This window comes from Herpetosiphon geysericola, assembly GCF_001306135.1.
Lineage (GTDB): Bacteria > Chloroflexota > Chloroflexia > Chloroflexales > Herpetosiphonaceae > Herpetosiphon > Herpetosiphon geysericola.
Genome location: NZ_LGKP01000035.1, coordinates 519,045 through 576,715, shown reverse-complemented (window position 1 = coordinate 576,715; position 57,671 = coordinate 519,045). Strand labels below are relative to the sequence as shown.

Below are 57,671 nucleotides of genomic sequence, written 5' to 3'. Positions count from 1 at the left end.
ATTTGCGGCTCGAAGCTAGCAGCATGCGCCCCAACCCGCGCAATCCAGCTTAATCCTTCGCGGATATAACCTTGTTGAAAGAGCGGCAGCACCATGCTCGCAATAAAGCGGGCAATATCGCTATAGCGTTGTTGTTGATAGAGCCATTGCAAGGCGCTGCGAATATTGGGCATTGCTTGATTCAGGCGTTTGCTCCACACCATACCTTGGCCTTGGCGAATGCCCGCATCAATATCCAACGCCAATTGTTGAAACGCCTTGGCATGGGCAGCGTGGCAGGCAGCATCAAGCTGGGCGTTGCGTTTGAGTTGGCGCGCAGCATATTGGCGAATCGTATCGAGCATGGTATAGGTTGGTTCATCCGAGGCTGCATTGTTCAGCAATAGCCCTTTGGCAACCATTGCATCCAAGGTTTTGGCAAGATCAATCGTATTGGGCGCTTCGCTGGCCAATAATTGCACTTGGCTTAGCGTCCATTCGCCCTGAAACACCCCCAAACGCGGCAACAGCCAGCGAATTGCCGGAACACTATAGGAAATGCACCAATCCAGCACTGGGTGTAGCACTTGCTCGGGGGCTGGCGCGGCACCCACATTTTGCTCAGCAGGCAGATAATTGCGCAACAACAGCAGCAAATCGGCGGGCCTAAGCGTATCGCTATGGGCAGCAACCAGCTCTATGGCCAAGGGCAAACCGCGCAAGCGCCGACAAATCTCGACGATATGTAAGGCATTGGCTTGATCGAGCATAAATTCTGGTCGCCCGCGCCGAATCCGATCCAAAAACAAGGCTACTGCTGGACTCATACTGATGGTTTCAATTTGTACCGACCCATTGCCAAGCGGAATCGCCAATGGAGGAATCGGAATAACTTCCTCCTGAGGATCGTTGGCAGCTTTTTGGCTAGTAACCAGCACCCGCACCTGCTCAGTTTGGCTCAGCAAGCCAATCACATGCGGCGCTGCGTCGATCACCCGCTCCATATTGTCGAGCACAATTAAGCATTGGCGATCGCGCAAAAATTGCACCAAGGCTTCTTCGTAGCGCAAACTGCCGCGCTCAGCCAAGCCAAAACTGCGGGCAATCGTCGGAATCACCAAATCAGGGTCATCGAGGGTAGCAAGCGAAATAAAGGCCACGCCATCGCGAAACTCAGCATACAAACGATCGGCAATCTGAATACTTAGACGAGTTTTGCCAGTGCCGCTTGGGCCTAACAAGGTAGTAAACCGAGTTGGCGATTGCCGCAAACGATTCACAAGCGCTGCAACATCTGCATCGCGGCCAATCAATGGTGTGGTGAAGGTTGGAAACCCAATGCGTTGCATAAGCTGATCTCCCGTAGCTTGATTGTGTAGTATGCCGCAAAAGCGCTGTAAAAACAAAGGTCGCTGAAGGTTTAAATCTGCCAATCGTACTAGGGTAGTGGATAGATTGGCGTGCTAGCGCCTTTTAGCCCGAAAGTACCCCGTTGATTCAAGCAATAGCTCGCTACAATGAATGGACTGATCGCAAACCATTTACCAAGGAGCAATGATGCACTTGCGTTTTTTATTGCTACTACTGCTGGTTTTTGGCAGTTTAAGCCTGAATTCCACAAGCACCGCCGCCCAAACCAATCTCTGTTTTGCCGATGTACCAGGCATTAGCAATTGTATTAGTGGCCGCTTTTTAGAATATTGGCAACAAAACGGCGGCTTGGCGGTTTTTGGCTATCCGCTCTCGCCTGCCCAAAGCGAAACAACCGCCAATGGAACCTATACAACCCAATATTTTGAGCGCCAACGCTTTGAGTTGCACCCCGAATTAGCAGCGCCATACGATATTTTGCTTGGGCGTTTGGGAGCCGAAATTTACGAGCAACGCCATGGCAACTGGCGCAACGCCCCCAAAACCAATCAATCAACCCAAGGCTGTTTAGTCTTTAACGAAACTGGGCGCTCGGTTTGTGAACCATATCTGAGCTATTGGGTCAATCATGGCTTGCTCGACGCCTCGCTAAATGCCTACGAGCAATCGTTGAGTTTGTTGGGCTTGCCGCTCACCGAGCCACGCCTAGAGCAAAACCCTGATGGCGATTGGGTGATGACCCAATGGTTTGAACGCGCTCGGCTCGAAAATCACGCTGCCAAGGGCATTTTGCTCGGGCGGTTGGGCGCAGAACTCAAACCCGCAACCAACCCCAGCTATCCCAGCGAAGTCACGGCCTTGGTTGATGCGATTAATCGCCAGCGCAGCCAAAACGGCCTCGGTGCGCTAACAATCAACCCAACCCTCAACCAAGCAGCCCAAATTCATAGCGATGATATGGCCCGCAACAACTTCTTCGAGCATACAGGCAGCGATGGCTCCAATGCTGGCGAACGAATGCAACGAGTTGGCTACGCTTGGCGAGCTTGGGCCGAAAATTTAGCTGCTGGCTATACCGATGTTCAAGTCTTGGTTGATGCATGGATGCAAAGCCCTGGCCATCGCACAAATATGCTCTCCGCCGATGTAACAGAAATTGGCATTGGCATCGCCCGTAATCCAAATACAACCTATAGAATCTACTGGACAGCCAACTTCGGCGCCCGCTAAGCTTGCTCGATCTGCACCACGCGATCACGAGCTGCTAAATCGCGCACCAACTGAATCGAGGCATGGGGGAAACTGGCTTGGGCAAGGGCAACGACGTCTGGTCCTTGCCAAGCCCCAATCTCAAACAAGGCGGCGCTTGGCTGGCCTTGGCGCAAAATTGTGGCGGTTGCAGGCAACAATTGGCGATAGCAATCTAAGCCATCGGGGCCACCATCGAGCGCAAGGGTTGGCTCGTGCAAGCGCACCCCGCGATCAATTTCATCGAGCAAGGTATAGGGCGGGTTACTTAACAGCAAATCGATTGGCTCAGGCAGTTGGCTGACACCATCGCCATGAAGCAGCTGAATTTGCTGGTGCAGGCCATGGCGCTCCACATTGCTTTGGGCCACCGCCAAGGCAGCGGGCGAAAGATCGACCGCATACACTTTGATATTGGGAGCATGTTTAGCCACCGCCACCGCAATACAACCGCTGCCAGTGCCAATATCGGCAACCACCAAAGGTCGATTTTGCTGTTTGATCCAAGTCAGTGCTTGCTCGACCAAAATCTCAGTATCAGGCCGTGGCACCAAAACCCGTTGATCGACGTTAAATGTTAAGCCATAGAATTCGCGCGAGCCAATCAGGTAGGCAATTGGTTCTAAGGCGCTGCGCCGTTCGATCAAGGCTTGAAAAGCGGCGGCCTGCTCGGCCTCAAGGTGCTCGTTGAAGCGGGCCAAAATTTGGCTTGAAGCAAGCCCAAGCACATGCGCCAACAACACTCGTGCATCAAGTTGCGGGGTCAGCGAAGCGCTACTCAATTGGTTGGCGGCCTCAATTAATGCCTCGCGCAAGGTTATGGTTGCCATTCAGGAATTCCTCAGCATATTGCGATACCTACGTAATCCACTCGTAATCTGCACATCTAGAGACTCCTTGGCGAATCAGGCATCATTGCGCTAGCAACAAACAAACCCACAGGCGCGGCAGTTTCACACTCGAAGGAGGTTGGATTGTGGATCGTGGTGTGATTTTTTTTATTTTGTTGGTGGTTATTATACTCTTGATTCTTTTGTTGATCGTGGCACTTGGTGACAATGATCAAGCCACTGCAACCAGCAGCATGCAGCTCTTAATCGCCCAATTTGCCTGAGCATCGCCAAAGGTGCTACCATTCGCTCCAGATGAGATGCCAAGCTTGGCATTAGTGGTAATGGAAGGACACAACCATGCAACCATCTGGGCAATCGATTGCATTAATTGGCCCAAGCGGCGCAGGCAAAAGTACCGTTGGCGTAGGCTTGGCGCAAGCCCTCGGCTGGCGGTTTATCGATTTAGATCAACTGATTATCGAACGCGCAGAAAAAAGCATTAGCGAGATTTTTGGCGACGAGGGCGAGGCTGGCTTTCGCGAACGCGAAACCGCCGCTTTAGTCCAAGCATTGCAAACTGAACAGGCCGTCATCGCATGCGGTGGCGGCATCGTTTTGCGCGAAGTTAATCGCCAATTGCTGCGCGAACAAGCTTGGTGCGTCTATCTCACCAGCGCCATCAGCACCTTGGTTCAACGCCTCAGCAACGATCCAAGCAATCCCCGGCCATTGCTGGCCGACGATGTGAGCCAAAAGTTGGTCATTCAGCTGGCCGAGCGCTTGCCGCTCTATAGCACGCTGGCCAACTGGACAATCCAAACCGATGGTTTAGCACCGCAGCTTGTGGTTGAGCAACTGATTCGGGCTTGGGGTTTAGTGGGCAAACCGCAGGCCAGCGAAGTATTTAGTTCGTTCAACAGCCGCTATTATGTCAAAAGCGGCGCCCTGGCAGCACTCCCCAACGAACTTGCTAATCTTGGCTTGACTGGCACATGCTGGCTCATCAGCGATACCCATGTGGGGCCGCTGTATGCGCCAAGCGTAATCCAAGCTTTGGAGAATGCAGGCTTTAGCTGCCAACGCTACGATATTCCGGCCCAAGAAGCCAGCAAATCATGGCAACAAGCTGGCGAACTCTACACATGGCTGCTAGAAAATGGTGTGCAACGTGGCGATACAGTCTTGGCACTGGGTGGTGGCGTGGTTGGAGATTTGGCGGGCTTTATCGCAGCCTCGATTTTGCGCGGCATCGCGGTGGTGCAATTGCCAACCACGATTTTGGCGATGATCGATAGTAGCATCGGGGGTAAAACGGGCATTAATCACCCACGTGGCAAAAATTTAATTGGGGCGTTTCATCCGCCACGCTTGGTCTTAATCGATGATGCGGTGCTGAGCAGCTTGCCCCGCCGCGAACGAGCAGCAGGTTGGGCCGAAGCCGTCAAACACGGGGTTATTGCTGATGCAGCGTTGTTTGATGATTTGGAGCGCGCAGGAGCCAGCCTCAATGATGTGCCTGCCAACATCACCAGCGAGCTGTTGGTGCGCTCGGCGGCGGTCAAAATTGGCGTGGTCAATCGCGATGAGCGCGAAACTGGCGAACGCATGCTGTTGAATTATGGCCATACGCTGGGCCAAGCGGTTGAAGCAGCGACCAACTACAAACGCTATGTCCATGGCGAAGCGGTAGCGATTGGCATGACCTTTGCCGCCAAGCTTGCAGTGGAACTTGGCATGTGGACGAACGCCGAAGCCGAGCGCCAACGCGCCTTGTTGCACGCCTTGGATTTGCCCACCGCCCTGCCGCGCGATTTAGACATCGAGGCCACCTTGGCAGCCCTCAACTTAGATAAAAAACGTGCCAAGGGTAGCGTGCGCTGGGTACTACCAACCAGAATTGGCCATGCCCAAGTTGAATCGCACGTCGATCCAGAACTTGTGCGCAAACTGGTTCATGAACTTGTCGACCAAGCCTAAGGCATTCATTCTCTCATCCTAAAGCTCACTCCCACGGACCGAAGGAAGGCTTTTAGCCTGAATGATTTGGGTATCAGTACAAATAAAAACAATCGCCAAAACGAATATTAGGGGGTGCAGGGGGATGAAAACCCCCTGCGTTTCCCGCCTTGAGGCGGGACGGAAGGGTGGTGAACTAAGATCAATCCAAGCACCTAACCCATAGCCAATTAACCGCGATAGCGAAACGCCGGATTCTCCAAATAGGCTTCGAGGCTCATCGCAACTTGATCACGGCCTGAAAGCGTTGGCTCATTAATTGGCCACTCGATCCCAATTTGCGGATCGTTCCAGCGCACCGCGCCCTCGGTTTCTGGCGCATATAAGCCTGTACAGCGATATTGCACTTCAGCAAACTCCGAGAGCACCACAAAGCCATGGCCAAAGCCCGAGGGAATCAGAAACTGTAAAAAGTTATCGGCGCTGAGTTCAACTCCAACCCATGTGCCAAAGGTCGGCGAACCCACCCGCAAATCCACTGCTACATCAAAAATTTTGCCAACGCTACAACGCACCAATTTATCCATTGGCTGGCGCTCATCTTGATAATGTAAGCCACGGAGCACGCCTTGCTTGGAACGTGAGTGATTATCCTGCACAAAATCGGTAGGCAGACCGAGTTCAGCAAACTTGGTCTGGTGGTATGTTTCAAGGAAGAAGCCGCGTTCATCGGCAAACACGCTTGGTTTAATAATGACAACGCCATCAAGCGCCGTTTGCGTTACGGTCAAACTCATTGCCTTTATTCCTTTCGCCATTCTGTGGTTCGATTATCCCACAATTATAGAGCATAGCTGCCTAAAGTGAGTTTTGTATGCAGATCAGTCATGTTCAGTTTCCCCAAACTGCGGATTATTTAAGTTTACGCCACGCCTTGAGTATGCTCAAACAATTGCTCGGCGCTCGGCCAGCCTGGGTCGTTGGTGGCACGCTGCGCGATTTAGTGATTGGGCGGGCCTTGCAGGATGTTGATTTGGTTGTCGATCAACCAGCAATTGCCTTGGCCCAAACCCTTGCCAACCAGCTTAACGCCAGTTTGGTGGTGCTTGATGCAGAGCGTGATATTGGCCGCGTTGTGCTGCACGATGGCAATTATCTCGATCTAGCGCACTTGCGAGCAGCAGATTTGGCTGGCGATTTGGCTGATCGCGATTTTACGATTAATGCCATGGCCGCGCCACTCTTCGAGCAAGCGCAACTTGGCCAGCTGATCGATCCGCACGCTGGCTTAGCCGATATTCAAAGCGCAACCGTGCGTATGGTGCAAGCCAATGCCTTGGCCAATGATCCATTGCGCATGCTACGAGCAGTGCGGATTGCCGCCCAACTTGGTTGGCAACTTGATCCAGCAACCGATCAGGCGATTCGGACGCATGCCCCATTAATCACGCAAGTCGCCGTTGAACGGGTGCGGGTTGAATTATTGGCAATTTTGGCCACTTGTTGGAGCGCTAGCTGGCTACGCTATTTGGATCGAGCTAATCTTTTGCCAAGTTTAATTCCTGAAATTCGCCCGATGTACCACCACACCCAACCCAATATTCACTTTTTGGATGTGTGGGAGCATTCGTTGGAAACAATTACTGCAGGCGAATGGCTGCTGGCCCAGTTGGAGCACGATCAACAGCCAGCGCCACCAGCTCCGCCAGCCAGCGCCGACGATTGGCATCCACCAGCCTTTTTTCAACAGCCAGCAACCTTGCGCATGCTGCCAACTTTAAGCTTGCAATTGCAATGGGCCGCGCAGGTTGTGGCTCAAATGCAGCAGCCCATTGGCAACACCACCAGCCATCGGGCGCTCTGGAAAATGGCCATCCTGCTCCACGATTGCGCCAAGCCAGCAACCCGCGTCGATAAGCCTGATGGTAGCGTCTCGTTTCACGAACATCAAACCGTTGGAGCCGAAATTGCGCGCGGCGTGTATCAGCGCTTGCGCTTTAGCAACCAAGAAATTGAGTATATGTGCAAGGTAATTGCGGGGCATATGCGGCCTGGTCAGCTTTACTCACAGCCAGAAACCACGGCCAAAGCAGCCTATCGCTTCTTTCGCGATTTAAAGGAAAGCGCGGTTGATACCCTATTACACGCCTTGGCCGACCATATGGCAACGCGCGGGCCGCTGCTCCAAGAACATCATTGGGCCTACCAAGCAGCGTGGACAGATGCAATGCTTGGCTTTCACTGGGATGCTGAGGCCCAACAAAAACGTGCGCCCTTCGTTGATGGGCACACGTTGATGCAAGAGTTAGGGTTGCCAGCAGGCCCGCAAATTGGAGCCTTGCTTGAGGCAATTCGTGAGGCTCAAGCTACTGGCGAAGTGACCGATCGTGAAAGCGCCTTAGCGTTGGCGCGTCGGCTTCATACGTAATTGTGGCTCCTCGCTGTCGTCCTCGACAACTGGCGTTGAGCGCGAAACATAGGGCAATGCGGCTAATGCCACAAGCAGGAGCGCAACAAAAAATAATGTCGTCAGCATGGCGACCTCCATGGGCTTGTGTTTCCAGAGGCAGCGTACTCAATAACGTCATGCTACGCCAGTATGCCGATCTGATGAGCGCCTGATGGCCGACTGACACTCCGCCGTAAGACCGATTAAATGCCAAGCCGATCAATAACCATACGTTGGTTTATTGATCGGCTCGTTTAATTGCCTAAGGATTTTAGGCTTTAGCTTGCTTTTGCAAGTCCGCCAATTGACGATCAAGGCGGGCTGAGATGTCGCGGTACATATCGCCCCGGGATCGGGCGGCATCAAGTTTACGTTGTAAGTCGATGACGCGCACCAAAGCAGCCAAGCCAACGACAATCAGAAGCCAACGAGCCATTGAAAAATCTCCTCGCGATACGCAGAAGTTGATCTATGTGCTCATTGTAGCATAACCCTGCTTAGAGTGTCACCAATTGTTGTAAGCCTTGTTCAGCCTGTTTGCGCAACGTGGCAACCTTGGCGCTGAACTCGTCGCGTTGTTGACTATCGCTCAAATCGCCAAGATTGACTAACACATTTAAGCACGCGCCATTCACTGCCGCATAGGCCAAATAGCCGCCAACTTGGGCATCGGTACGCGCATTAACGTTGCCTTGGGTCGCCAAAAGCTGCAAATCGGCAAACAAATTGGCTGCTTGTTGGGCAACTTGCAAGGGAATTTCGCAGGCATGCAACATCGCAGCAGCCATTTGTTGCTCCCGATCAGCTTGATCATCGGGTAATTTACGGGCAACGCTGATCGCATTAAACGCTGCGCTATCAGCCAAAGCCAATTTGCCCAAATTTGTCGTAGCCTCGCTCACGCGCTCCAAGGCGGCGGCGATAATTGGCTTAACTGCTGCGTATTTTTTGCGACTAACCGTTAAATTGGCCACCATTTGGCCCAAAGAGCCAGCCAAAGCCCCAGCCAAGGCCGCCGCCGAGCCTCCACCAGGCGTTGGTGTGCCAGCAGCAAAGGCTTGCAAGGTGTTATTTGGCAGCCAATTGTCGCCACTTGGCGCGGCCAATTTGGCCTCAAGCACTTGGTCGCGGCGAAAGTGGTTGAGTTGCAGATAATGTTCGGCTGCATCAAATAGCGCATCTTGCGGCACCAGCCCAATCACTTCGCCCTCGCTAATCGTCACACCATAGCGCATAGCTTCGGCGCGCACCAATTCCTGCACCCGATGAATTGGCGTGCCACGGAAATTAACCAAGTTCATCGAGATTTGGGCACGGCCATCGACCAACAAGCCCAAAGCTTTGACATAGCGCAAGCCGCCGCCAAGATAGCGAATCGATTTGGCGATTTTTTTGGCAATCTCAACATCAGTCGTATTTAAATAGATGTTGTAGGCAATTAATGGTTGGCGTGCGCCGACGACGGTTGCGCCAGCAGGCGTTGCCACAGCTGGGCCAAAATCTGGCTCGCGAGCAGCAGCAACCCCAACTGCTTTGCGCCAAGCTTCGTATTCACCCTTGCGCACATCGGCCAAATTCTGGCGCTCAGGGCGGGTTGCAGCTTCTTCATAAAGATAAACGGCAATGCCCAGCTCGTCGCCAATGCGTTTGCCAACGTTGCGGGCCAAGGCCACACATTGCTTCATGCTGGTTTGGCCAAGTGGCACAAACGGCACAACATCGGTCGCGCCAATGCGTGGATGTTCACCACGATGCTCGTCCAAATTAATCAAGCCTTGAGCAGTGCGTGTGGCTTGGAAGGCAGCTTCGCCAACCGCCTCGGCCTCGCCTGCAAAGCTAATCACCGTGCGATTATGATCAGCGTCAGATTGAACATCGAGCAATTGCACCCCAGCAACTGCCGTAATTGCATCACGAATGGCGTGCACAACCTCGCTGCGCCGACCTTCGCTAAAATTCATAATACTTTCGACCAAGCCCATTGCTGTCTCCTTTGACGAACCACAACGGCCCAAGTATAGATCAGATGCTGAGAATTTGGTTAACCAACAGGCCAAAAATCTTAATCGCTCATTGACATCATCCTCACCTAATACTCATCTGTTGGCGGCATACTACAGGTGCGTTTCCTCTCAATCCGAAAAGGTCAGCCGTGCTCTTGGGTGGAACGGCACGGCTGGCTCAACGGAACTGATTTTCCTCAGCAAAGAGCTGCACCAAGACCAACCAAGCATGATACAATACAGCGCGAGTTGGAAGCCTTAACTCAATGAGTTGAGGATTACTGGCTTGTTTGCGATTGAAAATACCCTGCTATCGTAACAACACTTGTCGATCAATTTAATCTTTGCTATCTGAGGGACGCACATGGCTGATACAAGCGATGAAAAAAAGGCGCGGCTCGATGCGATTCGCGCAGCCAATGCCGCTAAAAAAGCTGCTGGCGAAGCGCCTGCGGCTGCACCTGTACCTGCTGCGCCGGTCGTAGCGGCAACAACCGAGGCTCCCGCAACTGCTGCGGTTGGCGCCAATATGTCGGATGATAAAAAAGCCCGCTTGGAAGCGATTCGGGCTGCGAAAAAGGCTGCCGCCGCTGATGCACCTGCTGCGCCAGTTGTTGCCGCTACGCCAGCGCCTGCCGCCGCTGCACCTGTGGTTGCCGCCACACCTGCCGCCGCGCCAGCAACTGCTGCCGCTCCTGTCGCAGCAAAACCAGCCGCACCAGCCAGCACTGGCAACGATTCAATCAGCGCCAATTCGATTATCTCGCTGACTATGCTTGGTCGGCTCAAACGGATTATCGTTGGGGTTGCCTTCTGTGTATTGATCGGCTTGGGCTTGGCAACCGTTACCGGCGAATATTTGCTCGGTGGTGGCTTCGGCGCATTGATCGGCGCTGTCGGCGGTTTGATGGTTGGCGATTGGCCAGCAGTCAAAACCACTGGCGACTAAAAAAGCCTGTTAAAACAAAAACATCCCCTGCAACCAGCTTAGAATTGCAGGGGATGTTTGTTTTTTAGCGCAACACGGTTTCTTGCCATTCGTTGAGCCAGCGCTCGCGGTTGGCCGAAATATCGGCAGGCGCAAGGGTCACAACTTCGCTTGGCACTTGGGCATATTGGTCGAATTCAGCAGGCACTTTGGCGCTTGGCAAAGCAGGATAGACAAACATCTGGCCGCCAATATCGCTTTGGAACGCATCGCTGAGCATATAGTCGATCCATGCTTTGCCCAATTCAGGGTTTTTGGCATCTTTCAACAAGCCCACAAATTCAATTTGTTGGAACGAGCCACCAGGCAACAAGAGATTACCAGTTGGTGCGTCGGTCAACGGCGTCGTGGCAAACATCACTTCAGCAGCAGGACTGGTGGCGTAACTCACCGCCAACGGATATGAGCCATCGCTGGCTCCGCTAAAATCGCCATAGTAAGCTTCTTCCCAACCACTGGCGACTTTAATTTCGTTGGCCCGCAAGTCGCTCCAGAAGTTGCGCCAGGTATACTCGCCGCTCTCGCCAAAGTGGCCAATCGTGGCCAACATAAACGCTAAACCAGGCGATGAGGTGGCTGGATTTTCAACCACCAACTTGCCTTTCCACTCAGGCTTGGTCAAATCGCGCAAATCGGTTGGCAAGCTCAGGCCAGCTTCAGCCAAGGCAGCTTTATCATAATTAATTGTGACATAGCCAACATCAACTGGCGAAACCCGATTTTGGGCGTCGAGCTTCAATTCGGCAGGAATTTGCTCAAGATTTTTGGACGCATAAGCTTCGAAAATATCTGCATCAAGCGCACGGCTCAAAAAGGTATTATCAACCCCATACAACACATCGCCCAAAGGTGCGCCTTTGGCCAAAATGCTCTTGTTGAGCGCCTCGCCAGCATCGCCCGATTCGAGAATCTGCACGGTTGCGCCAGTCATTTGCTCAAAGCCCGAAATAACTTCGCTGCTAATCGCAAAGCTATCATGCGAAACCACCACCAAGGTTTGGCCCGCAAATTGGCCGCTATCGGTGGGCGCTTGAGTGGCTTGGGTGGCTGCTGGCGTAACCTCAGCCGCAGCGGTTGTGGCTGGCGTTGGTTCGACCGCCGTTTCAGCAGTTGGCGTAGCCGCCGCACCGCAGCCTGCTAAAACCAATGAACTGATTGTTAAAAAACTAAGTAACCAACGTTTCACGAATAAACTCCTTGAACATTGGCTAGAGACCACATGCAAAAATCCCGCGCACGGCGGGATTAAACCACGCCGCTTTCCTTCGCTCGTGCTAACGAGATCAGGTTCAGAGGGTCTTTCGCCGTTGCGAAATCTCAGCCATGTGGCACCCCTAGCGGTTGTTATCTGTAATTGCCCACACAATAGCACAAAAAATTTGAATCAGCAAAAGCCTTGGTTAAAACAGTTCTCCATCCTTCGTGCTCTTCGTGTTCTTCGTAGATCAATCGTTTAGCGCAGAGCGACCGAGGGATTTGGAACAAGCTTTGGAATCGGTGGATGCGATGATAAGAGTAGCTAGCAATACCACAGTGTTGATCGAATTGGCAGGCCTATGCGGTATGGCCAACCCGCCTAGCAGCATCACCCACGGATGCGCTCGGTTGATCGATCAAACAGGCAACTAGCCCAACGACGCGCCAGTTAGCCAATTTGGAACCGAATTGGAACATAGCTGGAACATGCTTGGAACCATAAGGAGGGTGCGATGTCGATTGTGCTTGATCAACTGACCAAACGCTACGAGCAACATGCGGTGGTCAATAAAGTGGCACTGCAAATTCACGATGCTGAGTTTTTTGTGCTACTGGGGCCGAGCGGGAGTGGCAAAAGTACGATTTTGCGCATGATCGCAGGCTTGGCTCCGGTCGATACTGGCCGGATTGTGCTCCATGGCCGCGATGTGACTGATTTGAATCCTCAGGCCCGCGATGTGGGCTTTGTTTTTCAAAATTATGCCCTGTTTGAACATATGACAGTCGCCGAAAATGTTGAATTTGCCTTACGCATTCGCAAGGTCGAGCGCAAGCAACGCAGCGAACGTCGCGACCAATTATTAGAACTTGTCGGCTTGGCAGGCTTGGGCAAACGCTTGCCACGCCAACTTTCTGGCGGCCAACAACAACGGGTAGCCTTAGCCCGCGCTTTGGCCCACAACCCAGCAGTTTTGCTGCTCGACGAGCCATTTGGTGCGCTCGATGCCAAGATTCGCACCGATTTGCGCCGCAATTTGCGCAGCATTCAGCGCGAACTGGGCATTACGACGATTTTCGTTACCCACGATCAAGAAGAAGCCTTTGAATTAGCCGATCGCCTCGGCGTGATGAATATGGGCCGTTTGCTCGAAGTTGGCACACCCAATGAACTCTATCAACGCCCACAAACTGAATTTGTCGCAACCTTCCTTGGTAGCGCCAATGTGCTGCTTGGTCAGTGCAATGATGTTGGGGTGCAAGTTGGGTCGATGACCTTCCCGCTGCAAACCTCAAGCACCGCCGAGCAGCATCCCGCTGTGCAAGTCGTGATTCGCCCAGAAGATGTGGTTTTGGCAAAAACCGAAGCTGCGTTGCGCTCACCATCGCTGGGCCAAGCCACGGTCGAAACCCAAACCTTTGTTGGAGCATTTGAACGGATTCGCCTGCGCTTGCCAGCCTTGCCCGATGTCCACTCGATTGCGCCAGTGCGGCCTTTTGGCGAGCATGCAATTTTGATCGATGCCCTGCGCAATCCAGATGAAGCCCGTAATTTGCCAATTCATAGCGGCGATCAACTGTGGATCGGCGTGCGGCGTTTGCATGCGCTCAGTCAACGCGGCCTGAATGTCTTAATGATTTCCGATAGCCAGCCAGTGGCTGAAACAGCTTTGAATATTGGTGGCAACTTGGCCCGTTTGGCTCATGCTCGAGCAACGGTTGTGGCCCGCGATGGCAACGAAGCTGGATTGCGCACCCGCATCCAAGCAGTGCGCGAGCAACTGGGCGCTGGCTTGCCGCATCTGCAAACCCGTTTATCAACCACCAGTTTGATCGAAACTGTGCGCCGCGAAACCGAACACGAACCCTGCGATATCGTGGTGCTCGGCACTGAAGCACGCAACGCAGAGCGTGATGCAACCCAATTGTTAAGCGTGGCCCAACAGCATGTGTTGCTTGTGCCACCAACAGCCAAAGCATGCAGCAAAGCCTTAATTTGCCTGAGCGATGGCGAACCAAGCAAAGAAGATGTAGCGTTTGCCGGACGCTTGCTGGGATCGGTGGGCGCAAGCGCCACCTTGATTTCGGTAGCAACCCAAACCAACGATATTGACCGCCTCGAGCGATTTTTACAAAGCAGCGCCGCTAGTTTACGGCGCCATGAAGTTGTGACTGATAGCAAAGTGCTGGTTGGCAACATCGCGCAAACCATCAACGCCGAGATCAAACGCGGGGGCTATGATCTGGTAATTGTTGGCGCGCCACTGGGAGCCTACAGCAGCAATTACGACCTTGGCAGCGTGGTTGGCCCACTTTTGAGCCAACTCAGCGTTCCAGTTTTGATTATTCGTTCAAGTTATCTTCAGCCAATGCCTGAACGGCTGGCTTTGAATGTTTTGGAGACAGTGGCATGAAACGCTTACATTTTAGTGTATTGAGCTTGTTAATCGTCGCGTTGTTGGCAGCATGTGGCGACGCCAGCCCAACTACCACCAGCGGCAATGGCGCAGTTACCACCATCACCTTGGGCGGCTATACTACGCCACGCGAAGCCTATGCCAAATTGATTCCACTGTTCCAAGCAAAATGGAAGGCCGATACTGGCGGCGAGGTCAAGTTTGAAGAATCGTACCAAGGCTCTGGCGCACAATCACGGGCGATCGTTGAAGGTTTTGAGGCCGATGTAGCAGCGCTCTCGCTCGAAGCCGATATTAACCGCATCAGCGATGCAGGCCTGATTACTCACGATTGGAAAGCTGGCACGCATTCGGGCATGGTCAGCACCTCGGTTGTGGTCTTTGCAGTGCGCGAAGGCAACCCCAAAGGCATCCAAGATTGGGCTGATTTGGCCAAGCCTGGCGTGCAAATTTTAACTCCCGACCCACGCACCAGCGGCGGCGCCCAATGGAATATTTTGGCTTTGTATGGGGCAGCCAAACGTGGTCACGTCACTGGTGTGCCAGCCAACGACGAAGCAGCCGCCCAAGCCTTCTTGGCCAGCGTGCTCAAAAATGTCGTGGTGTTCGACAAAGGCGCACGCGAAAGCATCACCAACTTTGAAAAAGGCGTTGGCGATGTGGCAATCACCTATGAAAACGAAGTGCTAGTTGGCCAAAAAGGCGGCCAAAAATATGAAATGGTCATTCCATCATCAACCATCTTGATCGAAAACCCAATTGCCTTGATCGACAAGTCGGTTGAAAAACATGGCAATCGCCAAGCAGTCGAAGCCTTTATCACGTTTTTACACAGCCGTGAAGCCCAAGCAGTGTTTGCTGAATTTGGCTTGCGCTCGGTCGATGCTGATGTTGCCAAAGCCACTGCTGAGCGCTATCCCGCCATCAGCGATCAATTTACGATCAATGAATTTGGCGGCTGGAGCAAAGCCACGCCTGAATACTTCGGCGATAACGGCGTTTATGCCAAAGTGCTAGCGCAGGTACAGCAATGACGACTCAAACAATTGAACGCACGACCCCACGGTTACCGTGGGGTCGTTGGAGTATCCGTGGCGCTGCCTTAACCTATTTGGCAGTGTTTTTGGTATTGCCGTTAATTGTGGTAGTCGTCGATGGATTGGGCGCTGGCGTTGAATCGATCACCAGTGTGGTTAGCTCGCCGATTGCCCGCCATGCCATTTGGCTCACCATTTGGACAGGCCTCGTGATGGCGTTGATTAATGCCGTCATGGGTTTATTAACCGCCTTCGTGCTGGTACGCTATGAGTTTCCCGGCAAAACGCTGCTCAATGCTGTGGTTGATTTGCCATTTGCAATCCCGACCTTGGTCACTGGCGTGATGCTGGTGATTTTGTATGGGCCGCAAGCAGCGATTGGCAGCTGGCTCGATCAGCACCTTGGCTGGAAGGTGATTTTCGCTCCCTCAGGCATTATTTTGGCGCTGCTGTTTACTTCGTTTCCCTTTGTGGTGCGCTCAGTTCAGCCAGTTTTGATCAACCTTGATCGGTCGAGTGAAGAAGCTGCTGCCACTTTAGGCGCGCCAGCATGGCAAATTTTTTGGCGCGTCACCTTGCCAGCGCTCATGCCAGCCTTGGTTTCGGGCACATTGCTGAGTTTTGCCCGCGCGATTGGCGAATTTGGCGCGATTGTGGTGGTTGCGGGCAATATTCCCTTGCGCTCGCAAACTGCCGCCATTTACGTCTATGGCGAAATAGAATCGGGCAGCCAACGCAATGCCAGCGCTATGTCGTTGGTGATGTTGGCAATTGCGCTTGGCACGATGACCTTGGTTGATTGGCTTAGTCGTCGACGACAGGAGGTACAGCCATGAACTGGCGCAAATGGCTATTAATTAGCATTGTCGTGGGCTATATGGGCATCTTGATCATTGCCCCGTTGGGTGCGATTGTGTTTGGTGCGTTTCGCGAAGGTGTGCCTGCGATGCTTGAGGCCTTGCAGCACCCGCATGTGCTACGCTCGTTTGGCCTGACCATCCTCATTTGTTTGGTGGTGGTGGCGATTCATGGCATCTTTGGCACGCTGGTGGCTTGGGTTTTGGTGCGCCATCAATTTATGGGCAAAGCACTGATCAATCGCTTGCTCGATTTGCCATTTGCCATGTCGCCAGTGATTGTTGGCTTCACCCTGATTGTGCTTTTTGGCCGCAACGGTGTGCTTAAGCCGCTGACCGAAGCCATGGGCTGGCAAATTGCCTTTGCGCTACCAGGTATGATTTGGGCAACCTTGTTTGTCACCTTGCCATTTATGATTCGCGAATTGATGCCGGTGCTCGAAGCCTTTGGCCGCAAACAAGAAGAGGCCGCCGCAACCTTGGGCGCAAGTGGCTGGCAAACCTTCCGCTTAGTAACCTTTCCAGCTTTGCGTTGGGCCTTTTTGTATGGCTTAGGCCTCACATGTGCCCGCGCCTTGGGCGAGTTCGGGGCGGTGTTGGTGATTAGCGGCGGGATTCAAGGCCGAACTGAAACAGCAACCGTCTATATTTTCCGCGCCCTCGACGATCGTCAATATGCTGGAGCCTATAGCGCTGCCTTACTGCTTGGCGCAATCTCGTTGGTCTTAGTGTTAGTGATCGATGTGTTTCATCGGCGTTCACAAAAGAGCATAGAGCAAAGAACATAGAACATAGCTGTACTGATTCATTGCGTGAGCAACCGCAGCATTCCCGCATCGCAACCCCATCGAGGATCGGTTTTCGCTGTCCACCACCCATCCGCAGGGTCATCAACAGATGCGGTTCGGTCACGAATTGTCCTTGAGGGGGTACAGGGGGGATTAAAGACCCCTGCGTCTCCCGCTGGCGGGACGGAAGGGTGGAAAAGAACGATGGTGGTTAATGTGATGAACCATTACACTGTTGGCTATGGGAACATAATCTGGGCTAATCTGTGGCAAAAAAATTAACCTGCGGGCGATTTGTGGATCAAGTCTTTAAACGCAGCGGCGCAGAGAAATTGTGGCTCTAGGCTCTGGGCTATCGGAGTTTTGGTTGAAATACCCCAAACTCGATAGCCCATCTTCGTGCTTTTCGTGGTTAAAAATGCTAGAACTGATTGTTATCCTAACGAGCGACAACGACCTCAACATCAAACACCAAATCGGCGTTGCCAGGAATTGCCCCTTGCCCTTGTGCGCCATAGCCAAGTGCCGAAGGAATGATTAAGCGGCGCTTGCCACCTTGCTTCATGCCAACCAAACCTTCGTTCCAGCCATCGATAACCATCGCACTACCGACGTTTTGAACCGGAAATAGTTGTTCACCAACATTTGAATCGAATTGTGAGCCATCTGACTTAAGGTAGCCAGTGTAATAGACTTCAGCGGTTGAGCCAGCGATTACTTCAGGGCCAGTGCCAACCACAATATCAACATAGCGCAAGCCACTTGTCGTTTGCTTGGCTTCTAAGCCAGCAGGCAAAGCCGGAATAACTGGCGAAACATCTGAAATATCGACCCCAGTTGTTGCAGATGCGCTTGTTGGCACAGCAGTTGGGTTTTCAGGCCGCTCAATCGCACCACAGCCTACCAAACTCACCGCAACCAGCGTCGAAAGCAAAATCCGTTTCACGTAAAACCCTTTCATTGCAAATTGAAACCAAACGTCGCTATTATACCCTGCTTCACATATTCATCAGCTTTGCATCATTCTCATAGCAGCGCAAATCTTCTAGGATAGGGCGTGGAACAATCTGTGCATGGTTGACGTTCTATTGATAGGCAAACACAAAGGGGGTTCCCAATGGAACGATTGTCAGACAAAATTTCAGCCGCATTATTTGTCGTTATGCTTCTGTCGATACCCTTTTTATATGCAATTGTCAGCGGCAGCTAAGGTACAAGTGACTGTCGCCAAATATTAATCTCGCTCAGCACATGAGTCGTGTATAATGCGGCGAAGGAGATTAGGTATGGCACAACCAACCGAGATTGTTCATCTGCTACGCCCATTCGGGCGGCGCTTACGCCTTGCCGATACATTGCAATGGCTGAGTCGCACATTTTGGCTCCCTGCTCTTGGCTTTGCTTTAATTCAAGTCGCAGGTCGGCTCTTCCCGATTCCCAACTGGACATTGTGGTCATTAGTTCCTTTTGCAATTTGGCTAGTTGCCTTATTGGTCGTAGCCCTGCGCCCACAATCAAGCAGCCGCATCGCCCAACGTAGCGACCTTGAGCTTGATTTGCGCGAACGCCTATCAACTGCGCTCGAATTGCACAAACGCGATGATCGCGGGCCACTCGACGACGTGCAATATAACGATGCGCTCGACAAAGCCCGCAATGCCAATGCCAAGGATATTCGGGTTGCTCCGCCGCGCAAACATCGCTTATGGTGGGGCTTGGCAGCATTATTTTTAATGCTGGGCATCACATCTGCCGTGTTACCGAATCTGCAAAGCGATGTTTTAGCTGAACGCGAAGCAGTCAAAACCGATCTCGAACGAATTGCAGATCGGATTGATGAAACACGCCAAGAAATTGCCAAAGACGAAAAACTTTCGCCAGAAGAACGCGCCGAATTGGATCGCCAATTGGCGGAATTATCCAAGGATTTGCGCGAAAATACTGGCTCACGCGAAGATGCGCTAGCGAAAATCTCGCGTACCGAGCAACAACTGCAAAAGCGCTTGGATTCACGGGCCAGCGCTCGTCAAGCCTCGTTGCAAGAGCTAGCCCAAGCGCTCAAAAACCAGCGTGGAGCTAGCCAAGAGCAACGCCCAGAGGCCAGCGATGCAGCTAAAGAGCTGGAACAAGCAGCCCAAGATGCAGAAAAGATGACTCCTGAGCAGCGCGAACAATTGGCGAATGCGCTTGAGCAACAAGCCAACCAAACTGCTGCAACCAACCCAGAAATGGCCCAATCGTTGCGCGATGCTGCGAGCGCTTTACGCAATGGCAATCTTGCCGATGCCCGCTCAGCCTTGCAACGAGCCAGCAGCCAAGCCAGCCAAAGCGCTGAACAATTGCAAAATCAAGCAGGCGTTGAACAAGCCTTGAGCGAAGTTCAAAATAGCCGCGACCAAGCAGCCCAAGCTGGTCAACAAGGCCAGCAAAATCAGCAAGCTGGTCAACAAGGCCAACAAGGCCAACAAAATCAGCAAGCTGGTCAGCAGGGTCAACAAGGCCAGCAAGGTCAGCAAGGTCAACAAGGTCAGGGTCAAGGTCAAGGTCAGGGTCAAGGCCAAGGTCAGGGTCAAGGTCAAGGTCAAGGCCAAGGTCAAGGTCAAGGTCAAGGCAATGGTGCTGGTGGTGGCGGTGGCAGCCAAGCAGGGAATCTTGGTAGCGGCAACAGCAATGGCAGTGGCAATGGCACAGGCCGCAACGACCGCAGCTTCCCTGGCACTGGCAACGACAAAGGCATGGTCTACCAACCTTGGAAACCAGGCGACCCAAATAACCCAAGCAATGTGACTGGCCAGCCCAATGGCAGCGGCAGTGCCCCAAGCCAACCAAGTGGTAGCACCGGGCCTGGAATCGCCAATGGCTCGCAAGTACCTTATAATCAAGCCAACCCGAACTACCAAGAATCGGCAGGTCGGGCTGTGGATAGCGGATACATTCCACCACAACTGAAGAACTTTATCCGTGACTACTTTAACCAATTGGAACAGTAAGAGGATTCTATGTTTCTAGCCCTTGAGTTCGTGTTTCTTAGCCTGCTTGCAGGCGGTATGTGGACCCTGTTGGTCGCGACGCGACGCTTCAACATCAGCCAACGTGCAATGACGATTTCGTTTGCTGCTACTGCGCTCGGCTGGATGGGCTTTTTGCTCACCACAATTGCTCTGTTGGTTTATGCCACAACACAACTCACGTAGCGAAGAGCAAGAGTTTTAGGTTCGAGGCTATAGGTTTTTGCTTGAATCAGCTATGATTCAGAGACCTATAGCCTTTTGTTGATAAGGAGTTTGGATGCAATACACTGAACGCGATGCTGAGATGTTTCGGCGCACTGCCGCTGCAATTGAGGCTGAAATAGGCAAAGTGATTGTAGGGCAACGCGCCTTGATCCGCCAAACATTAATTACCTTGCTTGCAGGCGGCAATGCCTTGCTCGAAGGTGTGCCTGGCTTGGCCAAAACCACCCTAATTCGGACGCTTTCTGATGCTGTCGATTGCCAATTCAGTCGGATTCAGTTTACTCCCGACTTGATGCCTGCTGATATCATCGGCACGACGATCATCGCCGAAGATGAACAAGGCCAAAAAGAGTTCCGCTTCCAACGCGGGCCGATCTTTTCCAACCTTGTGCTGGCCGATGAAATTAACCGGGCGACGCCAAAAACGCAATCGGCGCTGCTTGAGGCTATGCAAGAACATACGGTCAGTGTGGCCCGCACCAGCTATAAGCTCGAAGAGCCATTCTTTGTGCTCGCTACCCAAAACCCGCTCGAAATGGAAGGAACCTACCCGCTACCCGAAGCACAGCTCGACCGTTTCTTCTTCAAAATTAATGTGCCGTTTCCATCACCACAAGAGTTGGTAGAAATTGCCCAACGCACCACTGGCACTGATCAAGCCAAGCCGCAAAAAGTGATTAATGGCGCGACCTTGATTCAGTTGCAACAGATGGCGCGTTCGGTGCCGGTTGCCACCCATGTCTTGAGCTATGCAGCCCGCATTATTAGCGCAACCCACCCAGATAGTGCGCTCGCCCCAGAGCAAGTCAAACGTTATGTTAGCTATGGCTCCAGCCCTCGGGGGATGCAAGCCTTGATTTTGGCTGGCAAAATTAGCGCCTTGCTCGATGGCCGCACCAATGTGGCCTACCGCGATTTGCGCGATATGGCAACCCCAACTCTGCGCCACCGGATTATCTTGTCGTTTGAGGGTCAAGCTGAGGGAGTGAACAGCGAAAGCATCGTCAATAGCATTTTGGAATCAATTAAGGAAGAAGCATGACCCGCCGTATTGCCCTAATCATCTTGGCTCTCGTTTTGGCCAGCTGTGGCAGCTACGAAGCTGATACAGGCCGTCAAGTCAGTATTCGGCCAACGATTGTGCCATCAACGCCTGCGCCACCACCAACCAAAGATACGTTGGGCATTGCCAGCGAATTTATTCCGTTGGCCAAGCCAGCCCAAATTCCCGCCGACGACCAACGCTCAATGGGCGATCCAAACGCGCCAGTGACGATTGTCGAATATAGCGATTTCCAATGCCCATTCTGCCAGCGCCATCATGTGTCGGTTTTTCCTGACCTGAAGGCCAAATATATCGACACAGGCAAAGTGCGCTATGTATTCCGCAACTATATCGCCGTCGAAAGCCATACCTCAGCGCCAGCAGCAGGAGTTGCCAGCTTCTGCGCCATGGATCAAGGCAAATTCTGGGAGATGTACGACATCTTGTTTGTGCGCGCCAGCGAGTGGGGCATTGATCCTAGCCTTGCGCCCAAAACAATGCTCAAGTATGCAGAAGAATTGGGCTTGGATAGCAAAACCTTTGCCCAATGCCAAGCAGACCCAGCAGTCTTAGCTAAAGTTAACGCTGAAACCGCCGAGGCCGTCGCTGCCCAAGCAACTGGCACGCCAGCCTTTTTCATTGGCAACTACATCATTCCAGGAGCCTACCCAATGGAAGGCTTCGATGCAGCAATAACCTTGGCAAGCCAAAATCAATAATCGTTGGTTGAGTGTGGAGACGTTGACATGAGCGAACAAGCAGCGCTATTTGAACCACAATTCTTAAAACAATTGGATCGTTTGGCGCTGCTGACGCGCCGCAATATTGCAGGCCAGATGCAAGGCGAACGGCGCTCGCCCCGCCGTGGCTCATCGGTTGAATACGCCGATTTCAAGCCCTACACGCCTGGCGACGACTTTCGCCAAATCGACTGGAATTTGTATGCCCGCTTGGAGAAGTTCTTCCTCAAGCTGTTTGTAGCCGAGGAAGAAATTACGCTCCACTTGTTGATCGACACCAGCGCTTCGATGGATTGGGGTGAGCCAAACAAGCTGCGCTATGCTGCTCAAGCAGCGGGAGCCTTGGGCTACATCGCCTTAGCCAGCCTTGATCGCGCCCAAGTGACCAGCTTTGGCGGCGGCAATGAGCAACGGATTCCTGCTGGGCGTGGGCGGGCAGGCGTGCCACCCTTATTCAATTTGCTCAGCCAACTCAAAGGCAACGGCAACACCAGCTTGTTGCAAGCCAGCCGCCGCTATGTGCAAACCGCGCGAGTCGCTGGGCCACTGTTGTTGTGTAGCGATTTGCTCACGCCCGATTGGGAAGAAGCCTTGCGCACACTTGGCCGCCGTCCATTTGAGATAACTGTGCTGCATGTGCTCTCACCAGACGAGCTAAACCCACCATTCGAGGGCGATTTAAAATTGCTCGATGCTGAAGGTGGCGAGGCACTCGATATTAGTGCAGATCTCGATTTATTGCAACGCTATGTTGAACGCTTGCAAGCATGGCGCGAAGAAGTTGAGCATTTTTGCACAACCCGCGGCATCAACTATATTTTTGTTGATACCAGCTTGCCCTTAGAATCATTGTTGATTTCGGTTCTACGCGAACGCCAAATTGTGCGCTAAATCATATGTTCTAGCCTGAAAGTTGAGCAATGCAACCAATTGAATTAGAGTATCAGCTTGATTTTAATGATTATCAAGCAGCCAATTTAGCGCTGTATAAGCATAATCCACGCTATCAGCAATCACTTAATTTGAATCGCTATTATGAATTATTGCTGTATGTTTTAGGCGCTGGCACAATTGCTTTCTTTATTGCTGCGCTGATTCAAGTCGATCATTTGGTTGTTTGGTTAATTGTGCTTGGCCTAATTTTACTGAGTGGTTGGATTATTTACAATCACCGTGATATGCGTGAATTTACTTTAGATTTTTTGAAAAAGAATTATCGCTATGAACAGGCTACCTTTGAACTGCCAACAACGTTTTTAGGCGATGCAAATCATATTCAAGAAACCAATCAGTGCTTTATGAGTGATTTCAAATGGAATTTTATTCAAACGATGCTGAATGAAGCAGAGCATATTCTTTTGATTAGCCATAACAATCGGGTGGTTGTTATTCCCAAGCGAGCCTTTAAATCGCCAGCCGATCAGCAGATGGCGTTGCAACAATTTGCGCAATATCATGCTGATGCGCAGCTAGCAGAGTGAGTAGATAGTTATGGGATTCATTGCACCATTAATGTTTATCGCAGGTGGTACGGTTTTGGCTGGGATTGTAGCCATGTACATTTTGCGCCTGCGCCGCGAAGAACGGACGGTTTCTTCAACCTTTTTGTGGAATCAATTGGTTCGCGATGTTGAGGCCAACGCGCCCTGGCAACGCCTGCGCCACAATTGGTTGCTCTGGCTACAATTGCTGATTGCGTTGCTTTTGGCGTTTGCAATTGCGCGACCGTTCCGCGAAACCGTTGGGGTTAGTGGGCAAAATCTCATTGTGATTATCGATCGCTCTGCTTCGATGGGCGCAACCGATGTTGAGGCCAATCGGCTTGAAGCTGCCAAAAACGAGGCGATTCGCTTGGTCGACCAACTGCCTGATGGCGCACGCGCCACGATTATGGCCATCGGCGGCGAGCTTGATGTGCCTGCTGCCGCCACCACCGACCGCCGCGAAATTCGCGACGCGATCGAAGGCATCGAATTGCGCTTGGGCGGCGGCTCGGATATGTCGCAAGCTTTGAGTTTGGCTGGTGCCTTGGCCGCCCGCGAAGAAGAATCAGAGGTAGCAATTTTAACCGACGGCCAAGTGACCGTGCCAATGAGCGCAACTTTGCCCGCCAAAATTCGCTATTTTCCAGTTGGCAGCAGCAATAATAACCAAGCGATTGCGGCAATTGCCTTGAACGAGCTAGCGCCTGGCACGCTCACCTTTTTTGCCCGCGTCACCAACCAAGGCCAAGAACGAGTTACCCGCCGCTTGTTGGTAACGCTTGATGGCACCTTGTTCAACGCCTACGACTTGGAAATTCTGCCTGGCCAAGATCAAACTGTCAATATCGATGTGCCGTCAACTGCCAGCACGGTCGAGGCGCGGCTTGATGGCAGCGATAGCTTGCCCAGCGATGATGTAGCATGGGCGATTCGACCATCAAGCGATGCAATTCCCGTGCGCTTTGTCACCCCGGGCAATCGCTTTTTGGCTACGGCCTTGGGCTTGATGCCACGGGTGCAAGTTTCGGCCTATCTGACTGAAACTGCGACCTTCACCGACACGGCCTTGTTGACGATTCTTGATGCCAGCTTGCCAGAGCCACTGCCACCAGGCAACTTGCTGTTTATCGCGCCCTATCGCTCAACCGAATATTTTTCGGTTACTGGTAGCTTGGATCGGCCAGTGCCGCGCCCTGCACCAACTGATGACCCGTTGTTGCGCAACGTCGAACTTGGCGAGGTCAACATCTTGAAATCGGCGCGGATTGAAAACGCACCGTGGGCACATACCGTCATCGATAGCGCCGCAGGCCCATTGCTGATTGCTGGCGAAGTTGATGGGCGGCGGATTGCAGTGCTAGGCTTTGACACCCACGATTCAGATTTGCCCTTGAATATTTCGTTTCCCTTATTGATTGCCAACTTGGTTGGCTACTTGGCCCCGGGCACTGGTGGCGATTCAGCGATTTTGCCGCCCGACCAAGAATTGGCCTTTGCCGTAACCAACGATATTAGCGGCGTGCGGCTAATTCAGCCTAATGGCGAAACCCACGAAGCAACGCCAAACAACGGCTTAATTAGCTTCGATGGCAGTTTGCTGAAGCAAGCTGGGATTTATAGCGTCGAATTGCTGAATGATGGTGTCGTTGCTCGCAGCCAACGTTATGTCGTGAACGCCTATCGCGAAAGCGAAGCCAAAATCACACCAGTGCAGGTGCTTGATGTGGCCCAAATTGGCGGCGGCCAAGTTGGCTCAAGCGAAACCACCCAAGCCAAAGCTGGCCGCGAAGAATGGTGGCGTTGGTTGGCCTTGGCAGCATTAATTTTCGTTTTGATTGAATGGGTTTTTGCCCAACGCAGCGCCTTGACACGGCTCAAACTTTGGTGGAATGCCCGCCGTAGTGCAGCCTAAAAAACAGCGAGGATTTATGGCGCAAATCAAAATCTATGGCTTAGCCACTAGCCTCAACCCAATCAAGGCGGCCTTAGCCGAAACCATTCATAACTGCATGGTTGAGCATTTTCAATTGCCAGCCAATAAGCGTTTTCAACGCTTTTTTCCAATGGCAGCTGATGATTGGTTGATGCCAGCTGATCGCTCAAGCAACTATCTGATTATTGAAATTAGCTGTTTTGCTGGACGCAGCATTGGCGCTAAAAAAGCTTTAATCCAAGGCTTGTTTTTCGAAATTGCCAAAGTACATGGCATTCAAGCGCAGGATGTAGAAATTACGCTGATTGAAACGCCAGCCCACAATTGGGGCATTCGCGGCGTTGCTGGCGACGATCTACAACTGCGGTATCCAGTTGAAATCTAATTGAACCGTAACATTCAACCGCCCAGCGTTTTTGCTCGGCAGGCTGTTCATGGAGAGGCTCCCGATGCCGTTGGCATTTGGCCTTGCTAGGGTGAAGTTATGCTCTCGTTTGTGCGACCAGAATATCTATGGTTTTTGCTGGCGTTGCCACTGGTATGGCTCTTGGGCTGGTTCAACAGCCGTGGCCGCAGCGGTCAACGCCGCTGGTTGGCGCTTGGCTTGCGCACGCTGTTGCTGCTGTGTTTGATCGGCAGCCTCGCGGGAACCCAAGTGCGCCAACCAGTTCAAAATTTGACCACAGTGTTTTTGCTCGATAGCTCCGATTCGATCGCTCCTAGCCAACGCTCTACCAACGAGCAATTTATTGCTGAAGCGCTCCAAAGTATGCAAGAAGGCGATAAAGCGGCGGTCGTGGTCTTTGGCGAGAATGCCTTGGTTGAGCGCGTGCCATCGGATATTCAGCGCCTAGGCACAATTCAATCGGTGCCAATCGCTGCCCGCACCGACATTAGCGAGGCGCTGCAACTAGGCTTGGCGCTCTTCCCCGCCGATACCCAAAAACGTTTGGTGTTGCTCTCCGATGGTGGCGAGAACAGTGGCCGCGCCTTGGAGATGGTTCCGCTGGCGCAACGCCGCAATGTGCCAATCGATATTGTGCCAACCGGCATCGAGCAAGGCAACCCTGAAGTGGCGATTAGCGCGTTTCGCGCTCCCTCTGCCGCACGCACTGGCCAAGAGATACAGCTGATTGCCACGATCGAAAGCAACACGGCGCAATCAGCTCAATTACGTTGGAGGGCTGATGAGCAAATTGTGTTGGAAGAAGCGATTAGTTTGCCAGTTGGCACGACGAGCTTTACCACCAGCTTAGTTGTCAAGGATCAAGGCTTTCATCGCTATAGCGCCCAAGTTGTGCCAACCAACGATACTCGTGCCCAAAATAATGTGGCGGCTTCGCTGGTGCAAATTGGTGGCCCGCCCAAAGTGTTGCTTGTTGAAGGCGAAGTTGGCGATGCTAGCGCACTGCGTCCAGCCCTCGAAGCAGCCAATTTAGTGCCCGTGGTGGTGCCAGCAACTGGCTTGCCGACCGATTTAGCAGCCCTGAGCGATTATGAAGCGATTTTGTTGCTGAATGTGCCTGCGCGCGACATCGACCAAGATACCCAAAAATTGCTGCGCTCGTATGTTGGCGACCTTGGGCGGGGCTTGGCCATGATCGGCGGACGCCAAAGTTTTGGGGTTGGTGGCTACACCGCAACGCCAATCGAAGAAGCGCTGCCAGTAAGCATGGACGTGCGTAATCGCCAGCAACGCCCAGACATTGCCTTGGTGTTTATTATCGACAAATCGGGCAGTATGGATGCCTGTCACTGTAATGGTGGCGATATGGCAGCCCGCGAGGGTGGCGGCACGCGCAAGATCGACATTGCCAAAGAAGCGGTAGCCCAAGCAGCATCGGTGTTGGGCAAAGACGATAAATTAGGCGTTGTAACCTTTGATGATGCAGCTCACTGGACGATTGAACTCAATAAAGTACCGAGCCAAGATGATGTTGTAGCGGCGCTGGCTCCGGTGCCACCAAGCGGCCAAACCAACGTGGTCAGCGGCATGAACGCCGCCTACGAGCAATTGCGCCAAAGCGATGCCAAAATCAAACATGCGATTCTGTTGACTGACGGCTGGGGCCATGCCACCGATATTGGCAATATTGCCGAAAATATGAACAAAGATGGCATCACGCTCTCGGTCGTTGCAGCAGGTAATGGTTCGGATAACGCCTTGCAGCGCTACGCAGAGCTTGGCGGCGGACGCTATTATCCAGCCCGCGTGATGGAAGAAGTACCCCAAATCTTCTTGCAAGAAACGATTCAAGCAGTTGGGACTTACATCGTCGAGGAGCAATTTACCCCAGCCTATGCTGGCGATAGCCCAGTGCTAGCCGATTTGCAAGAGGGCTTGCCAAGCTTGTTGGGCTACAACGGCACTGTCGAAAAAGATAACGCTCAAGTTATTTTAACGGCCAGCGATGGCTCACCAATCTTGGCTCAATGGCAATATGGGCTAGGCCGGAGCATCGCCTGGACGAGCGATCTCAAGGGCAAGTGGGCCAGCAATTGGGTGACGTGGGATCAATTTCCGCGCTTCACAGCCCAATTGGTTGGCTGGCTTTTGCCACGCATCAGCAACGATAGTGTGAGCGGCGAAGCTTCATTGATTGGCAGCGATGTGCAAATTGATATTGTGGCCAACGACGAGCAGGGCGCTCCCCAAACTGCAATGAACGTCAATGCGCGTATGGTTGGGCCAACGGGCGAGGCTATCGACGCAACCTTGGTCGAAGTTGGGCCGGGCCAATATCGGGCACGGGTTGCAAGCCCCATTGCTGGCACCTATTTGATTCAGGTTGTTGGCAATGATGCCAATGGTAAGCCAGCCTTTGCTCGCACCTTGGGCTTGATTGTGCCCTACTCGCCTGAATATCGCCAAGGCCAAGCTAACCCTGAATTGCTCAGCACCTTGGCCAAGGCCACTGCTGGCCGCAGTTTGAGCCAGCCAATCCAAGCCTTCGATCATACGCTCGATGCAGTCCGCCGCGCTACGCCAATCGATTTGGGCTTGTTGTTTGCGGCGCTGGTTTTGCTGCTGCTTGATGTTGCAGCTCGTCGGCTTAATTTGCGGCGCAAAGATTTTACGGCCTTGCAAGCAGCCCGCAAAGAACGCCAAACCGCTGCTGCTGTGCCAACCGCCACCATGAGCAGTTTGCAAGGGGCCAAGGGCCGTGCGCGCCAGCAAATGTTCAGCGATAAAAGCGAGCGCGAAGTCAAGCCCAAGGATAATCCAGCAACCACGCCATTGCCAAGCAAACCAGAAAATTCTACCAAGGCCATTGACGAAGCAGAAGATCCGATTGAACGCTTGCGGGCCGCTAAAAATCGCGCTCGGCGGCAGTAAGCGAGGGGCCAGATAGGAATATACGAAGCACACGGAAGGGATGAGGCTTTTGGCTATAAGCTATAGGCTTCATCCCTCATCCTTTGGTTCTCTGCGCCTCTGGGTTAAATCTGATCCACGAAGGGCTGAAACCACGAAGAACACAAAGGGCGCAAAGGCTGTTTTTAGCCACAAATTCCACGATTCCACCAATAATCTTCCGCTAACCCACAGCCTATCACCTATAGCCATAAATGTTTTTAGCCACAGATTGGCTCAGATTTTTGAGATTATGTTGTTGCTGACCCAAAGCCGATAGCCATGAACATTTTTAGCCACAAATTGCACGAATTGCACGAATAATGTTCCGATAGGACATAGCCAATAGCCACAATCCCTCTGCGCCTCTGCGTTAAAATCTGATCCACGAAGGACACGAAGGGCTGATTTTTAGCCACAGATTGCACAGATTGGCTCAGATTAGTTTCCAATAGCCAATGACCACAATCTCTCTGCGCCGCTGCGTTAAAATCTGATCCCCGACCCCTGATCCCCAAATGCTATGTTCTATGCTCTATGCTCTATGCTCTATGTTCTTAACTAGATAGGTTGGTTGTTCTTCCTCGATTGCAAAGCCACAGGCCTGATAAAACAGCGTAGCAGCTGGATTATCGGCCAGCACCCAGACTGCACTCGTTGCATGCTCAGCCATCCATGCTTCCATGGTTTGGATCAGCGCTTGGCCAATGCCGTTGCGGCGCCACTGATGATGTACGCCAATTTCGTAGAGCAAAACTTCGCTGCCTGCGCCTGAACGCAGCGGCACGACCAAACAATACAAAAAGCCAGTAATCACTTCGGCTTCGCGTGCCACCCAATACAAGACCGCTGGATTGGCCAAAAACTGGCGGGCAGCGTGATCGTCAAGCGCAATCAATGGCTGATCATCATCAGGTTCAAGCCCAAATAGCGCATCATCAAGCGCCAACTGCTGAATAATCGCCTCGTCGCCCACCCCAAGCCGCTGAATTGTGATCGCCATAATTCATTCCTTTCTTGGTATGTATGCCAGTTAAGCAGAATGTTCAAGCCGCGCTAGCGCTCAGGATTTCTGACAAAGTGCAATGGGCCGCTCACCCTGAAGCGTGAATTAACATCAATAAAGTAGTAGCCACTACTATCTGGCTCCCAGGCATTAATACATCGCTCAGTCAAACCAAATGAGGAGTCTACAACGACCTCGCCTAAGGGAGGATCTGCGTTAGTTGCTCGATAAATCGAGCCAGAACCAGCCACATACTGCTGATCAGGCGATTTTGAATAGACTTCGCCATCACCAGGAATTACAAGCGATGCCCACCAATAATTATCCTGCTCCCAACCGAGCGTTTTGGTTTTCGATACAACTCCTGTGGTTAAATTAACCATCCAGTGCGGTTCTACGAAGAAAGCATCCTGGGTTGGATCATTAATCCAACCCAGGATTTCACCATAACCTTCGAGATCAGGAGCAGCAGGATACTCAATTTCGTCACCAGTCTTCAGGTTATAAATTTTTTGCTCCCATTTACCAAGCATCGTCGTCGCTATAACAAAGTTTCGTGTTGCTGAAATACTGCACTCATCCATGGGTTCGTCAATAACAATCGGTGCCATCATCATATCTTTGAGTGTACGTTGCCCAGAAAGCAGCTTGAATAAGCCGATTAACACGCAACAGCTAGTAATAACGCCCAATACTGTCCAGAGCATAGCTCGAAACCAATAGGTCATAATCTGCTCCTCTCTGCTAGTTTCCACAAAATTGAGTTATGGTCTAACGTTCAGGATTTTTGAGGAAACGCAGTGGTCCACTCATATCGGCCCGTGAAGACCCATCAATAAAGTAATAACCGCTACTATCTGGCTCCCAAGGATTAGTACATACTTCAGGGTAACTATCGGAGAATGACACAACTAAATCACTTATTGACAATTTGCCCGTCGTTGCTCGATAAATCCTGCCTGAGTCAGCAACATACCGTTGATCTGGCGATTTCACAGAGAAGTCTTGATAATCAGGCATTAAGAGTGGTTCCCACCAATCTGTTGACTGTTGCTCAACCGACAACTCAACTTTTGTTACCTCTCCTGTGGTGAAGTTAACGAGCCAGTAGGGAGAAACTAACGCAATATCTTGGGTTGGGTCATTGATCCAGCCTAGTGCGTTGCCATAGCTGTTATTTCCATAGATATCGGCTTCAGGATGATCAGGATAAGCAACTTCGTCGCCAGTTTTTAAATTATAGATTTTCTGTGATCCCACCCCGTCTTTAAATGCCGTTGCTAAAACAAAGTTACGCGCTGGTGAAATACTACAATCACCGATTGGCTCGTCAATAATAATTGGCGCAAGCCGAGCCTTCTCAGGCGTATTTCGGCCAAACATACGATTAAATGAATAAACCACAAAGCCTACTGCTAGGCTACAACTGACAACAACGATAAACAACGACCACAGCGTCATTTTAAGCCACGCTGCCATCATGGAACTCCTCTCGGTTGGTTAAATGCTGCGATTAATTGCCGCTTGACTCTACCACTGTGCTAGGGTGTAGCATCAACGGCAGCGTTACACAAGGATGGATGCGATGTTCAAAATTGGTGAATTCTCGCGCTTGGCGCAGGTTTCGGTGCGCATGCTCCGCCATTACGACAAGTTAGGCTTGCTCATTCCAAGCCAGATCGATCAGTGGACAGGCTATCGCTATTACACGGTCGAGCAATTGCCACGGCTGCATCGAATTGTTGCGCTCAACGGCTTGGGCCTCAGTCTACAACAGATTAGCGAACTATTGAACCATGATGATCTTTCGGCTGGTCAACTGCGCGGTATGTTGCGCTTGCAAGAATCCCGTTTAACCGCTGAACTTGCCAAAAAGCAAGCCCAATTAGCCGAGGTCAGCGCTCGTTTGGCCCAAATTGAGCATGAACAAGAGCCATGGCCCTACGCAATGATGCTCAAATCGACCGATGCCCAGCCAGTTGTCAGCATGCAAGCGATTGTACCAAGCCTTGATCAAATGGGCTATTACTGCCATCGGCTTTATACATCACTGTATCAACATGTGCACCAGCAGCGCATCCCAATCCTTGCCCAAGAAATTACGATCTATCACAACGAGGAGTTTAGCGAAACCGATATTGAAGTCGAAGTCTCCGTGAGTTTGGCCGAGCACAATTTAGCCCAATTGCCCGATAGCAACATCAAGTTTCAAACCTTGTCTAGCCTCGAACTGGCCGCAACCCTCGCTTTCGAAGGCAGTTTTAGCGAGATTCACGCCGCTGCTTTGGCGCTGTTGGGCTGGGTTGGCTTACACAACTACCAGATTATTGGGCCGCTACGTGAGTTTCATCGCTCTGGGCCTGCCCACGATCCACAGGGCGGCATTCGCGAGCCTGCGGTTATCGAGCTACAACTCCCAATCGCCCAACCAACTTAAATTTGAAAGGAACGACTATGATCGCCACCAAAGCCTATCCAACAACCAACCAAGCTGCACGCAACGGAACCAGCACCTATCGCTGGGCAGCAGGCTTGCTCTTTAGCCAATTTTTGATCTTTATACTGACATTTTTGGTGCTTGGCAGCGCCATCGATTGGCCAGCTAGCCTTGATAACCCTGCCGCCCAAGCCTTGCCCTTGATTCTGCAAGAACGCTCGGCGGTTGCCTTGGGCTACACAGCCTACTTTCTCTCGGCGACCATGCTCATTCCAATTGCCTTGTTGCTTTGGCAGATTTTGGGCAGCGAAAGCAGCTTGCTACGGGTCAGCGCAGGCTTTGGCATCTTGGCAGGCTTCGCCAAATTGCTAGGCATTGGGCGTTGGCTCTTGCTAATGCCCAGTTTAGCCGAACAATACAGTACAACCAGCGATCCCAATCTGCGCGCAAGTATCGAGTTGCTGTATACCAGTTTCAACAACTACGCTGGCGGAGTTGGCGAACAAATCGGCGTAGCCTTTTTTGCTGGTTTGTGGACAGCAGGGATATCGTTGAGCATTCTGCGGCAGCGCCAATTACCACGCTGGTTTGGCTATAGTGGGCTGGTGGTTGCCATTAGCGTGCTCATTCCACTGATCGAGGTCTATAATCTCAGCGCTGGGCCAATGTTGATGGTCAGTGGTAGTCTCTGGCAAATTTGGTTGATTACGCTTGGTGGCATGTTGTTACGCTATCGAGCTAAGGCTGAGGCTTAAAGCTAGGGGTCGGGGTTCAGGGGCTGGGGATCGGGAATTGATCCACGAAGAACGCGAAGGGGATGAGGCTCTAGGCTCTAGGCTTCATCCCTTATCCTTCATCCATCATCGTTCGGTCGCTCTGCGCCTCTGCGTTAATTTGATCCACAAAGCGCACGAAGGCTACGTTTTAGCCACAGATTGGCACAGATTACTCAGATTGAGTTCCACAAGCCAAAAGCCCCTAGCCTCCAGCCAATAGCCATCTATCCGCTGCGCCGCTGCGTTAACAATGAGCCGCTTTTTCGCCACAACTTGTCCGATAGCCCTAGCCTCCAGCCAATAGCCCTATTCTCTTTTTGCCTTCTGCCTTTTGCCTTCTGATTTTTATCTGATCCCTCATAATTCATCCTTCATCCTTCATCCTTCATCGCTGGCCCCTCGCACATCCTTTGCTATTTACCAATGACAATGGTATCTTTTGAGGCGATATTGGCAACTTTATGAATTGGAACTAGGCCATGCATTTTGCTGAACTTGCCAGCGTGCAGTATAAAACTCCGACGCTCTTAACGATTGGAAAGTTTGATGGCGTGCATCAAGCCCATCAACACATTCTTCGCCGTTTGGTTGAACGCGCTCGCCAGCTCGATTGTCATAGTGCGGTGCTGACGTTTGATCCGCATCCTGATGAGATTCTGCGGCCTGAGCGTGAGATTCGCTATTTGACCACCATCAATGAGCGTGCAGCGTTAATGCAAGATCTTGGCATTGATCTCTTGGCCGTTCTGCCGTTTAATCAGGCCACCTCGCAACTTAGCCCCAAGGCGTTTCTACAACTATTGTTAAATCACGTTCCAGTGCGCGAATTATGGATTGGGCCAGATTTTAAGCTTGGTCACCGTGGTGCTGGCACCATGCCCGTGTTGCAGAATTTAGGGCAGGAGCTGGGCTTTACAATTGAGCCAATTCCCTATTGGACGCTTGATGATGAGATTGTTAGCTCGACTGCAATTCGCAGCTGCTTGGCCGCTGGCGATGTGCAAACCGCCAATCACTACCTTGGGCGACCGTTTAGCTTACAAGGCATCGTTGTGCCAGGCGACCAGCGCGGGCGCAAAATTGGCTTTCCCACCGCCAATGTGCAAATTGCCAGCAATCACATGTTGCCAGCAGATGGCGTGTATGTTTGCAACGTTCAGTTGCTTGATGATCGGCGCAGTTTTGGCGCGGTGACCAACATTGGCGTTCGGCCAACCTTTGGCGTGCTTGGGCGTGCGGTCGAGGCCCATCTTTTCGATTTCAACGAAGATATTTATGGCCGCTCGTTGCGGGTCAGCTTTTTGCAGCATATTCGCGGCGAACAAAAATTTGCTGGCATCGAACAGCTGGTAGCCCAAATTGGCCGCGATGCCCAATTTGCCCGCGAATGGCTCGAACAACACTAACCAAACAACCCCTTTTCTTAGCCTTCAAAACATATGTGCGAATTTCTAAAAAAAGGGGTTGACTTCTCTCGAGCGCAAGAGTATAATGCCCGCAAGTTTAAACCTCGTATTGTCTCTTGACACCTCTCGACCTTGCTGTTATAATCTCCTTTTGCAAAAATAGCTTTTCGTAGTGTTTGGACGAGGCTTTCGATCCACGCCAAGAATGTATATCAATACCACGCCGTTGGGCGTATTTTTCGTTGCGCTGCCGCCAAAAGCAGTCAAACTCGCAGCCGGACAACCACAAGTCGCATTTTTGACTACGGGTGTTTGGAGGTGAGCATTTTGTGCTTTTGCGGGGCTAGGGAGCGAAGCTGATGCCGCAAGTTCAGTCAACTGTTATCCTGCCACCGCTGATCACGTCCAGTATCTTCCGCGATGACCAAGGTCGTGCGATGATCGCATCACGTCGGAGTTTTGCTCGCATTACCGATGCGATTGAATTACCGAAGTTGATCGAAACCCAGATCGATTCGTTTCGCTGGTTTCAACGTGAGGGGCTTCGTGAGTTGTTCGATGAAATTAATCCCATCGACGACTTCACGGGCAAAAACCTAGAGCTTTCGTTTAGCGATTATGAGTTCGGCGAACCCCGCTATAACGAATTTGAGTGCCGTGAACGCGATATGACCTACGCCGCGCCACTCCGTGTCCGCGTGCGGTTAAAGGTCAAAACGACTGGCGAAATCAAGGAAAGCGATATTTTCCTTGGCGACTTCCCATTGATGACCAATAATGGGACGTTTGTGATCAACGGCGCAGAACGGGTTGTTGTGTCGCAGTTGATTCGCTCGCCTGGCGTGTATTTCAAAGAAGAAAAAGAGCCAACCAGCGGTCGTTCGCTCCATAGCGCCAAGTTGATCCCCAATCGTGGTGCTTGGCTGGAGTTCGAAACCAATAAGCGCGATGTGCTTTCGGTCAAGGTCGACCGCAAACGTAAGTTGCCAGTCACCATCTTGATCCGCGCTGTGCTGGGCTTGTTCGGCGAGAAACCACTCGATCAATGTGGCCTCAACGAAGAAGTTATGGCCTTGTTCGCGAATGTCGATGTTAACCGCGACCACCAATATATCGCTTCAACCTTGGATAAAGATCCATCAACCAATGCCAAAGAAGCGATTATGGAATTGTACAAGCGCTTGCGCCCAGGTGACCCAGCAACCGTCGATAACGCTCGCTCGTTATTGGAAACCTTGCTGTTCAACTCGCGCCGCTACGACTTGGGCAAAGTCGGTCGCTATAAATTAAATCGTAATCTCTGGGAAAAAAGCCGCCTCTTCGAAGGCCAAGAAATTCCCAGCCTCAGCATGCGCGTCCTGAGCAAAGCCGATTTGTTCAAAATTGTCGAGCGCTTGATCGATCTCAATAATGGGATTGGCAACCCAGACGATATTGACCACCTTGGCAACCGCCGTGTGCGGACCGTTGGCGAATTGATTCAAACCCAATTCCGCGTCGGTTTGTTGCGCATGGAACGGGTCATCAAGGAACGTATGTCGTTGCAAGAACCAGAGGCAGCAACGCCCAATGGCTTGATCAATATCCGGCCTGTGGTCGCTGCAATGCGCGAGTTCTTCGGCGGTTCGCAACTTTCGCAGTTCATGGATCAAACCAATCCATTGGCTGAGTTGACCCACAAACGCCGGCTTTCAGCGCTTGGGCCTGGTGGTCTGAGCCGCGATCGCGCTGGCTTCGAAGTTCGCGACGTTCACCACTCGCACTATGGCCGGATCTGCCCAGTCGAAACGCCTGAAGGGCCAAATATCGGTCTGATTGGCACGATGTCGACCTTTGCCCGCGTCAACGAAATGGGCTTCCTCGAAACGCCATATCGCCGCGTGTACCGTGAAGTCGATAACACGCCACTTTGGCTTGAACGCGGCATGACCACACGCGATGTCCGCCACCTGAGCACTGGCGAGTTGATCGCCCGCGCTGGCGCTCGCGTTGACGAGGAATTAGCCAAGATCATTGCGATTGGTGTGCTGAATGGCCAGTTGCTGCGCGAAGATATTGTCAACCCAGCGACTGGCGATTTGATCGCTGAAACTGGCACCGAAATTGATCGGGCCTTGGCAACCAAAATTGCCGATTTGCCCTTGCGCGCAATCAAAATTCACCCAGTTGTCACCAATGAAACCGACTACTTGCCAGCCGACGAAGAAGATAAGTTCATTATTGCCCAAGCCAACGCTTTGCTCGACGAACGCTTCCGCTTTATCGACCCAACGGTTTCATGCCGCCACGCTGAAGATTTCGTCCAATCACCAATCGCTTCTGTCGATTATATGGACGTTTCGCCCAAGCAGGTGGTCAGCGTTTCAACCGCGTTGATTCCGTTCTTGGAACACGACGATGCAAACCGTGCCTTGATGGGTTCGAATATGCAGCGCCAAGCAGTGCCATTGTTGCGCCCAGACGCGCCAATTATCGGCACTGGCATGGAACACAAAGCCGCCCGCGACTCAGGTCAGGTGGTTGTGGCTCGTGCCGATGCTGTGGTGCTTTCATCAAATAGCGAACGCATTTTGGTGCGCGAAAACGATGGCACCGAACGCACCTATCCATTGCTCAAGTTCTTGCGCTCGAACCAAGATACCTGTATCAACCAACGCCCAAGCGTCTTTATTGGCGATAAAATTCGGGCTGGCGAGGTAATCGCCGATAGTTCTTCGACCCAAAATGGCGAGCTAGCGCTTGGCCAAAACATTCTCGTGGCCTATATGCCTTGGGAAGGTGGGAACTTCGAAGACGCGATCTTGGTTAGCGAACGCTTGGTCCGCGAAGATATTTTCACCTCGATTCACATTGAAAAATATGAAGTCGAAGCCCGCGATACCAAACTTGGCCCCGAAGAAATTACCCGCGATATTCCAAACGTCGGCCAAGATAGCCTTAAAAACTTGGACGAACGCGGGATTATCTACGTTGGTGCTGATGTGCAGCCAAACGATATTTTGGTTGGCAAAATCACACCCAAGGGCGAAACTGACCTGACCGCTGAAGAACGCCTCTTGCGGGCGATCTTCGGTGAAAAGGCTCGCGAAGTTAAAGATAGTAGCTTGCGCGTTCCCAACGGGGTCAAAGGTAAAGTCATTGATGTCAAGGTCTTTACCCGCGATGAAACGACTGAAATGCCAGTCGGGGTCAACCAAACCGTGCGCGTTATGCTCTGCCAAAAACGCAAAATCAGCCCCGGCGATAAAATGGCTGGTCGCCACGGCAACAAAGGCGTGGTCAGCCGTGTGCTGCCAATCGAAGATATGCCATTCTTACCAGATGGCACGCCTGTCGATATCGTCTTGAATCCGTTGGCTGTGCCAAGCCGGATGAACATCGGCCAGATTTTGGAAACCCACTTGGGTTGGGCTGCTTCACGCTTGGGCTTCCGCATTGCCACGCCAGTCTTCGACGGCGCACGCGATGAGGATATTGTCAAAGCACTCGCTGAATCAGGCTTACCATCCGATGCTAAGATCGATCTCTACGATGGCCGTACTGGCGAGAAATTCGATAATCCAGTGACCGTCGGTTACAAATATATGCTCAAGTTGGCGCACTTAGTGGAAGATAAGATCCACGCTCGCTCAACTGGCCCCTACAGCTTGGTGACTCAACAACCACTCGGCGGTAAGGCACAGTTCGGCGGTCAGCGCTTTGGGGAAATGGAAGTCTGGGCGCTCGAAGCCTATGGCGCAGCCTATATTCTCCAAGAAATGCTCACGGTCAAGTCCGACGACGTGGTTGGTCGGGTCAAAACGTATGAGGCGATCGTCAAGGGCGATCCGATCAACGAAGCCGGCGTACCAGAATCGTTCAAGGTCTTGATCAAAGAGTTGCAATCGCTTGGTCTGTCGGTCGATGTGTTGACCGCTGATGAACGCCCGGTTGAGCTAACCGATAGCGAAGCCGATGACTTAATCTCACTCGACGGCATCAACCTGTCGGGGATGGAAAAAGGCGAACTCTAAACTTCGGTTGCGATCCATTGCTCTCGCGGTAGTTCCCAATGACGTGAACTACCGCCTCGTTATCGCACGGTGCTACCATGGCTCGACCTGCTGCTAGCAACCCTTTCTTTCGCACATGGTCACCAACCATGGCCTATGTTCTAGGTTATTGGTGGGCCGATGGATATATGCGAATTCATTCCAGAAATGGTGGTCACCTTGTTCAGATCGCCAGCATTGATATAGAACACTTACAAACTATTGCTAATACTATGGGTGCAACAGCAGCTTTACGCCAAGTACGTAAAGAATCAAGCTGTCACGAAATGGTCATTTGCAATCAAGGCTTGTATCATGATCTACTCAACCTTGGAGGAATTCCAAACAAATCGCATGTTATAGGCTTTCCTAATGTACCAACCGAATATCTCGTGGATTTTATTCGTGGGTTTATTGATGGTGATGGTACCTTAGTTTGGAATGGTGATCGGCCTGTTATTCAAATTTATTCTGGCTCTCAGCAATTACTGCTTGAAACAGGTAGATATATTGAATTAATGACCGGAATACCAGCACCAAATATTAGCCATAATCGCAATAATTATTACATCAAGTGGAGCACAATTCGTGCTAAGTGTTTAGCAATTTGGCTATATCGTAATAATAATGGCCTGATGCTAGCACGTAAAGCTGCTATCGCGCAGCAATTTGAGCAATGGCAACCGAAGAAGTCGCCTGAGCGGGGAACAATTACCGAGAAGATGCGCTTGCATTTTGCAAACTATCTTCCTTAACCGAGGAGCGTTCAACCATGCTCGAAATCAATGAATTCAATGCAATTCGCATCAGTCTCGCTTCACCAGAAGACATCCTGAGCTGGTCACACGGTGAAGTAACAAAACCAGAGACGATTAATTATAGAACCCTGCGTCCTGAACGCGATGGCTTGTTCTGTGAAAAAATCTTCGGACCCACGCGCGATTGGGAATGTTACTGTGGCAAGTACAAACGTGTGCGTTATAAAGGCATTGTGTGCGATAAATGTGGCGTAGAAGTCACGCGATCTAAAGTGCGACGCGATCGCATGGGTCATATCAAACTTGCCTCACCTGTATCGCATATTTGGTTTGTTAAAGGCACACCATCGCGTTTGGGTTTACTTTTAGATATATCGCCGCGTAATCTTGAGCGGGTACTTTATTTTGCTTCATACATTATTACCGATGTCGATGATCTGGCATTGGGCAATGTACGTGAGCAAATGAAGACCGACTTTGGCGTGCGGCGCAAAGATCTGGAAGAAAAAATCCTTGAACAACGTGGCGAAAAGGCAACCCGTTTAAGCAAAGACCTTGCGGCGATGGATAATGCCATGGAAGGCACGTTGGAGCGCACGCATGAACAATTTGCCCGCCAACGCCAAGAAATCGAAGACGAAGCCAATGCATTGCGCGAACACCTCGAAGAACTGATCGGCATCGACGCACTAGCCGATGAAGATATTGTGTATCGGGGTACGGTGCTGCTCGAAGAAAACGAGCCAGTGCGCGAACGCACGTTGGAACAACTCGAACAACTGATCGATCAAGAGCGCGAAAAGCTTGAACAACGCCGCGAATACGAAATTGAAAACGTGCGTTTGTTGGCTGACGGCGAGCGTGATCAACGCCAATCGGTGGCTGATGCTGAGCAAGAGCGTTTGACCACGGCCTTGATCAAGCAGCTTGAAGATCTCAACAAAGAAGAAAAAGACAAGCTTGATCGCTTGGATGATATTCAGTTGCACCGAATCATTTCGGAAAACGAATATCGGATTCTGCGTGATTTAGCGCCCTACACCTTCAAGGCCGATATGGGTGCTGGTGCGGTGCGCGACATCGTATCGATGGTTGATCTCGATGAATTGTCGAATCAAACCCAAGCCGAAGTCCAAAGTTCATCGGGCCAACGCCGCAAGAAAGCCACCAAACGGCTGCGCGTGGTTGAAGCATTCCGCAAGAGCGGCAATCGTCCTGAATGGATGATTATGACCGTGTTGCCAGTGATTCCACCAGATTTGCGCCCGATGGTGCAGCTTGATGGTGGTCGATTTGCGACCTCCGACTTGAACGACCTGTATCGGCGGGTGATCAACCGCAATAATCGCCTCAAGCGCTTGATGGAGCTAAACGCACCTGAAATCATCGTGCGCAACGAAAAACGGATGTTGCAAGAAGCAGTTGATGCCTTGATCGACAACGGTCGCCGTGGACGCCCAGTCAGTGGCAAGGGCAAGCATCGGCTGAAGAGCTTGAGCGATATGCTCAAGGGCAAGCAAGGTCGCTTCCGCCAAAACCTTTTGGGTAAGCGGGTCGACTACTCTGGCCGTTCGGTGATTGTGGTTGGGCCAACCCTGCAATTGCACCAATGTGGTTTGCCCAAGAAAATGGCCTTGGAATTGTTCAAGCCATTCGTCATGCGCCGTTTGGTCGATAAAGGCTTTGCCCACAACATCAAATCAGCCAAGCGCTTCGTTGAGCGGGTTCGCCCAGAAGTGTGGGATGTACTCGAAGAAGTCATCAAAGACTACTTGGTATTGCTCAACCGTGCGCCTTCGCTGCACCGTTTGTCAATTCAAGCCTTTGAAGCCAAGCTGATCGAAGGCTCGGCGATTCAATTGCACCCCTTGGTGTGTGCTGCGTTCAACGCCGACTTTGACGGCGACCAAATGGCTGTGCACGTTCCATTGTCGCGCAAGGCCCAAGAAGAAGCGCGTCGCCGGATGATCTCGACCTACAACCTGTTGTCACCTGCAACTGGCGATCCCATTATTACGCCATCACAAGACATCGTGTTGGGTTGTTTCTATCTGACCCAAGTTCGGCCTGGAGCCAAGGGTGGCGGCAAGCGCTTTGGTTCAATTGACGAAGCCTTGTTGGCCTACACCAACGGCATCGTACATATTCAAGCGCCAGTCTGGATTGTGATCGAAGATTACATTCTGCCAGGCAGCGATTTGCGCGATAAAGAATTGCCATCGTTGGATGGTGTAACCCCACGGGTCTTAATTGAGACCAGTGTGGGGCGGATCATCTTCAACAATGCGTTGCGCTACCAAGGCGAGCCAAAAGCTGGCGAAAACGGCTATCGCTCACCCTTGCACTATCGCAACTTCTTGGTTGGCAAATCGGGCTTGAAAGCCTTGATCGCCGATTGTTATCGCTTCCACTCCCAACGCGAGAACATCATTGCTGATGTGTATCAAGAATTAATTGAACGCTTCGGCCCTGAAACCTCGGAAGAATCGTTGTTGCGCTTCTATGCCTCGGAACGAACGGCACGTTTGGCCGACCGGATCAAGGCCTTGGGCTTCAAGCACGCCACCTTGGGCGGGATGACCTTCTCGGCTTCGGACGTAGAAGTTCCCGACACCAAAAATGCGATTGTGGAAGAAACCTACAAGAAGGTGCAAGACATCGAAAAGATGCAGCGCCGTGGACTGATTACCGACGACGAACGCTATCGCGAAGTGGTTTCGGCATGGCTTGATGCAACCAACCAAATTAAGGTTGAAGTCCAACGCTCGTTGAATCCATTCGGGCCAGTCTCGATGATGTCAACCTCTGGGGCGCGTGGTAACGTCGAGCAAATTCGCCAGATGGCTGGGATGCGGGGCTTGACCACCGACCCAACCGGACGGATTATCGAACTGCCGATTACCGCCAACTTCCGCGAAGGTTTGAGCGTTATCGAATACTTCATCTCGACTCACGGTGGCCGGAAAGGTTTGGCTGATACCGCCTTGCGGACAGCAGACGCTGGCTATTTGACCCGCCGTTTGGTTGACGTTGCCCAAGATGTGATTGTGACAATCGAAGATTGTGGCACCACCGAAGGCATGTGGATTCGGGTCAGCCGCGATATTTTGGCCTCGGTCGAAGATCGCATCGTTGGGCGCGTGACGGTGGCTCCGGTTACCAATCCGGTGACTGGTGAAGTCGTTTTCCCGACTGATAGCGAAATCTTAGAAGATGATGGCAAGCATATCGCCAACGTCCTGAAATCACTCGACAAAGAGGCCCAAGCTGAATTCGGCATTTATGTCCGTTCAGTATTGACCTGTAACGCCGATTATGGCATTTGTCGCAAGTGTTATGGCCGCAACCTTGCCACTGGCAAGATGGTCGAAATTGGCGAAGCTGTTGGGATTATTGCAGCCCAATCAATCGGTGAGCCAGGGACGCAGCTGACGTTGCGGACGTTCCACACCGGTGGTGTTGCAACTGATACCGACATTACCCAAGGTTTGCCACGGGTGCAAGAAATCTTCGAAGCGCGGATTCCTAAGGGTAAAGCCGTGTTGGCGCAAATTGCTGGCCGCGTCCAGATTGTGCGCGAAGAAGAAGGCATTCGGCGCTTGCGGATCGTCTCTGAGGAAGTTTATACCGACGAGCAAATGTTGCCCAAAGACTATCGCGTGGTCGTCAAAAATGGCGATGCGGTCGAAATTGGCAACCTCTTGGCCGAAAGCAATGTTGACGGCGACAGCCGCCCACCATTGGTCGCAGGCTTGGCAGGCAACGTCTATGTTGACGATGATCGCTTGGTGATTCAAGCCAAAGACATCGAAGAACATGAAGAAGTTATTGCCCACGCCGCTCGCTTGCGGGTCAAAGATGGCGATTTAGTCCAAGTTGGCCAGCAAATGACCGAAGGTTCGTCTGACCCACAAGAAATGCTGCAATTGCGTGGTCGCGAAGCAGTGCAAGAATACCTGACCAACGAAGCCCAAAAGGTTTATCGTTCGCAAGGTGTGGGGATCAACGATAAACACATTGAAGTGATTGTGCGCCAAATGTTGCGGCGGGTACGCATCGAAGAGCCAGGCGATACTGAACTGTTGCCAGGCGAATTGGTCGAACTGCACGAACTTAATCGGATCAATGCTTCGATTGTGAGCCAAGGTGGCGATCCAGCGTTGGCAGTGCCAGTGCTGTTGGGGATTACCAAGGCCTCGTTGTCGACCGACTCATTCTTGTCGGCGGCCTCATTCCAAGAAACCACCCGCGTATTGACCGAAGCTGCCGTCAACGGCAAGATCGACTACCTGCGTGGCTTGAAGGAAAACGTGGTTATTGGCAAGCTCATCCCAGCAGGCACGGGTATGGAGCAACGCCGCAAATTGGCCGAAGAAGCCGCCTTGCGCGTTGCCCAAATCACCAGCGCGCCAGCAGATCGCGAAACGCCAGCAGCAACGCCAGCGCCAGCAATCGCCAGCGAACCCAAGCCAGCGCCACCACGCTCGTTCGACGAAGCCTTAAACGCTGTTACGAACATTGATAGCGGCAACGGGCCGAAAGATGATCTTTTTGCTCAAGCGATGGCTCGCTTGCAAGCAGAAGAAGGTCGCAAACCAACCTTGAACGAACTGCTTGGCACCGACGAAGACGAAGAAAACGTCTAAGCAATAGCCCAAAAGTTCAATCAACAAAACACCGTTGGAGCCATTCCAACGGTGTTTTTGTGCTATTCCCCAACCAGCGATCGGCTAGTACACTAAAACCCTCGCTAGCTAGCTGCGTACCTAGCGCACAGCAATGCAGCGAAAGGAGCCAGCCCATGTTTGAATCATGGCGCAGTCTTGGGTTTCACGTGGCGGCAGGGTTTTATAACAGCGTTTTATGTGTGGTTATCGGCGGAATTTTGGGGTTTCTCACGCCGCCGCCATGGTCATTTGCCCTCATTGGCATCGCTTGGCTAGGCATCAGCGCGTATTGGGCTGGCGCTACTGATGGTCGCATCAGCAATGGTTTTGCAGGCATGATCATCATCTGGCACGTAGTTATTTTGATGTTTACAGGCATGGGCAGGCGCTATATGCGCTACACCGCTGGCAAAGAAAGCATTCGTAATATTAGCGCCGCCGAAATTCCTTATTATCCAAATGCAGCAAGCTTTTACTTCAATGATGCAGTGGTACAAACCAACTATGCCACAGTCCACAAAGTTGCCAGCAAAGATCGCAAAAGCTCACGCATCACTTACAGCTACTACAGCCTTGCGCCACTGACCACCAGCGCTTGGCAATATGGCGATCCTGTGCCTGCTTGGGCCGCCTGCAACGCCGATTACAACATCGCTTGCTACGATTGGGATGACCCAATTGTGAATGGCGCATTGCCCGAAGAACTGTACCTCGATAAATACACCGTTGCCAAGCTTACCAACCTCGCCACATACGATTATGTAGAGCTAAACAATGCCCCAATCCTAGAAGTTGGCGCAGGCTCGAATAGCTTCAATACCGCCAAACGCTGGCAATGGCTGTTTGTGTGGATCATCATGGTTTTGGTCTGGGCCGTGCCAATTGTGCTGATCGGCTGTGTGCGGTTTACCTGGCGTTGGTTGCGTAATCGATAAGGAACAATGGATGAAAACTCAATGGCTAAACTTTGGGCGCACGCTAATAATAGGGATGCTTTTTGGTTTGTGGTGTGCAGTTTTGGGTGGGGCAATTGGCTTTTGGCTGGGCGAGTCCGCGTCCTATCTACTCGGTATTATTGCTGGAATCGCCAGTATTGTCCTGTTTGTTCGCCTCAGCCAGCGCTGGATCAACCATGCGCTGTTGGGCGTGATTTGTTTGTTGAATATTGGCACGCTGATTGGCACCGGAATTGGTACAAGCCAAGAGCGCTTGTATTATGGTCAGATTCAAATTGACAACATTCGGGCTGAGCAAATCAGCGAGCATCCCGAGGCCATGATCTTCACGCTGGAGCAAGCAGTTGTACAACGTGAGTATGGCCTAACTTTTTCCTACACTACCCGTGATGCTCGGCGCTCGAGCACAACCTCACATGCGATGAGCGTTGCACCGCTGACTAGCCCCGATTGGCAGCCCAACCAGCCAGTTCCGGCATGGGCTGTGTGCGGCGGCTATTTTGAATACGAATGTGAAGAATGGAAGCAGCCAATCAAGGCAGCGCTAATTGCCAAGCCAACCAATCCAAATCCGCAACAAACGGCGATCACCAAAAACCTTGAAACTCATGGCTATACTGTGATCGAAAATGCCCCACGTCTGTATGTTGGCAGCAGCGTCGAGAGCTTGATGGCCGACCACCGCTTTATTTGGCGGTCTACATGGTTGTTCGTTAATGGGATCTGGGCTGGGCCATTTTTCATCTTTGTGGGTGCTGAGCTATTGTGGCATACGCTTAAGCAATTTACAAAAAAGCCAAGCTAGCATTGGCAATAGCTTGGCTGATTTTGAATTAACGAACTGGCTCAACGATGACAGCACTGCCATAGGCCAACACTTCAGTCACGCCAGCGCTAATTTCGGTGGCATCGTAGCGCATCGCAATAATCGCGTTTGCGCCTAATTCAGCGGCATGCAACGACATAATTTCAAATGCTTCGAGCCGTGCTTGCTCACACAGCTTCGACCAAATGGTAATGTTACCGCCGACTAATGTTTGAAATGATGCGCCAATCGTGCCAAAGACTGAACGCGAGCGCACCACAATGCCTCGCACAATCCCACGATTTTGCACCACCCGAAAGCCTGGCAAATCGAAGGTAGCCGAAATCATCCATGGCGGCACGATTTGAACGGTTGGTTGTTGTTGAAGATGTGGTGGTTGGGGTGATTGAGGTTGCATACTTACTCCTGCACAATCAGGTCGACCGCAGCATTAAGATTCGCTACCAGCATAGCATGGGCAGGCAAATCGTGTTGATGCTGTGCGCCATAACCAGTTTGGACCATAATTGCTGGCACGCCCAAATTGATGCCAGCTTGCACATCGAGCAGTTTATCGCCAATCATCCACGAACGGCTGAGATCGATCGCGAATTCTGCTTGGGCTTGCGCGAACATGCCCAAGTTGGGCTTACGACAGGCACATTCGCCAGTTACCTCAGGATGATGCGGGCAACAATACCAAGCATCAATATGCCCACCATATGGCTCTAGCAGTTCGCTAATCCGCCGATGCACTGCCTGCATATCCTCAGCGCTATAGTAGCCGCGGGCAATTCCCGATTGATTTGTCACCACTAAAACCAAAAAACCAGCTTGGTTCAAGCGGGCAATTGCTTGGCCAACCGTTTGCTCAAGTTGCACCAGTTCTGGCTGATGCAAATAATTAACTTCAACATTGATGGTACCATCACGATCAATAAATACAGCTGCTTGGCTCATGGTTAAATCTCACCTAAAAAACTTAATTAAAAAACGCAGCGATCATTCAATCGCTGCGTCGTTGCGTCGATCACGCCAGTTATTTGGCAAACAAGGCTTGCTCGGTCAGGTCGCATAGCAAGTGGCCAACGAGCATCGAAATTTCTTGCACCAAATAAGGCAATTTGAATGGCACGACCAAGGCATGATCGCACAATGGCAAAATCTTGCCACCATCGCCACCAAGCAAGGCCAGCACTGGGTTGCCCAACTCACGAGCCACTTCGGCAGCCTTGATTACGTTAACCGAGTTGCCGCTGGTGGTCAAACAGACCAGTACATCGCCTGGGTTCATATGGGCTTGAACTTGGCGCGAAAAGACTTGATCGTAGCCATAGTCGTTGCCGACAGCGGTTAAGGTCGAGGTATCGGTGTGTAACGCCAGCGCCGGAATCGGGCGGCGATCGATCAAATAGCGCCCGACAAATTCGGCGGCAAGGTGTTGGGCATCGGCAGCACTGCCACCATTGCCACAAAAAATAGCCTTATGGCCTTGTTGATAGCATGCGATCAACACATTGGCCATGGTATTAATCGTTGCTGATTGTTCGGCCAAGACCTGCTCGGCCATCGCAATATGTTCACGAAAACTTTTTTCAATATAAGCGCTGTAATCAGCCACAGATGCGACTCCTTCGATTTTAAAGCTCAAATACGCCAAGCATACCACAAAACCTTGCCCAGCGCAGATCACTACAATCAGAGGATTATTAGAATGATTGTCCGTAGAAGCAAAGTGCAGCTAAGGCGAGCACGATGAAAACCGCTGCAAAAACAATAAAGCGATTCACTGGATCTTCGATCCCGCTCGTTTCTTGATAGGTAATTTGCTGGGGTGCTATTTGTGGTTGCAAAATTTGCTGGGCTGAAACTGCGGGCTTGGTGGCAGTTGGTAAGGCAATCGTTTGCACTGCTTGGCGTTGCACGATCGTTGGTTGGCCAGCACTGCTCAGCAGCGCTTGATTGTGGTAGCCCTGCTGCAATTGGCGCAGTAATTGATCGATGCTTGCAGGCCGTTCGTGCGCAGCCAAAGCTAACGCATTATGTAATGCTACTGCAAAACTTGGCGCAATTGCTGGATTCAATAAATCAGCACTAAGTAACGGATCAGGCTGGCCGTTAATCAGACTACTAGCGCGGGTAAGTGCATCTGCTGGCTCACAATTGGTCAGCAAATGATAGAGCGTGGCAGCAAAACTATAGACATCACTGCGCTGATTGACTGGGCTAGTCGCTTGAATTTGCTCCAAAGCGGCATAGGCCAAGGTGTAGGCAACGACGCTTTGGGTTGAAGAAGCCCATTGCTTGGCCAAGCCAAAATCGATCAACATCAATTGGCCTTCTGGCGTGCGCACAATGTTTTGCGGCTTAATATCACGGTGAATCACTGGTGGCGTTTGATGATGCAAATAGCTGATCGCTGGTGCGAGTGCCTTGGCCCACGCCAGCACCACATCTGGCTCAAAGGCAGCACCGCGTTGGGCCAAAAGCGTGCCAAGATTCTCGCCCTCGATCAGATCCATCATCAAAAAAGCAGCATCGCCAACCCGCTGCAAATCGTAGACGCGGGGCAGGGCTGGGTGGCGCAAACGAGCCAGCAACTGGGCTTCACGCTCCAAATTGCTTTGAAAAACCGCATCCTGGCCGCGAAAGTACTTAATTGCTACCTGATGTTTGAGCTGTTGATCGAAGGCTGCATAGACCGTGCTCATGCCACCTTGGCCAATCAAGCGCAAAATGTGGTAGCGCCCAAGTAACGTTGACCCAACACCTAAACTCATAGCTTCTCCCTAGCCCAAAAATGGACACGATCCGATAACAATAATAATTAAAAGAAAGAAGATAACATTCACAACTTGGCTTGGGCTAATCCCATCGTCATCATCATCAAGTGCCGATTTAATGCGGCGATTGGTTACATCGCGGGCAATCATCCAGTGGGGATCATTCAGCGGACTCAATGAATTTGGCTCCTCGCGTTGCTCATATGGTTGCTCAAAGCGTGGAACCATCCACTGACCATAATTCAGCTGTTCAAGTGCCTTGGGCCGAAAAATTGAGCGGCGCTGTGGTGGAGCAGCCGGAGTTGAGGCTGGCGCAGGTCGTGGCTCGAAACGACGCGGTGGCGCATAACTCACGCCATCCGGCAGTTGGACATCAACCCGAATTGTTGGTTGACCAGCACTCGTGGTCGCCACCATAGGCACCGTGACCGTTGCGGTTTGCGCTGCTTGCAACAAATTCACCACATCACGAATGCTCGCTGGTCGTTCATGGGCGCGCAAGGCCAAACAATCCAGCAGCACCCGATCCAGCGCTGGCGTAACCGCGTTGTTCAGGCTACTCGGCATGGGTAAGGGATCAGGGTTGGCATAAATTTGCGCGCTGGCGCGCGTCAGGGCATCGACTGGCTCGCGATTCGTTAGCAAATGATAGAGCGTCGCACCAAAGCCATACACATCACTGCGCTGATCGAGCGTGGTCGTACCTTGAATTTGCTCCAACGACGCATAGGGCAGGGTGTAGGCAATCACACTTTGCTGACCAGTCGACCATTGTTTGGCCAAGCCAAAATCCAGCAAAATCAATTTGCCAGCGGGCGTGCGCATCACATTATGCGGCTTGATGTCGCGGTGAATCACGGGCGGCGTTTGCTGATGCAAATAGCTCAGTGGCTCGGCTAAGGTTGTCGCCCACGCCACCACCGTTGCTGGATCGAAGCCGCTGCCACGGTGGGTCAGCAATGTGCCGAGGGTCTCGCCCTCGATCAAATCCATGATCAAATAAGCATCATCGTGCTCGCGGCGAATATCGTAGACACGCGGCAAGGCGGGGTGCTGCAAACGAGCCAAGATTTGGGCTTCGCGGTCGAGATTGGCATGCAAGGCAGGATCGGAATTGCGAAAGTGTTTGATTGCCACCGGAGTATTCAATTGGCGATCAAAGGCCGCATAGACCGCGCTCATACCGCCTTGGCCGATGGCCCGCACGATATGGTAGCGCCCAAGCAAAATTGAACCAACTCCTAAACTCATAACCGCTCCCTAAGCGTAGATACCAAATGCCGCTAATACAATCAATATAATCAGGATAAACACAACATTCATTACTTTGGTTGGATTTTCAAGCTCCTCATCATCTAAGATTGCATTCATCCGGCTATTATTTTCTTGTTGGGTAACCATCCATTGCTGATTATTGAGTGGGCTGAATGGCTTTGGTTCTGCGCGATCCTCATATAATCGTTCGTAGCTGGGCATACTCCACTGCGCGCGGTTCATTTGCTCAGCAGCACTCCAACGGCGTTGGCGCTGTGGTGGAGCAGCCGGAGTTGAGGCTGGCGCAGGTCGTGGCTCAAAACGACGCGGCGGCGCATAACTCACCCCATCCGGCAGTTGGGCATCAACCCGAATTGTTAGCTGCCCAGCACTATTGGCCGCAACTAAGGGCACGCTCACCGTCGCTGATTGCGCTGCTTGCAACAACGTCACCACATCACGAATGCTCGCTGGTCGTTCATGGGCGCGCAAGGCCAAACTATCCATGAGCACCCGATCAAGCGCTGGCGTAACTGCATTATTCAGACTGCTTGGCAAGGGCAATGGGTCGGGGTTGGCATAAATTTGGGCGCTGGCACGAGTCAACGCATCAACTGGCTCGCGATTGGTCAATAAATGATAGAGCGTTGCGCCAAATCCATAGACATCACTGCGTTGATCAAGCGTGTTTGTGCCCTGAATCTGCTCCAACGAGGCATAGGGCAGGGTATAGGCAATCACGCTTTGCTGGCCAGTTGACCACTGTTTGGCTAGGCCAAAATCGAGCAAAATCAATTTGCCAGCGGGCGGGCGCATCACATTATGCGGCTTGATGTCGCGGTGAATCACCGGCGGCATTTGCTGATGCAAATAGCTCAGTGGCTCGGCCAAGGTTGCCGCCCACGCCACCACCGTTGCTGGCTCGAAGCCGCTGCCGCGTTGGGTTAGCAACGTGCCAAGCGTTTCGCCCTCGATCAAATCCATAATCAAATAGGCATCATCGTTATCGCGGCGAATATCATAGACGCGCGGCAAGGCGGGGTGTTGCAACCGCGCTAAAATTTGGGCTTCGCGGTCGAGGCTGGCATGCAAAGCAGGATCGTGATTGCGAAAGTGTTTGATCGCCACCGGCGTGTTCAGTTGGCGATCAAACGCAGCATAGACTGCGCTCATACCGCCTTGGCCGATCGCCCGCACGATGTGATAACGCCCCAACAATTCGGTTCCTGCTTGTAATAGCATACCTAACTCACAATCTCGTTATAGAGTGCTTCAATCTGATCGAGCATGCGCTGCGGACTGAAGGTGCTGCTTGCTCGTTGGCGGCCATTGGCCCCAAATTGCGCGCGCAAGCCTGGATTCTCCAACAGCACAGTGATCGCGCGGGCAAGCGCCGCAGGATCGGCTGGTGGCACAACAAACCCAGTTTCGCCATGGGTGTTGACAAAGCTTGTGCCGGTGCCCAATTCAGTGCTGACGATTGGAATGCCAGCAGCTAAGGCTTCGAGTTGCACAATTCCAAATGCTTCTGCTCGTAAATGGGATGGTAGCACAAATACATCGGCAGCGGCATAGTAATTTGGTAAGGCTTCATCCGGGACTTCGCCAGCCCATACAATACGTTCGCTAATCCCCAAGCGTTGCGCCAAATCGCGTAGCCTTGGCTCTTCGGGGCCAATGCCAACCAAAAATAACTTGGCATGAGGAATTTTTGGCATGGCCTCAAGCAGATAGTGCAAGCCTTTGTAGTGGCGAAAACGCCCAACGAACAACAGCATGGGCGCGTCAACCTGCGCACGCAAGGCTTGGATTGACGCATGATCAAGTTGATTAAAGCGCTCGCTATCGACGCTCAGCGGAATAACTCGACATTTGGCAGCGTGCGGTGCCAGCCATGGCGAAGTCTGAATATACTGCGGGCTAGCGGCAATAATCCGATCGGCGGCGTTCAAGGTGCGGGTTAGCAATGGCCGATAGAGTTGCAATAAACGGCGTTGGCGCACAATATCGCTCTGATAGGTAATGACCAATTTGGCCTTGCCCCGCCGCAGCCAATAGAGCAGATCGCCAGGTGGGAAGGGATGGTGCAAATGGATAATATCGGCAGGCACGCGCCAACTTAGCGGCAGGCTCATTGGGCTAATTGGGGTTGAGGCTTTGCGCAACCATTGGGCTGCTTTGATCACTGCCACGCCATTGCGGCGCTCAATCTCGGTTTTAGGATAGGTATTGCTGACCGCCACCGTAACTTGATGGCCGCGCTCGGCCAAGCCCTCGGCAACCACCCGAATATGGTTTTCCATCCCACCGAGCACCGGAAAATAATCTTTATACACGTGAAGAATATGCATGAAGGTTTGTATGCTCTCGCTGAAAGAATCGCTACGAGCATTATAAAGGATGAAGGATGAGGCATGAAGGATGAAGTCAAAATAAGAACATAGAACACAGGTATTAGGCTATAGGTTATAGGCTTTTGGCTATAGAAAGGATAATCCAGCAAATCTGTGTCAATCTGTGGCTAGACCATAAAATCTTTCGTGTAATTCGTGGCGAAAAATTTAACGCAGAGGCGCAGAGAAACGATGGTTATTGGCTGGTGGCTCTGGGCTGGCACGATTATAATCCCTATAATCTGTGCCAATCTGTGGCTAAACCATAAAATCTTTCGTGCAATTCGTGTAATTCGTGGCTAAAAAACTTCTATGTTCTTTGTTCTATGCTCTTTTACTGCGTGGATGCCAGCAATAACCAGCATCCACGCAGCAAATTATAGTTTATTCGGGGATGATAAATTCTTGGCCAACGTGAATCACATCGGGGTTGGGAATGCGGTCGCGATTGGCTTGATAAATGCGTTTCCACTGCATTTCATCGCCATAGAAGCGTTGGGCAATGGCACGCATCGTATCGCCAGAGCGCACCGTATAAGTTCGTTGGGCTGGCAGCGGGGTGCTAGCATCGGGGATAATAAACTCTTGGCCGACGCTAATCACATCAGGGTTATTGCCGATAATTGCCTTGTTGGCCTCATAAATGCGGCGCCATTGGGCTGGATCGCCATAAAAGCGGCCTGAGATTTTGCCCAAGGTATCGCCACCTTGGACGGTATAGCGTTGTTCAGCTTTGGCAGCTGCTTCGGCTTTAGCAGCTGCTTCGGCCTTGGCGGCTTCAGCTTTAGCTGCTTCAGCTTTGGCGGCTTCTTCGGCCTTGGCAGTTTCTTGAGCTTTGCGCACTGCCTCGGCAAGCGCGTTGCTGGTAGCGGCGGTTTGGGCATCGGCCTTTTCGCGGGCCTCTTGCGCCTCTTTAATTGCATTCATCGCACTAGAGACAGACGATGAAGCTGCATCTTCTTGCTTCTCGTGCAGATCATTCAAACGCTCACGGATTTGACCAATTACATTCCCTGGCGCAGGTGCGGCGGGCTTAGCTTCGGCTTCAGCACGTTCGCGACTTTGGTCAATCGCATCCTTCATCTGATCAGCCAAATTACCAAAAAAACCCTTTTTTTCCTTGTCGGCCATAGTTCAACTCCTTTAGCAAGCGATTGTAACTGAGGCATGTATAAGCATTATAGATGCCAACGAGCACAATGCAATGGTGCATCCTTGCATTTGCTCTTGCAGATACGGTATGCTTAAGCAACATTCTGAGCAGTGACACGTACTATGCAACAGTAGTCAGTAGGAGCATTACACAATGTGGACACGCATCAAAACGATTGTACGCGCTTGGTTGCATGCCTTGTTTGATCGGGCCGAGAACCCGGTGACCATGGCCGATGAATATATTCGCCAACTTGAAGCTCAATATGGTGAGGCCAAACGGGCAACTGCTATGGCCATGGCCCAAGCAACCCGCATGGAGCAAAAGCGCGACGAAAATCGCAAACAAGCTGATGATTGGGAACGCAAAGCCACCAATGCCCTCGAACGCAACGACGAACAGTTGGCCCGTGCAGCCTTGGAACGCAAGCGCCACTTTAGCGCCGCTGCCAGCGAATATGCAACCCAATCGGAAACCCAAAGCGCGCAAGTTAAGGATTTTCGCAATGCAATTGCCCGCTTGGAACAGCAAATTGGTGAGGCCCGCGCCAAACGCGATTTGATCAAAGCCAAAACCAGCCGCGCCACGTCGCAAGAAGCCGCCACCAGGGCACTGCAAAATATGCAAGGCTCAGGCGAATTAGGCGATCGCTTAGGCGCGATGGAAGAACGAATCGACGATCGTTTGTACAAAGCTGAGGCAATGGCCAAATTGGAGAGCAATTCGCTGGAAAATAAATTCCGCGATTTGGAGCAAGAAACCTCGCTCGAAGCCGAATTGGCTGCGCTCAAGGCCAAAGTTAATCAAAGCTAATTGAATGTTTGCCAAGCCCGCTGTTTGATAAAGCTAGCGGGCTTGTTATTGGGTGCCAGCCAACACATCGGCAACGCTTAGCCAGCCAAGTTTGGGAAACAATTTGCCAACTTGGGTCGAAAATAGCAGCGAATCACCCAACACCACTTGCGGCGTACCCTCTACCACGACTTCGCCCTCGCCCAGCAAAACCACCCGCTGCGCACAGAGCGCCACAAATTCGACATCGTGAGTTACAACGATAATCCCATGCTGCTCGCTGGCCAAAGCTTGCAAAAACGTAGCGAGCTGCTGTTTGGCGGCGTAATCCAAGCCTCTAGTTGGCTCATCGAGCAAGAGAATTTGTGGTTTGGCAACCACAATCGCGGCAAATGCTGCTCGCTGAGCCTCGCCACCAGACAGATCGCGTGGGTGGCGCTCGCGTAGATGCAGCAAATTCAAGCGTTGCAAGGTTTGTACAATTTGGCTTTGATCAATTGCCTGATCATGATTTTTAAGTGTCCACGCAAGCTCTTGCTCTAAACTAGGGTGAAACAAGATGTCGCTGGGGTTTTGCGGCACAAAGCCAATCTGCTGGGCAAGCTGCTCAACCGCACGATTGGCAATTGGCTGTTGCTGCAACAACACGCGGCCTTTGGTTGGTTGCTGCAAGCCGACCAAATGGCGCAACAAGGTGGTTTTGCCCGAACCATTGCGGCCCATAATTGCCAGAATTTCGCCAGCATGCAAGCGCAGGTTGACATCCCGCAAGGCTGGTTGTTCGGCATAAGCGGCATCTATGGCTTCGGCGCGTAATAATTCAGCGCCCAACGTTGGGGTTGTTGGTTGTTTTGGTTGCGCATTAATTGGCTGTTGGCGCACGGCAGCGCGGCCTTGTTTGATGGTTAATGGCAATGGTTGCCAGTTGAAATGGCGGGCAACTTCGACCAACGGCGGGGCAAACGGCATCTGGGCTAGAACGGTGCGCGGCACATCAGCCAGCGCAATCTTGCCAGCATGCATCCACACAATCCGATCGACATATTGCACCACCCGCTCTAAGCGATGCTCGGAAAGCACGATCGTCAGGCCCAAATCGGCGTTGAGCTTTTGCAAGGCGGTCAGCACTTCTTCTGCAGTGTGGGGGTCAAGCTGTGAGGTTGGTTCATCGAGAACTAAAATCTGCGGCTGCACGGTTAATGCGGCGGCAATGGCGACCCGTTGGCGCTCGCCACCAGAGAGACTGGCCAAGGAGCGATGGCGCAAATGAGCAATTTCAAGCTGATCGAGTGCTTCTTCAATGCGGCGGCGCATAGTTGCTTGGGTTAAGCCAGCATTTTCCATGGCAAACGCCAATTCATCCTCGACAATATCGACCACAAATTGGGCATCGGGGTCTTGAAAGACAAAGCCAACGTATTCAGCCAAATCGCGCGGCGTATAGTGGCGGGTATCGCGGCCACAAACGGTTAATTGGCCTTGCCATGTGCCGCCATGAAAATGAGGAATCAGGCCATTAATTGCCCGCAGCAAGCTTGATTTGCCGCTGCCCGACGCGCCACATACCAGCACAAATTCGCCTTCGGCGATCTGCAACGTACAACGATCAAGCGCTGCACTTGTGGCTTGGGGATAAAAATAGCGTACCTGTTGAAAATCAATCACGCAGCGCTCAATCCAGCTTAATCTTTATCACGATAGCGATCAACCACGGTTGGCGTTTCGCGCCCACTTAGCACATTCACAATATCGTAATCGCGCTGGCGATTGGCAATATCGTCGTTATAGCGCTTGACCTTGCGATCAAATTCGTCATGCTCCCAATTGCGCTGGGTCTCGTTATCCCAACGGCGGCGCAAATAAATTGGCCCGACAATCAAGATTAAGCCACCAACGATCATTGTGAGGGTCAAGCCAATCATAAATCCATTCATGGGTACAACCTCCTAGCTTGAATTATACCATTGTGATCGACGGATCAGGGTTTGATCCACAAAGGACACGAAGAACAAGAAGCTAGAAACCGCGAAGCACGCGAAGGTTAAGTTTTTTCGACAGATGGAACTATCAAGTAGTTTATGGATTTCGCCCCATTACTCCGGAAAGCGTCCGTTAACGAATGGCCAATTGGTTGCGAATGCGTGCCCAGCTCGGCGACGTGACCATTTTGCGGTTATATCGCGGTTGACAAGGTACAACAGTTTCTGCACCGACGCCACCGTCGGGAATGACCCTTGGTTTTCGTCACCTTGCGCAGCTGGCGGTTATACCCCTCAACGGCATTGGAGGTGTAGATCAGCTGCCGAATATCGGGCAGATAGTCGAACATCGTCGCCAGATCCTCCCACGCTCGCTCCCAACGCTGCACGGTCATTCCACCCCACATAGGTCAGGCTTTGCCTGATCCATGATGGTCGCGAACAGGCTGGCAAAATCCCTTCTTTGCCGAAGAAATCCTTGAGCGAGATGGCTGTCGCCAATTCCTGTTGCACGCGCTCAACCAACGGCATGGAGGGATGGAGCGGCGTGGATAGGGCTGGTTAGTCGGCGGTCGCTGGTGCTGGCGTTGTGGCTGGTTTGTATTTTGTGCGTGGCATGGTATCCCCTTCCAAGCATATACTAGAAATGCGCATGCTGGGTGGTGGAAGCCGAATACACACGCTATTGTACAGTCTCTAACGATGCCCTGATCAAGCCAAGCCAGCCCACTATAATCACCGAGGTTTTCCGTTGGCTTAGCTAATGGTTGCGGTGTGTATGGGAGTTGTGGACGCTGAAGTATTCCTACAGGAAATGAGCATCAGCGCCATCCACCAGAGCGCAATCAACTTTCTTATGAATCGCATCATCGCTCTTCTCCGCTCTCTGATAGCAGGTCGTGTCGCACACGCCGCGCTGCTAGTTGGTTGTCACTTCACGAAGCCTGAAACATCGACGGTTATTACATAATCATTGGGTGCAAACTCAGCTGGTTTCCGCCAAATCACAGCGATCTGTGTGCCATCGGGCGACCACGCAGGCCATTGATAGTCGCCAACAGTATTGGTGAGTTGCCGCCATTCCGCAGTGGTAGGATTGACCAACCAAAGCTGATTATCGAAGCCATCGAAGTAGCCAATGACGACCAGCCAGCGACCATCAGGTGACCACTGCAACCCAGCAATACCGCGTAGCTTCGTGCCAATTTCGCGTCGATTCGAACCATCGCTATCCATAAGATACAGATTTGATCGGACGTTCCATAAGGCTCCGAAGGAGCCAGCAGTATCAGGTGAACCGATCAGGGCAATGGTTGCGCCATCAGGCGACCAAGCGACGTATTGACAGATGCCAAGGCCCACATCAAGTGGCTCGTGGCCAGTGTCAGCAGACCACCAAAAAAGCCGCGACTGGAGATAACCGCCATCGGAGAGGATGGCACGCTGCATGTCGGGGGCAAGACTGAAACGAAGATGTTGACTGAGATCTTGAGGCATGGCAGGCTGCAAGAGCGGCGTAAGCGCATTCGTGGTCGGATCAAATTGCCATAATCCAAACTCAC

Annotated in this window: 50 protein-coding genes and 1 riboswitch (2 of these 51 cut by a window edge); of the genes, 27 read left to right on the top strand and 23 right to left on the bottom strand. The window is 51.9% G+C overall.

What is annotated here, in order from left to right; all coding sequences use genetic code 11:
* A protein-coding gene (locus SE18_RS23270) for an ATP-binding protein (RefSeq protein ID WP_054536859.1) crosses the window boundary here: on the bottom strand, positions 1 to 1,328 show its 5' portion. Its footprint begins 862 nt before the window's first position; only the first 1,328 of its 2,190 coding nucleotides appear in the window; it begins with the start codon at positions 1,326 to 1,328; its stop codon lies off the left edge, out of view.
* A gap of 208 nt (positions 1,329 to 1,536) precedes the next feature.
* Between SE18_RS23270 and SE18_RS23265 the strand changes: the two genes are divergently transcribed.
* Complete coding sequence (locus SE18_RS23265) at positions 1,537 to 2,580, top strand: CAP domain-containing protein (RefSeq protein WP_054536858.1); 1,044 nt, start codon at positions 1,537 to 1,539, stop codon at positions 2,578 to 2,580.
* On the opposite strand, the gene prmC is transcribed toward SE18_RS23265, so the two are convergent.
* Positions 2,577 to 3,419 carry a peptide chain release factor N(5)-glutamine methyltransferase gene (gene prmC / locus SE18_RS23260; protein WP_054536911.1) on the bottom strand — a complete coding sequence of 281 codons (843 nt, stop codon included), beginning with the start codon at positions 3,417 to 3,419 and terminating at the stop codon, positions 2,577 to 2,579. The two genes, SE18_RS23265 and prmC, sit on opposite strands and share 4 nt — an antisense overlap.
* 155 nt (positions 3,420 to 3,574) lie before the next feature.
* Between prmC and SE18_RS27625 the strand changes: the two genes are divergently transcribed.
* A complete protein-coding gene (locus SE18_RS27625) occupies positions 3,575 to 3,712 on the top strand; it encodes a hypothetical protein (protein WP_160319544.1) in 138 nt (45 codons plus the stop codon).
* Positions 3,713 to 3,788: 76 nt separating this feature from the next.
* Positions 3,789 to 5,408 (top strand): 3-dehydroquinate synthase, encoded by a 1,620-nt coding sequence (aroB, locus tag SE18_RS23255; RefSeq protein ID WP_083470100.1) that lies wholly within the window; start codon positions 3,789 to 3,791, stop codon positions 5,406 to 5,408.
* A gap of 209 nt (positions 5,409 to 5,617) precedes the next feature.
* On the opposite strand, the gene rfbC is transcribed toward aroB, so the two are convergent.
* On the bottom strand, positions 5,618 to 6,184 hold the full coding sequence (gene rfbC / locus SE18_RS23250; protein ID WP_201783529.1) for a dTDP-4-dehydrorhamnose 3,5-epimerase: 567 nt from the start codon (positions 6,182 to 6,184) through the stop codon (positions 5,618 to 5,620).
* A 77-nt stretch (positions 6,185 to 6,261) separates the two neighbouring features.
* Here rfbC and SE18_RS23245 point away from each other — a divergent pair, with 77 nt between their 5' ends.
* The gene (locus SE18_RS23245) at positions 6,262 to 7,815 is read left to right on the top strand and encodes a CCA tRNA nucleotidyltransferase (protein WP_054536857.1); all 1,554 of its coding nucleotides are present in this window, start codon (positions 6,262 to 6,264) and stop codon (positions 7,813 to 7,815) included.
* On the opposite strand, the gene SE18_RS27620 is transcribed toward SE18_RS23245, so the two are convergent.
* The 3 genes from SE18_RS27620 to ftcD form a co-directional block, all read right to left on the bottom strand.
* Positions 7,786 to 7,923: a hypothetical protein gene (locus SE18_RS27620; protein ID WP_160319543.1), complete on the bottom strand. Its 138-nt coding sequence runs from the start codon at positions 7,921 to 7,923 to the stop codon at positions 7,786 to 7,788. The genes SE18_RS23245 and SE18_RS27620 overlap by 30 nt on opposite strands.
* A 184-nt stretch (positions 7,924 to 8,107) precedes the next feature.
* The gene (locus SE18_RS27740; protein WP_164689801.1) at positions 8,108 to 8,272 is read right to left on the bottom strand and encodes a hypothetical protein; all 165 of its coding nucleotides are present in this window, start codon (positions 8,270 to 8,272) and stop codon (positions 8,108 to 8,110) included.
* A 61-nt stretch (positions 8,273 to 8,333) separates the two neighbouring features.
* Complete coding sequence (gene ftcD, locus SE18_RS27615; RefSeq protein ID WP_160319542.1) at positions 8,334 to 9,818, bottom strand: glutamate formimidoyltransferase; 1,485 nt, start codon at positions 9,816 to 9,818, stop codon at positions 8,334 to 8,336.
* 385 nt (positions 9,819 to 10,203) lie between these two features.
* On the opposite strand from ftcD, the gene SE18_RS27860 reads away from it, so the two are divergent.
* Positions 10,204 to 10,788 carry a hypothetical protein gene (locus tag SE18_RS27860; protein WP_054536856.1) on the top strand — a complete coding sequence of 195 codons (585 nt, stop codon included), beginning with the start codon at positions 10,204 to 10,206 and terminating at the stop codon, positions 10,786 to 10,788.
* A gap of 64 nt (positions 10,789 to 10,852) precedes the next feature.
* Here the strand turns inward: SE18_RS27860 and SE18_RS23230 are convergent, their stop codons facing one another.
* Complete coding sequence (locus tag SE18_RS23230; RefSeq protein WP_054536855.1) at positions 10,853 to 12,013, bottom strand: thiamine ABC transporter substrate-binding protein; 1,161 nt, start codon at positions 12,011 to 12,013, stop codon at positions 10,853 to 10,855.
* A gap of 57 nt (positions 12,014 to 12,070) precedes the next feature.
* A riboswitch (TPP riboswitch) is annotated at positions 12,071 to 12,173 on the bottom strand.
* 363 nt (positions 12,174 to 12,536) lie between these two features.
* On the opposite strand from SE18_RS23230, the gene SE18_RS23225 reads away from it, so the two are divergent.
* From SE18_RS23225 to SE18_RS23210, 4 genes are read left to right on the top strand one after another with little or no spacing between them, the layout of a single operon-like run.
* The gene (locus SE18_RS23225; protein WP_054536854.1) at positions 12,537 to 14,435 is read left to right on the top strand and encodes an ATP-binding cassette domain-containing protein; all 1,899 of its coding nucleotides are present in this window, start codon (positions 12,537 to 12,539) and stop codon (positions 14,433 to 14,435) included.
* Positions 14,432 to 15,472 carry a sulfate ABC transporter substrate-binding protein gene (locus SE18_RS23220; protein ID WP_054536853.1) on the top strand — a complete coding sequence of 347 codons (1,041 nt, stop codon included), beginning with the start codon at positions 14,432 to 14,434 and terminating at the stop codon, positions 15,470 to 15,472. The genes SE18_RS23225 and SE18_RS23220 overlap by 4 nt, the downstream gene beginning before the upstream one ends.
* Positions 15,469 to 16,311 carry a sulfate ABC transporter permease subunit CysT gene (gene cysT / locus SE18_RS23215; RefSeq protein WP_054536852.1) on the top strand — a complete coding sequence of 281 codons (843 nt, stop codon included), beginning with the start codon at positions 15,469 to 15,471 and terminating at the stop codon, positions 16,309 to 16,311. The genes SE18_RS23220 and cysT overlap by 4 nt, the downstream gene beginning before the upstream one ends.
* Positions 16,308 to 17,120, top strand: a complete 813-nt coding sequence (locus tag SE18_RS23210) for a sulfate ABC transporter permease (RefSeq protein ID WP_054536851.1) — start codon at positions 16,308 to 16,310, stop codon at positions 17,118 to 17,120. The genes cysT and SE18_RS23210 overlap by 4 nt, the downstream gene beginning before the upstream one ends.
* Positions 17,121 to 17,559: 439 nt before the next feature.
* Here the strand turns inward: SE18_RS23210 and SE18_RS23205 are convergent, their stop codons facing one another.
* Positions 17,560 to 18,066 (bottom strand): FKBP-type peptidyl-prolyl cis-trans isomerase, encoded by a 507-nt coding sequence (locus tag SE18_RS23205; RefSeq protein WP_236706946.1) that lies wholly within the window; start codon positions 18,064 to 18,066, stop codon positions 17,560 to 17,562.
* A 340-nt stretch (positions 18,067 to 18,406) separates the two neighbouring features.
* Here SE18_RS23205 and SE18_RS23200 point away from each other — a divergent pair, with 340 nt between their 5' ends.
* The 9 genes from SE18_RS23200 (at position 18,407) to SE18_RS23160 (ending at position 28,895) form a co-directional block, all read left to right on the top strand.
* Positions 18,407 to 20,110: a hypothetical protein gene (locus SE18_RS23200; protein WP_054536850.1), complete on the top strand. Its 1,704-nt coding sequence runs from the start codon at positions 18,407 to 18,409 to the stop codon at positions 20,108 to 20,110.
* Positions 20,111 to 20,119: 9 nt separating this feature from the next.
* A complete protein-coding gene (locus SE18_RS23195) occupies positions 20,120 to 20,314 on the top strand; it encodes a hypothetical protein (RefSeq protein WP_054536849.1) in 195 nt (64 codons plus the stop codon).
* Positions 20,315 to 20,408: 94 nt separating this feature from the next.
* Complete coding sequence (locus SE18_RS23190; RefSeq protein ID WP_054536848.1) at positions 20,409 to 21,398, top strand: AAA family ATPase; 990 nt, start codon at positions 20,409 to 20,411, stop codon at positions 21,396 to 21,398.
* Positions 21,395 to 22,120 (top strand): DsbA family protein, encoded by a 726-nt coding sequence (locus tag SE18_RS23185; protein ID WP_054536847.1) that lies wholly within the window; start codon positions 21,395 to 21,397, stop codon positions 22,118 to 22,120. Before SE18_RS23190 ends, SE18_RS23185 begins: the two co-directional genes overlap by 4 nt.
* Positions 22,121 to 22,147: 27 nt before the next feature.
* Positions 22,148 to 23,032: a DUF58 domain-containing protein gene (locus SE18_RS23180; protein ID WP_054536846.1), complete on the top strand. Its 885-nt coding sequence runs from the start codon at positions 22,148 to 22,150 to the stop codon at positions 23,030 to 23,032.
* A 29-nt stretch (positions 23,033 to 23,061) separates the two neighbouring features.
* The gene (locus tag SE18_RS23175) at positions 23,062 to 23,622 is read left to right on the top strand and encodes a YcxB family protein (protein ID WP_054536845.1); all 561 of its coding nucleotides are present in this window, start codon (positions 23,062 to 23,064) and stop codon (positions 23,620 to 23,622) included.
* A 10-nt stretch (positions 23,623 to 23,632) separates the two neighbouring features.
* Complete coding sequence (locus SE18_RS23170) at positions 23,633 to 25,537, top strand: VWA domain-containing protein (RefSeq protein WP_054536844.1); 1,905 nt, start codon at positions 23,633 to 23,635, stop codon at positions 25,535 to 25,537.
* Between the two features lie 16 nt (positions 25,538 to 25,553).
* On the top strand, positions 25,554 to 25,943 hold the full coding sequence (locus SE18_RS23165) for a tautomerase family protein (RefSeq protein ID WP_054536843.1): 390 nt from the start codon (positions 25,554 to 25,556) through the stop codon (positions 25,941 to 25,943).
* Between the two features lie 99 nt (positions 25,944 to 26,042).
* On the top strand, positions 26,043 to 28,895 hold the full coding sequence (locus tag SE18_RS23160; protein WP_054536842.1) for a VWA domain-containing protein: 2,853 nt from the start codon (positions 26,043 to 26,045) through the stop codon (positions 28,893 to 28,895).
* Positions 28,896 to 29,448: 553 nt separating this feature from the next.
* Here the strand turns inward: SE18_RS23160 and SE18_RS23155 are convergent.
* Genes SE18_RS23155 through SE18_RS23145 form a run of 3 tightly spaced genes read right to left on the bottom strand, consistent with a single transcriptional unit; the run spans position 29,449 to position 31,398 of the window.
* On the bottom strand, positions 29,449 to 29,916 hold the full coding sequence (locus SE18_RS23155) for a GNAT family N-acetyltransferase (protein ID WP_054536841.1): 468 nt from the start codon (positions 29,914 to 29,916) through the stop codon (positions 29,449 to 29,451).
* Between the two features lie 53 nt (positions 29,917 to 29,969).
* Positions 29,970 to 30,647, bottom strand: coding sequence for a hypothetical protein (locus tag SE18_RS23150; protein ID WP_054536840.1), 678 nt, complete (start codon positions 30,645 to 30,647; stop codon positions 29,970 to 29,972).
* A gap of 43 nt (positions 30,648 to 30,690) precedes the next feature.
* Positions 30,691 to 31,398: a hypothetical protein gene (locus tag SE18_RS23145; RefSeq protein WP_054536839.1), complete on the bottom strand. Its 708-nt coding sequence runs from the start codon at positions 31,396 to 31,398 to the stop codon at positions 30,691 to 30,693.
* A gap of 106 nt (positions 31,399 to 31,504) precedes the next feature.
* On the opposite strand from SE18_RS23145, the gene SE18_RS23140 reads away from it, so the two are divergent.
* From SE18_RS23140 to SE18_RS23105, 8 genes are all read left to right on the top strand, one after another.
* Positions 31,505 to 32,356 (top strand): MerR family transcriptional regulator, encoded by an 852-nt coding sequence (locus tag SE18_RS23140; RefSeq protein WP_054536838.1) that lies wholly within the window; start codon positions 31,505 to 31,507, stop codon positions 32,354 to 32,356.
* A 17-nt stretch (positions 32,357 to 32,373) separates the two neighbouring features.
* The gene (locus tag SE18_RS23135) at positions 32,374 to 33,111 is read left to right on the top strand and encodes a DUF4386 domain-containing protein (protein WP_054536837.1); all 738 of its coding nucleotides are present in this window, start codon (positions 32,374 to 32,376) and stop codon (positions 33,109 to 33,111) included.
* A 500-nt stretch (positions 33,112 to 33,611) separates the two neighbouring features.
* On the top strand, positions 33,612 to 34,538 hold the full coding sequence (locus SE18_RS23130; RefSeq protein ID WP_054536836.1) for a bifunctional riboflavin kinase/FAD synthetase: 927 nt from the start codon (positions 33,612 to 33,614) through the stop codon (positions 34,536 to 34,538).
* A gap of 359 nt (positions 34,539 to 34,897) precedes the next feature.
* Complete coding sequence (gene rpoB / locus SE18_RS23125; RefSeq protein ID WP_054536835.1) at positions 34,898 to 38,551, top strand: DNA-directed RNA polymerase subunit beta; 3,654 nt, start codon at positions 34,898 to 34,900, stop codon at positions 38,549 to 38,551.
* 77 nt (positions 38,552 to 38,628) lie between these two features.
* Positions 38,629 to 39,324, top strand: a complete 696-nt coding sequence (locus SE18_RS23120; RefSeq protein ID WP_054536834.1) for an LAGLIDADG family homing endonuclease — start codon at positions 38,629 to 38,631, stop codon at positions 39,322 to 39,324.
* Between the two features lie 17 nt (positions 39,325 to 39,341).
* Positions 39,342 to 43,973 carry a DNA-directed RNA polymerase subunit beta' gene (gene rpoC / locus SE18_RS23115; protein WP_054536833.1) on the top strand — a complete coding sequence of 1,544 codons (4,632 nt, stop codon included), beginning with the start codon at positions 39,342 to 39,344 and terminating at the stop codon, positions 43,971 to 43,973.
* 155 nt (positions 43,974 to 44,128) lie between these two features.
* On the top strand, positions 44,129 to 44,929 hold the full coding sequence (locus tag SE18_RS23110) for a hypothetical protein (RefSeq protein WP_054536832.1): 801 nt from the start codon (positions 44,129 to 44,131) through the stop codon (positions 44,927 to 44,929).
* A 10-nt stretch (positions 44,930 to 44,939) separates the two neighbouring features.
* Positions 44,940 to 45,755 carry a hypothetical protein gene (locus SE18_RS23105; RefSeq protein WP_054536831.1) on the top strand — a complete coding sequence of 272 codons (816 nt, stop codon included), beginning with the start codon at positions 44,940 to 44,942 and terminating at the stop codon, positions 45,753 to 45,755.
* Between the two features lie 28 nt (positions 45,756 to 45,783).
* Here the strand turns inward: SE18_RS23105 and SE18_RS23100 are convergent, their stop codons facing one another.
* The 8 genes from SE18_RS23100 to SE18_RS26970 form a co-directional block, all read right to left on the bottom strand.
* Complete coding sequence (locus tag SE18_RS23100) at positions 45,784 to 46,173, bottom strand: YbjQ family protein (protein WP_201783528.1); 390 nt, start codon at positions 46,171 to 46,173, stop codon at positions 45,784 to 45,786.
* A gap of 2 nt (positions 46,174 to 46,175) precedes the next feature.
* The gene (locus tag SE18_RS23095) at positions 46,176 to 46,715 is read right to left on the bottom strand and encodes a D-glycero-alpha-D-manno-heptose-1,7-bisphosphate 7-phosphatase (protein ID WP_054536830.1); all 540 of its coding nucleotides are present in this window, start codon (positions 46,713 to 46,715) and stop codon (positions 46,176 to 46,178) included.
* Between the two features lie 79 nt (positions 46,716 to 46,794).
* The gene (locus SE18_RS23090; RefSeq protein ID WP_054536906.1) at positions 46,795 to 47,325 is read right to left on the bottom strand and encodes a D-sedoheptulose-7-phosphate isomerase; all 531 of its coding nucleotides are present in this window, start codon (positions 47,323 to 47,325) and stop codon (positions 46,795 to 46,797) included.
* A gap of 139 nt (positions 47,326 to 47,464) precedes the next feature.
* On the bottom strand, positions 47,465 to 48,535 hold the full coding sequence (locus SE18_RS23085; RefSeq protein WP_054536829.1) for a serine/threonine-protein kinase: 1,071 nt from the start codon (positions 48,533 to 48,535) through the stop codon (positions 47,465 to 47,467).
* Between the two features lie 9 nt (positions 48,536 to 48,544).
* Positions 48,545 to 49,789 (bottom strand): serine/threonine protein kinase, encoded by a 1,245-nt coding sequence (locus SE18_RS23080; protein ID WP_054536828.1) that lies wholly within the window; start codon positions 49,787 to 49,789, stop codon positions 48,545 to 48,547.
* 9 nt (positions 49,790 to 49,798) lie between these two features.
* Positions 49,799 to 51,034, bottom strand: a complete 1,236-nt coding sequence (locus SE18_RS23075; RefSeq protein ID WP_054536827.1) for a serine/threonine protein kinase — start codon at positions 51,032 to 51,034, stop codon at positions 49,799 to 49,801.
* A 2-nt stretch (positions 51,035 to 51,036) separates the two neighbouring features.
* Positions 51,037 to 52,143: a glycosyltransferase gene (locus SE18_RS23070; RefSeq protein ID WP_054536826.1), complete on the bottom strand. Its 1,107-nt coding sequence runs from the start codon at positions 52,141 to 52,143 to the stop codon at positions 51,037 to 51,039.
* A 426-nt stretch (positions 52,144 to 52,569) separates the two neighbouring features.
* Positions 52,570 to 53,316 carry a LysM peptidoglycan-binding domain-containing protein gene (locus SE18_RS26970; RefSeq protein ID WP_201783527.1) on the bottom strand — a complete coding sequence of 249 codons (747 nt, stop codon included), beginning with the start codon at positions 53,314 to 53,316 and terminating at the stop codon, positions 52,570 to 52,572.
* Positions 53,317 to 53,491: 175 nt separating this feature from the next.
* Between SE18_RS26970 and SE18_RS23060 the strand changes: the two genes are divergently transcribed.
* Positions 53,492 to 54,151, top strand: coding sequence for a PspA/IM30 family protein (locus SE18_RS23060; RefSeq protein WP_054536825.1), 660 nt, complete (start codon positions 53,492 to 53,494; stop codon positions 54,149 to 54,151).
* Between the two features lie 45 nt (positions 54,152 to 54,196).
* Here SE18_RS23060 and SE18_RS23055 read toward each other — a convergent pair whose 3' ends face one another.
* From SE18_RS23055 to SE18_RS23045, 4 genes are all read right to left on the bottom strand, one after another.
* On the bottom strand, positions 54,197 to 55,795 hold the full coding sequence (locus SE18_RS23055; protein ID WP_054536824.1) for an ABC transporter ATP-binding protein: 1,599 nt from the start codon (positions 55,793 to 55,795) through the stop codon (positions 54,197 to 54,199).
* A 17-nt stretch (positions 55,796 to 55,812) separates the two neighbouring features.
* Positions 55,813 to 56,064, bottom strand: coding sequence for a hypothetical protein (locus SE18_RS23050; protein ID WP_054536823.1), 252 nt, complete (start codon positions 56,062 to 56,064; stop codon positions 55,813 to 55,815).
* Positions 56,065 to 56,303: 239 nt separating this feature from the next.
* Positions 56,304 to 56,504 carry a transposase gene (locus SE18_RS28385; RefSeq protein ID WP_201783526.1) on the bottom strand — a complete coding sequence of 67 codons (201 nt, stop codon included), beginning with the start codon at positions 56,502 to 56,504 and terminating at the stop codon, positions 56,304 to 56,306.
* A gap of 535 nt (positions 56,505 to 57,039) precedes the next feature.
* Positions 57,040 to 57,671 carry the 3' portion of a TolB family protein gene (locus tag SE18_RS23045; RefSeq protein ID WP_160319541.1) on the bottom strand. The gene runs 301 nt beyond the window's last position, so the window shows 632 of its 933 coding nt (coding positions 302-933); its start codon lies beyond the right edge, outside the window — the gene reads right to left on this strand; its stop codon occupies positions 57,040 to 57,042.

Coding starts and splice junctions, on each gene's coding strand:
- SE18_RS23265 (WP_054536858.1), top strand. CDS start 1,537: ATGCACTTGCGTTTTTTATTGCTACTACTGCTGGTTTTTGGCAGTTTA.
- aroB (WP_083470100.1), top strand. CDS start 3,789: ATGCAACCATCTGGGCAATCGATTGCATTAATTGGCCCAAGCGGCGCA.
- rfbC (WP_201783529.1), bottom strand. CDS start 6,184: ATGAGTTTGACCGTAACGCAAACGGCGCTTGATGGCGTTGTCATTATT.
- SE18_RS23245 (WP_054536857.1), top strand. CDS start 6,262: ATGCAGATCAGTCATGTTCAGTTTCCCCAAACTGCGGATTATTTAAGT.
- SE18_RS27620 (WP_160319543.1), bottom strand. CDS start 7,923: ATGCTGACGACATTATTTTTTGTTGCGCTCCTGCTTGTGGCATTAGCC.
- SE18_RS27740 (WP_164689801.1), bottom strand. CDS start 8,272: ATGGCTCGTTGGCTTCTGATTGTCGTTGGCTTGGCTGCTTTGGTGCGC.
- ftcD (WP_160319542.1), bottom strand. CDS start 9,818: ATGGGCTTGGTCGAAAGTATTATGAATTTTAGCGAAGGTCGGCGCAGC.
- SE18_RS27860 (WP_054536856.1), top strand. CDS start 10,204: ATGGCTGATACAAGCGATGAAAAAAAGGCGCGGCTCGATGCGATTCGC.
- SE18_RS23225 (WP_054536854.1), top strand. CDS start 12,537: ATGTCGATTGTGCTTGATCAACTGACCAAACGCTACGAGCAACATGCG.
- SE18_RS23220 (WP_054536853.1), top strand. CDS start 14,432: ATGAAACGCTTACATTTTAGTGTATTGAGCTTGTTAATCGTCGCGTTG.
- cysT (WP_054536852.1), top strand. CDS start 15,469: ATGACGACTCAAACAATTGAACGCACGACCCCACGGTTACCGTGGGGT.
- SE18_RS23210 (WP_054536851.1), top strand. CDS start 16,308: ATGAACTGGCGCAAATGGCTATTAATTAGCATTGTCGTGGGCTATATG.
- SE18_RS23200 (WP_054536850.1), top strand. CDS start 18,407: ATGGCACAACCAACCGAGATTGTTCATCTGCTACGCCCATTCGGGCGG.
- SE18_RS23195 (WP_054536849.1), top strand. CDS start 20,120: ATGTTTCTAGCCCTTGAGTTCGTGTTTCTTAGCCTGCTTGCAGGCGGT.
- SE18_RS23190 (WP_054536848.1), top strand. CDS start 20,409: ATGCAATACACTGAACGCGATGCTGAGATGTTTCGGCGCACTGCCGCT.
- SE18_RS23185 (WP_054536847.1), top strand. CDS start 21,395: ATGACCCGCCGTATTGCCCTAATCATCTTGGCTCTCGTTTTGGCCAGC.
- SE18_RS23180 (WP_054536846.1), top strand. CDS start 22,148: ATGAGCGAACAAGCAGCGCTATTTGAACCACAATTCTTAAAACAATTG.
- SE18_RS23175 (WP_054536845.1), top strand. CDS start 23,062: ATGCAACCAATTGAATTAGAGTATCAGCTTGATTTTAATGATTATCAA.
- SE18_RS23170 (WP_054536844.1), top strand. CDS start 23,633: ATGGGATTCATTGCACCATTAATGTTTATCGCAGGTGGTACGGTTTTG.
- SE18_RS23165 (WP_054536843.1), top strand. CDS start 25,554: ATGGCGCAAATCAAAATCTATGGCTTAGCCACTAGCCTCAACCCAATC.
- SE18_RS23160 (WP_054536842.1), top strand. CDS start 26,043: ATGCTCTCGTTTGTGCGACCAGAATATCTATGGTTTTTGCTGGCGTTG.
- SE18_RS23155 (WP_054536841.1), bottom strand. CDS start 29,916: ATGGCGATCACAATTCAGCGGCTTGGGGTGGGCGACGAGGCGATTATT.
- SE18_RS23150 (WP_054536840.1), bottom strand. CDS start 30,647: ATGACCTATTGGTTTCGAGCTATGCTCTGGACAGTATTGGGCGTTATT.
- SE18_RS23145 (WP_054536839.1), bottom strand. CDS start 31,398: ATGGCAGCGTGGCTTAAAATGACGCTGTGGTCGTTGTTTATCGTTGTT.
- SE18_RS23140 (WP_054536838.1), top strand. CDS start 31,505: ATGTTCAAAATTGGTGAATTCTCGCGCTTGGCGCAGGTTTCGGTGCGC.
- SE18_RS23135 (WP_054536837.1), top strand. CDS start 32,374: ATGATCGCCACCAAAGCCTATCCAACAACCAACCAAGCTGCACGCAAC.
- SE18_RS23130 (WP_054536836.1), top strand. CDS start 33,612: ATGCATTTTGCTGAACTTGCCAGCGTGCAGTATAAAACTCCGACGCTC.
- rpoB (WP_054536835.1), top strand. CDS start 34,898: ATGCCGCAAGTTCAGTCAACTGTTATCCTGCCACCGCTGATCACGTCC.
- SE18_RS23120 (WP_054536834.1), top strand. CDS start 38,629: ATGGCTCGACCTGCTGCTAGCAACCCTTTCTTTCGCACATGGTCACCA.
- rpoC (WP_054536833.1), top strand. CDS start 39,342: ATGCTCGAAATCAATGAATTCAATGCAATTCGCATCAGTCTCGCTTCA.
- SE18_RS23110 (WP_054536832.1), top strand. CDS start 44,129: ATGTTTGAATCATGGCGCAGTCTTGGGTTTCACGTGGCGGCAGGGTTT.
- SE18_RS23105 (WP_054536831.1), top strand. CDS start 44,940: ATGAAAACTCAATGGCTAAACTTTGGGCGCACGCTAATAATAGGGATG.
- SE18_RS23100 (WP_201783528.1), bottom strand. CDS start 46,173: ATGCAACCTCAATCACCCCAACCACCACATCTTCAACAACAACCAACC.
- SE18_RS23095 (WP_054536830.1), bottom strand. CDS start 46,715: ATGAGCCAAGCAGCTGTATTTATTGATCGTGATGGTACCATCAATGTT.
- SE18_RS23090 (WP_054536906.1), bottom strand. CDS start 47,325: ATGGCCGAGCAGGTCTTGGCCGAACAATCAGCAACGATTAATACCATG.
- SE18_RS23085 (WP_054536829.1), bottom strand. CDS start 48,535: ATGAGTTTAGGTGTTGGGTCAACGTTACTTGGGCGCTACCACATTTTG.
- SE18_RS23080 (WP_054536828.1), bottom strand. CDS start 49,789: ATGAGTTTAGGAGTTGGTTCAATTTTGCTTGGGCGCTACCATATCGTG.
- SE18_RS23075 (WP_054536827.1), bottom strand. CDS start 51,034: ATGCTATTACAAGCAGGAACCGAATTGTTGGGGCGTTATCACATCGTG.
- SE18_RS23070 (WP_054536826.1), bottom strand. CDS start 52,143: ATGCATATTCTTCACGTGTATAAAGATTATTTTCCGGTGCTCGGTGGG.
- SE18_RS26970 (WP_201783527.1), bottom strand. CDS start 53,316: ATGGCCGACAAGGAAAAAAAGGGTTTTTTTGGTAATTTGGCTGATCAG.
- SE18_RS23060 (WP_054536825.1), top strand. CDS start 53,492: ATGTGGACACGCATCAAAACGATTGTACGCGCTTGGTTGCATGCCTTG.
- SE18_RS23050 (WP_054536823.1), bottom strand. CDS start 56,064: ATGAATGGATTTATGATTGGCTTGACCCTCACAATGATCGTTGGTGGC.
- SE18_RS28385 (WP_201783526.1), bottom strand. CDS start 56,504: ATGACCGTGCAGCGTTGGGAGCGAGCGTGGGAGGATCTGGCGACGATG.